The sequence below is a fragment of the Vibrio sp. Vb1574 genome (assembly GCF_033338675.1).
In genome coordinates this window covers 1-49,456 of the sequence record NZ_JAWOTC010000039.1, presented here as the reverse complement: position 1 = coordinate 49,456, position 49,456 = coordinate 1, and the positions used below count along the sequence as shown (strand labels likewise).

The following is a 49,456-nucleotide window of genomic DNA, read 5'->3' as shown; positions in this document are numbered from 1 at the left end:
GCGGGAGTAAAATTTATGAATAGCACATCTCACTGTTTTAAATTTCAGGGGTGTCGCACTTCGTACTTGAATCCAAGGCACATAACAAACTGTTCAAGAGGGATTCGCAACGCTTGGCATTTTCACCATGCGTTGATTTTAGTGATTAAGGCGGCTTGCGGCGGCTTTTGTATTGCGTTGCTCACCCCTTAGCTGGGCGTTAGCCTTATTACGGGGAATTGGAGCCCTCAGCAGAGGACTCCCGATATAAATCACTGTTTAAAAACGTGGTCTAAAACTGCAATATGATACGCATTTACTTGTCCCCAACGTTCATCAGGAACTTTATTGATCTTACCTCCAATTTTTTGGGTGTAAGCTCTAGCTTCCAAACCTTTAGCTTTTGCTAAGGTCAGAATGATTGGGATATTTTTAGAGTTACAATAAGCGATAACTGTGTAGTAATCCTTATCTCCAAATTTATGCTCTAATGCAGCATTTGCCGCTTTAAATGCATCGTCGGCTTTTTGATTGGCTTTTGTAACTTCGGCATTTGTTCTAGAAATGTGAGCTTGTGTATTTAACTGAGCCTTTTCTAAGTTGTTAATTCGTTGGTCATGTTGAACTAGCAAATTAGCTTGGTTTAATAGTTGCTCCGCCGATGATAGTACTCTCTGTGCTTCGAAATATGCATCTGCCAATTGTTCTTGGACTTGCCATGAAAAATCATCGGTAAATGCTTTTACCAACATTGAGTACCCACGTTGTGTAATTAAAATAATTCCAGATGGCGGAATAGGGTGTGGGTAAGAAGCTGCAAATGCTTGGTCCGTAGGCATTGCTATGAAGTAGTGTTTGTTCTTAAGCAACTTCGATTGGTTTGCAGTAAAAATGTTGTAAGTAGTGTTTTGAGAAACTCTATGTTATTTGTCAATGTCCCACAAGGTTAGGACACGCTCGGAGTTAAACTCAACGACAGGGATCGTAACCAAAAGGTCATTAATACTCAAAGGTCAAATATGGATATTTACCCAGAAATCGAATTATCTAAAGCGCAGCATAATGCAATTGAAGCTCTTAGAAACCAGTCGTTTCCTGAACATCAAGTTACTCGCTCTTACTATAAGCAACTCCCGCATATGAGAGTTCTGAATTACGAAGGTGATCAGTTAGTTGGTTACATGGGATTAGACTACAGAGTTGTTCGCGTTGGTGATGAAATTTATAAAGTATTAGGTGTGAGTGACTTTTGTGTCGAGAGCACAGTTCAAAGACAAGGTATTGGCACAAAAATGTTGTCTCAACTCAGCGAGTATGCGTCCACTAAAGATGTCGACTTCATCATTTTAGTCTCCGATTTGGAGCGTTTTTATGTGGCTAATGGTTATATGCGCCTTAACTCTCTAAGTTCTTGGTTGCGAGTTCACGAACATAAAAATTACGGTGTCGCTGTAGAGCAACTAGATGATTTATATGTTAAACCTATCAGCGGTAAAACTTGGGCTGTTGGTCATATAGATTGGTTAGGGTATATGTATTAGTCTGTAGTGGGCTAATAAATTGTTCAAAAAGAAATACTACACGTGGCATTTCCAATTAGCGTTTCTTATACCTTACGGGAGCGCTTTCCCACAAGGAGTAATATGTGATTGTAGTAGCAAGGTTTTCTTTTCCTCATGAAGCTCATATTGCGAGAGCAAGCCTAGATAGTGTCGGAATAGAAAGTTACATCGCTGACGAGCACACGGTAAATACTCAGTGGCTTTATTCAAATGCAATTGGCGGCGTCCGTCTGATGGTGGCCGAAAGTGATGCAGAAGATGCGAAACAAATACTTAGTAGCGATTTCTCAGAATCATTGGGAAATGAAGTTGACGTTGATGAAGAAAAAGACGTTTGCCCTAAATGTGGTAGTAAAGATCTATTTGCATTTACAAAAGGTAAACGCCCAGCTTTCTTAGTTTTTATTTTACTGGGTTTTCCACTGTTTTTTTACAAGCATGGTTATAAGTGTAAGCAGTGTGGGGAGTTTAGTGAAAAACTTTAAATCTTTAGATAACAAGGTATTAAAGAGATAATTTGTACTCGTAGTATTTTTACGATGAGTTATGTCGAGTGCCTATACAAGAAGTCAGAGTTACTGCTTGCTTACAAGCAAAGCATTATACGATAGTGAAGGAATAACATTGAATGAGTGAAATTAAAACAATAGAGCAGTTAAAAGAAATTTACGCAGAGCCAAGTGCGAGAGCTAAAAATAAAGCTCTGCCTGTGCTGGATGTTCATGCGATTACATTAATTAATAACTGCCATTTTGCAGTTCTAAGTACCGCTGATTCACAAGGGTATATCGATCTTTCTCCTAAAGGAGGGGAGTCTGGCTTCGTAAAAGTTTTAGATGAATCAACATTGTTGCTCCCTGATAGCTCGGGGAACAATCGTATCGATAGTCTAAAAAATATCATTAGTAACCCCAAGGTAGGGTTGTTATTGATGGTAAATGGTATTGATGAAGTGCTCCGTATTAAAGGAATCGCAAGTATTCACACCGACGCCAACTTGATATCTGCTTGCCCCGATGGAAGTAAAGATCCTAAGGTTGTTATCAAAATAGTCATAGAGAGTATGTATTTTCATTGTGCGAAAGCGGTGATGAGAGGGAAACTTTGGTCTGATGACTATAAAGTAAATCGCTCAATTCTCCCTTCATTAGCTCAAATCTTTAAAGATCAACAAAAGTTAGAAAGTAAAGCGCTTAATCAAGAAGAGATGTTGAAATATTACCAATCTAGCCTTTAGAACGAGCGTGGTAATATATTGAAAAGATAGAAAAATCAGGTTCGACCGTACTATGCGGAAGTATGGATTAGGTTTAGTGGGGATGTTACTGTCTCAATAGCGTTAGTTCACAAATAAACAATTGTTAGTCCAAATTTTAAAATGAAAAATGCAGGAAAATTTACTCTAGAAAATTACGTTTTGGCTAGTCCGGGAGTTAGGTGTGTTGGACAAATGATTGATCTTTTTGTCAGTTTTAGCATTTTTACTCCCGTTTTATGGGTCGGCTTAGAAATCGGTATTGAAAAAGAGCTTGTGCGCGCTACAGCAGTAACTGCGACTGTATCGTATTACCTTTTTTCTGATTGTTTACCAAATGGTCAAAGTGTGGGTAAAAAATTTTTGGGCATTGCAGTTATAAGTGCAAGAACGGGTAAAAAGTGCAATATTTTTCAGTCGCTCTTTCGAAATGTTATTACTCCATTCTTAGGTTTTATTGACTCAATTTTCATTCTTGGTAAAAAGAGGCAACGGCTCGGTGATAAGTTAGTGAGAACGGTGGTGGTAGTGCACTAGTTTGTTGAAAAAATTGATAGCGCTGAGGACTTGCGTTCAAGTCGGGCTTTGTTTTCGTGGTGGAGCAGCCATGCTTAGGTGGTAGCGTTACTCACATACTTAATGTAGCGTTGTAAGAAAATTGGTATTGGAGTCCAAGTTTTATGTCAGAAAAAGAGAAAATGTTAGCAGGTGAGCTTTATGACCCAAGTGATGAAGAGTTATTAAAGTTAAGGTTGAGCGCTAGGTTACTAACTGAAAAATTGAATGCTACCTCTGTTGAGCATAAACAAAAGCGAGTTGAAATAACTAAGCACTTGTTCGGCACAACAGGTGACGATATTCATGTTGAATCTTCTTTCAATTGCGACTACGGATCCAACATTCACGTTGGAGATAATTTCTACGCTAATTTTGGTTGTGTGATTTTGGATGTTGCGGAAGTTAAGTTTGGTGATAACTGTTTACTTGGGCCTCAAGTTGGCATTTATACTGCGACTCATCCCTTAGATCCTATCGAGAGGAACAGTGGTTTAGAGCTAGCAAAGCCCATAAACATTGGTGACAATTGTTGGATAGGTGGCCATGCCGTAATCAACCCTGGCGTAACACTTGGGAACAACGTGGTGGTAGCCTCTGGCGCAGTCGTTACAAAGAGTTTTGGAGACAATGTCGTTGTTGGTGGTAACCCAGCCAGAGTACTGAAGGAAATCGTCACTAAGCGATAATAAAGTATATGGACTATTTTGAGCCTGAGTTTAGGACTTATGATCAACTCACCCCAAGCTTTGATGTGTTCAGCGGTTACTTGTTGACGCACTTGAATGTCTAAAATTTGCTTCAATATAGAATCGTGACACGTGGCGCTTTTGCCGTGCGTTGAGCTTGTTTAAAAGTCTCATACGAAATCATTTGTATTACGTGTCTCACACTTTTATTGGATTTTCGTCACCAATAACAAACCAAAAGGTTGACCCCAAAATGTTAGTAACAAAGATTGAAACGGAACGATTAATTCTAAGAGAGCTAGTTGAAGATGATGCAAGCGAATTGTTTGATATCTTCTCAGACCATGAGGTCATGAAATATTGGAACACTGGCCCTTGGGTTTCAATTGAAGAAGCGCGAACATTTATAGCCAAGAGTACACAGGCCATGAATAGTAATACAGAAGTGACACTAGGCATCTTCCTAAAGAGCAATGGCCAACTTCTGGGTAAGATAATGCTGTTTAATCACGTGAAAGAGTCTAGGCGCGCAGAAATTGGCTTTGGCGTTAGTCGTCATTTCTGGGGTAAAGGCATTGTATTAGAGGCGGGAACTGCATTAATCGAACACGCATTCAAAACACTGAATCTACGTCGAATCGAGGCTGAGATAGATCCAGACAATGCTTCTTCAGGTAAAGTCTTGGAACGGTTAGGTTTTATAAAGGAAGGTTTCCTAAGGCAGCGTTGGGAAGTGAATGGAGTAGTCTCAGATTCCGCAATTTACGGGTTGTTAGCTAAACCCCTAGACAGCGTTTAGTATCCGGCCTTAAACGCATCTAATAGGTCTAGCCTGCTCGTGCTCTATACACAGCCTTACATTTGACGGTGAGGTTTCTTGAATTGACTTGGTGGTCACTGAATGTACTATCAAAGATAGGACTTACTGCAAGGATAGCAGCATGAGCGAGAAATTATTTTGGGTTAATCCCTACCAAACAGAACTTAACTCAAGAGTGAGCAATGTAGACGGAAATAAGGTTGAATTGGACCAGACTATCTTCTTTGCAGAGTCTGGAGGCCAAGAGAGTGATAAAGGAACGATTAATGGTATTCCGGTTTTGATTGCTCAAAAGTTAGGTGTTCGACTTATTTACACATTGGAATCCTCTCCAAATTTTACTCTTGGTGACATTGTAACTACGAATATTGATTGGAAGCGTAGATACGCCTTAATGAAGCTACACTTTGCGGCTGAAGTGGTGCTCGAGATGTTTTATCAGCGTCGGGAAGGCATTGTTAAGATAGGCGCGCATATTTCTGAAAATAAGAGTCGCATAGATTTCGAGTGGTCTGAAAGTATTGGCCCGCTATTGAAAGAAATTGAAACTGATGTGCAAGATTTGATTAACTCTGATTCAGTTATTATTAGTGACTTTTCCGATCAAGAGAGTGAAAGAAGGTATTGGAGAGTGGATGGGTTTGCGCAAGTGCCTTGCGGTGGCACTCACTTAAAGCGCACATCAGAAGTCGGCCAAATTCAATTAAAACGCAAGAACATCGGTAAAGGCAAAGAAAGGGTAGAGATAACCTTATGCTCGTAAGTCGATAGGGCATTAGAAATAGATTCCTAACACGTGGCATTTTAATTCATGGTGAGATTCACATTTGCGATATGATGGTTGAGATTGAGGGCGTGTTGGCTACTTCTTAACGAAACGCTACACGATAGGGGCGGGAGGATGATATGTCGAAAGTTACATTGAAAGGCTTTATTTTAGTTCCGGAAAAGGATCTAGAATTAGTAAAACATGCGTTAATAACTCACAAAAGGCTCACGTTAGAAGAGCCGGGCTGCCTTAGTTTTCTTGTGACTCAAAGCTCGACTAATCCGTTTCGTTTTGATGTCTATGAGGAGTTCGTCGACAAAGCCTCTTTTAAACAACATCAGGAAAGAGTTCAAGCCTCACATTGGGGAAAAGTAACAGCCAATGTTAAACGGCAATACGAAATCTTTGAATGTGTGCATGACTAATCGAATCGGAGTGATTTAGAGCGTTTACACTTTGCTTTTCATGTTGCTCTACGCTCTACTATGTTGCTTTATTCAGCTATTCACCTGGCTTAGTGTTCTTAATACTTTGCCGTATTAAATCTAGAAATTTTAATGGAAGTGTTATGTTTAGAGTTGTGTATGAATGGCGTGTGCCAAGTGAAAAAATGGATGAGTTTCAAAATATATGGCGTTCGACGACAGATTCAATTCATCAGTCAGTAGAAGGGGCGCTTGGTAGTTTTATGCTTCGTTCTTACGATGTACCGGAAAAGGTTTTAACTATTGCCAAGTGGCGAACACGTGAAGACTGGGAGCGGTTTTGGGGAACTAGTAACCCAGAAAAAATGAAGAAGATGAGTGAAATTGCAGAGCGTATTTCAGTTGAACCATTCGATGAAATTGAAGATAGAACTAAGTAGGGCAATAGAAACGTTAAAGTGATACCTAATGAACAGTTTGGCGGACAATATGAAAGACAACCTTAACCAAGGAATAGGGTTATGCAGATTTTAATCGTTGGAGGTAGTAAGGGTCTAGGAAGGTTCTTGGCTACGAACTTACAGGGTACAGAAATTTATGCGATTTCTAGATCAAAGCTAGTTGAGGAGGGAGTCGCTTCTGTTTGTATTGACGTTGATCCCGGTAAAATGCCAGATTATACGTGCTTCAAAGGTGTAGAGTTTGACATCATAGTTTATTTGGCGTCGATGTGGGGAGAGTCTTCAGAATTGACAACAAACGAACTGATTGAGTTTATGAATATTGGCCCGATTGGGTTTCTTAATCTAGTCAATGAACTTAACGCTTTAGGTTCACTTAACGATAAATGCAATATTGTATCTATTGGATCTACAGCCGAGCTTTCAGAAAGTAGTGAATACCCTGCATTCACCCTCAGTAAAAGATTACTCAAAGATATTTCTAGCCAGCTGCAAAACGTTTATCGTGATTACCGCTTTACTCACTTTACAATAGGTGGGATCGGGCATGCTGAAGAGGAACGTATTGAGTATTCGAGTGTTTTGGAGATTATAAATATGCTAACCAAGCTTGATCCAAACACATACCTTTCAAATATGCATATAAAGTCCAAGCTAGGAATGTAGCTCTCAAGCTGTATTACGTACCTGCTTCTATGGTTTGGCATCATGTGCATTCTTTTTATTGAGCTATGGTTATAACTCCAATGAAAGGAGTTTACTTATGTCATACATTGATGGGTTTGTCGCTGCAGTGCCGACAGCGAATAAAGAAAAGTATATCGCACACGCAAAAATAGCAGCAGAAATGTTCAGGGAGTTTGGGGCCTTAAAGGTTGTTGAGACGTGGGGGAGTGAAGTACCAGATGGTGAGATCACATCATTTCCCATGGCAGTAAACGCTGAAAGCAACGAAACCGTTGTGTTTTCGTGGGTAGTCTGGCCTTCAAAAGAAGTTCGGGACTCAGGGTGGCAGCGGATCATGGGTGATCCTCGAATGAGTCCAGATAATAACCCAATGCCCTTTGATGGAAAGCGTCTCATTTATGGCGGATTTGATGTTATTTTGGAGCAGTAAAATACCAAAGAATCTCAACTCGATTCGTGACACTTGGTGTTTTAATCAGTATTACGCTTCTGATGTACGTTCAATAGACTATTCTGCGATAAGTGTTGATAAAACTCCATTTGGAGGCTTAGAGTAAAAATGGAAGAGATAAATTATTCACTGATTGTCGTATCAGCTATCGCTGCCATCGCTAGCCCCGGACCTGCAACTCTTGCGATAGCAGGCACGTCAATGAACCACGGTCGGCGCTTTGGTGGGTATTTGGCTGCAGGTGTTTTAACGGGGTCTTTATTTTGGTCAACCTCAGCCGCTTTTGGTCTCGCAACCATACTCTATAGCAATGTTTGGCTTTTTGAAATTCTTAGATATTGTGGGGCATTTTATCTTTTATATTTGGCTTTAAAGTCTGTACATTCTGCCTGCAACATCGAGCAGCTAAAGTTACCCAAAACATACGTAACGACAAAGAAGGGTAACTACTTAACCGGAGTGTTAATTCACTTAACTAACCCAAAGGCTATTCTGTTTTTCGGTGCGCTTTATTCGATAGGGGTTCCTCCTAAGGCCAGTCCGTTGGAATTGTTGTCGGTTTTTTTTTGTTGTGGGGCTGGTTAGTGCTTTGGTTTTCTTTGGCTATGCTTTTCTTTTCGCGCATAAAAAGGTCAGACAAACCTATCTCAGATCCAAAGCAGTTTTTGAAGGCGTGTTCGCGTTATTTTTTGGTGTAGCAAGTATTAAGTTGCTGCTTAGTGAGGCAGGAAAATGAAGCACAAAAGGCTTGAAGAAATAAGAATAGATAATCTATCTGATTTGACGGTCTATTAAGTATACTAAGTAGCCGATTTGTTAACTTCCATAAGAGCTGCTGGCTAGAAAAAGCTTACAACCAAACGATGCTAAATATTATCATTCAAAGGGCTAACAAAGGCCCATAATTTAATTCGTATCACTGTTCATGATTGTGCTCTTCGCGCAGTGCTGTAGTATTAGTAACGTGTTGTTAATACTAAATATAACCAATTGAAACCTGGACGTTGCATTACTTGTAGTTCGATGAAATGTTATCCCGCAAGACGTTAATTTGGAGAAAAGAATGGATTCAAACTCACTATTATTATTTGTTGTCGCTTGTCTCGCTATCAACATGATTCCTGGACCTGATGTAATTTATATTGTTTCCAATACAATGAAAGGTAAATTATCTGCTGGGCTGAAAGCGGCTCTGGGGCTTGGTGTTGGTTACTTTTTTCATACACTAGCGGCATGTTTAGGTTTGTCAGCAATAATTCTGAGTTCATCTTTGGCTTTTAGCGTTGTTAAATGGTTAGGGGCCGCTTACCTAGTTTATTTAGGTGTTCAGTCATTACTGTCTATGTGGCGTGGAGAAAGTAAAATCGTTGAAAACAAAAATGTTGATAATAATAAAAATGTGTTTGTTCAGGGGGTTATCGTCAGCGTCTTGAATCCAAAAGTAGCGCTATTCTTTCTCTCGTTTCTGCCTCAATTTATTGATACGTCTGCAAGCTCAACATCAATGCAATTATTAGTACTTGGCTTGCTGTTCAGCGTACTTGCGACGACATGTAACGTTTTGTACGCCTCTGTGGGTAATTGGGTATTTAGTCGTCCACACTCTCAGCGTTATTCAAGAACTCTTGAAGGTGTTTCAGGTATTCTACTTATCAGTCTAGCGAGTAAAGTGGCATTTAGTGATCGTTAGATACAGGGCATTTTATTCTCGTGATTATTATATGGCTAATGTTTGCTCAATCCATGCGTTAAATGAGTGCTATTGCATAGGTTGAATCACAAATTTCAAAAATACCAATAAGTGAACGTATTTATTTATAGTATGGTTGGCGCGATTTTATCGTAGCTAGGTTAATAACATGAAAAATAAAGTAATTCTGTGTTCCGCATTCCTTTTGGGTTTGTCAGGTTGTGCTTCTGTTCCTACTGTTGATTCGACAGTATCAAATCAAATGAAATCATTTGAAGCACCTCAAAAGGGGAACGCAGGGATTTACATTTACCGAGAAGATGCTTTTGTCGGAGCAGCGCTTAAAAAGTATGTTTACGTCGATGGGGAATGTATTGGTGAAACCGCTCCTGGTGTATTCTTCTACCATGAGGTCGAAGGCAATAAAGAACATCAAGTAAGTACAGAGTCTGAGTTTTCTGAAAATCACTTAACTATCTTAACGGAAGAGGGCCGTAATTATTTCGTTAATCAATACATTAAAATGGGTGTATTTGTTGGTGGTGCGGGCGTAGAACTCGTAGACGAAAGCAAAGGTAAAGCAGAAGTACTAAAAGTCGACATGGCAGAAAAAGGAAACTGTTCTTCGATCTAGTTTTACAAACAGACCGCTTTTTAGATTAAAAAACACATTATCAATGTAACCCAACGCTTGATGAGATCCATTCAGCGTTGGGTTTTGTATTTTTGGCAAACAGTATACCTATTTCAGACCGCATGATTTGCCACCTCCTAGCTTGAGCCCACTTATTGTTCAAAGAATCTACTTGTGAAACGTGAATTTTCGAGAGGATTTCGTAGGGAGCAATCCTACAAACGCGATTAATAGATATGCCATTCCATCATTAACCTTGTCGAGTGTATTGCTAAACTAGGTAGCGGTGTGTCTCCTCTCATTAAACAAATAATAGGTATATCAGTTTTAGCTTCTATGCCTTTACATCATGCACTCGGAGCGCAATTTAAAATCAAAGGGCTAACACCAATATTAGAGAAAAATCTTGAAAGTCACCTTACACCACTAACGAAACTCTCTGTTTCAAACATTACCTCAAATCGACTAACGCAGATGGTTAATAATGCGTTAAACCCTTATGGCTACTATCATTCCGAGCTCAATGTTCGGAGATCAGAGAATGATCTCATCACGCTTGAGGTTGACGAGGGGGAGGTTATGTTGGTCAAAAAATCTAATATTGCTGTGTCGGGAGAGGCCAGTAACGATCAAGATTTCATCGAACTAATCAATCAAGCTCAACTTAAACAAGGACAGCCGTTGCTTCATTCTGAGTACGACACGCTAAAACGAAACTTGATTTCATTGGCTCAGCAAAAAGGTTACTTAGATGGACGTTTTATCGAATCGTCTTTGGAAGTCATTCCAAGTTTGAATCAAGCCCATGTGAATCTGCATTTCTCTAGTGGTTCTCGTTACCAATTTGGAGAGCTCTCTGTCCTTACGTCGGGTATCGAAACGGCTCGAATAGAAGCGATGAGAACATTTGAGTGGGGCGACGATTTTGACACTTTGAAATTGAGTCAATATCAGGCCGATCTCTCCAGTACTGATTGGTTTCGCAGTGTGGTTGTGAAAGCGGATTTCGAGGAGATATCCGATGGTCATAAGGTGCCGATAGAAGTGCTCGCAGAGCCGAATTCACGCAATATTGTGCAAGTCGGCGGTGGGTATTCGACAGACTTGGGGTTGCGCGCTTCGCTAAACTGGACCAAGCCTTGGTATAACGCACGTGGACACAGTTTTGAGGCACAAGCGTACGCTTCCAAACCGGAACAATCGCTATTACTTGGTTACAAAATTCCCACCCAAAATGTTCTAACGGATTACTACGGGATTCAGTTTGAATCTAAGCATGTCGACTATCGAGACACATCGAGTTTTTCTAATGATTTATCGTTTGAAAAACACTGGCAGTTAGACAGTGATTGGCAAAGCACCATGCACGTTCGTTATTTGCAAGAAAGTTATCAACAAGCGTCGGAGAATAACGAATCACAGTTGTTATTACCGGGGGTGACATTTTCACTGCTTGATCGCAAGAACGATCAATTAGAAGTAAGGCACCGTCACGTTTACTCATTGGAATACTCAGACCCTAATTTTTTCTCCGATTCTCGTTTGCTGCGTATTGAGGGCAATAGTGTTCTGTCTTGGGACATTAGTGAAAAACACAAGTTTCACTTTCGTTCTAATGTTGGCATTAATGTCGCTGACACTTTGAGCGATATTCCATCATCATTACGTTTCTTTGCGGGAGGTGATGGCAATCTTCGTGGTTATGGTTATGAGTCTATCTCTCCGAGAGATGAAAATGGCGATTTAACCGGTGCTCGTTACATGTTTACTGCTGGGCTGGAATATCAATATCAGGTCTACCGCCAATTGTGGCTTGGGGCATTTTATGATGTCGGTGATGCCTTCAACGATAGGGTGGATTGGAAAAGCGGTACAGGGTTGAGTTTGATATGGAGCTCAAAATACGTGCCCGTCAAAGTGGATTTTGCTTACGGTTTAGATGCTCCTCAAGGAGACCAATTCCGCGTTCACTTTTCGCTAGGCACGCAGTTTTAGCGGGCATTAAAAAGGCTCTCATCCTTGCAGATAGAGAGCCTTTTTAAGTCTTGATTGTTTAGAGTTCGAACTCACCATTCAGTTTCTTGAATATCCAGTTAGGCGCCTTATGCCATCCACCATAGTTTGGATTCTTAGTATGGATCTCATTCATTGATTGCCACTGAGTTTGGCCTTGTCTATCTCGAGATACTTGCCAAAACAGTTCATCTTGTTGTCGAGTTAAGTAGTGCATGACATGTTCTGCAAAAGCTTCGCTTTGGACCAACACACCAAATTCCACATTGAGGAAATCCGATCTTGGGTCGAAGTTTGATGAGCCGATATAAGTCAGCCGATCATCGAGTATCACCGTCTTGTTGTGATAATAAGTATCTGCATGGAAGTAATGGTCATCATTTTTCGCTTGGTTTTTGTACTCTAGTATATGAACGCCCTTATCCAACAAGGTTTGGCGATGCTCCTCGTAATAAGCCGGAATAAAGCCAGAATCATTAGAGGCAGACGAGTTCGTCATTAACGTGATGTCCGCTTTCTGCTCCATCAAGGTATCAATAAAGACAAATTCACCATCACTTGGTACCACATAAGGCGTTGATATCACTGCTTTGGATGCAGAGGTTATTTGTTGCCAAACTTGGTGTTCTGCACGTTTTCTAAAGTAGGGTTTGTTGTTTTCTAACTTGTTTAATGAGTCGAAAACGGGGGTGACTTGCGCAGTGATGAAGTCGGGACTGGTCAGGTGTTTAACCTGTTTTTCAACTTCCGCCAGAATGATGCTTTTGTCTTTCTCACCTTCATTAAGCGCTTTAGTAAACGCGGAATAGTTTGGGGTAACGTTAACGATGTTTTCTATTGGCGTAACATGCTCGCTGTCCCAAAGCTGTTGGTAGTTTTGGTCGAATGCTCGAATAATGCTGCCTTTGAACAAGACATCCATATCAAAGAAGTTGGCTTTACGGCTGTAACCAAAATAGTCGTCGCTAATGTTACGTCCACCTAGAATCATCCATTGATGGTCGACGTTGAAGTACTTCTCGTGCAGACGATTGTCCAAACGTTGTTGATGAGTAGAGAAGTTGACAGCGCGACCAATCCAACCTGACTTACGTGAATCAAACGGATTGAATAGACGGATTTGAATGTTGTCGTGAGCACTGAGATCAGCAAGCCATTTCTCGTTAAACACCAATAAATCATCGAGAGTGAGTCGAACTTGCACGCCACGATCTGCTGCTTGTTTGAGTTCATTGAGTAGCATCAAACCAAGCGTGTCACTCTCCCAAGAAAAGTAAGTCATATCGATGCTTTGCTGAGCATTTCTTACCAGCTCAACGCGACGCGCAAAGGCTTCCGGAGCGGTAGGAATTAAGTAAACTTTGGCTTGATGCTGAGTAGTTTGCCAATTGGCTTCAAAATCCGGTTCAACTTGAGGGTAGGGCTGAGCACAGCCAACTAATAGTGCACTGAAGATAAAGAGTAGCAGGGCACGAAGGGCGCTAGGAAACATGAGTCAACCTTCCTAATGATGTTCAAGGAATAAGGATGAAAAAAGCCAGCGAACTGGCTTTTAGGTATTCGGTAACGAGTTTTTAGTGGCTGAGGATGAAGTTACATGTGGCTAAGAATTAACCCAAGTTCCTCGAGACCGTTGAGGCGACCTTGGCGCAGTTTTGGATCGATGCCTGAGTGATGAGCATTGTCCCAGTCTTGTGTGGATTGAATGCCGCCATCGTTATCGACCAGCAATACTCGGTCAGTCGCGCTATTGTATTGGAAGTCCTCAAATAAACGTTCGCTAAACCACATACGAGAGAGCTCGTTCATCATTGCTTTGTCTTTGCTACCTGGGCGAACACTTGAACCATCAAGCTTTAATGCCTTGTTAAACACAAATGGTAATTCCGATGCATTACAAGAGCCCACAATACAACTGATGCTTTTGAGTAAATCACCAACGTCGAGATCGCCATTTTCACCTTTGGTGTTGTAAGTCCATACGTTGAATCCAGGTGTATAGTCAAAGTAGTAGAAGCTTGGCGTTGATCCTGTTGCTTCTTCAGTTGAAACCTTATGACGGTTTGGACCCGTGAAGAGCAAGTCATGCAATGTGGTTTTGAATTGCTGCATGTTTTTGGCCGCGCCATTCAGTTCGCTTTCATCGTTAGGGAAGAAGTCAGCCAGAGCAAGTAACTCCGTGGTTGAATCGGAGTTCCCCAAACCGAAGAACAACTTAGTCATCGCCTCATAAGCGGTGCTAGGTAGCAGTTCCAATAAGTCAGAAAGATCGAGTTCAATTGAAGCTGAATCGCTGAGTAATGAACGATATTCGGTGAGTAAACGGTTTAAGTTCGTTTCCGATTCTAGCCACTCCACCATGTATTCGACGATTAAGTTTTCGTCACCACTTTCAATGATTTCTGGCGCTTCTTGGCTCAAGATTTCAATGATAGTTGGGATCAAAAATGTCAGGCTCGGCAGCATGCCCAGAGTATTGCTTTCTGCACTGTTTGAGCCAATTACCGTCGGTACGATCCATTCACTCTCAATCGCTTGTTCAGTAAAGTGATAGCCTGGTACTTCTTTCACTAGAAACGCTGGTGGGCGATGCTCGATGTAAGGCGCAAATGGCATCAACGTAGCTAATGGGCTGTTGTCTCGTGTTGGACTTATAACCGGAATATTCGCAGCGGTCAGTACCCAGTTCTTAAGACGTTGAATAGGATCAAGCATCTCGCTCTGTACCTTCATGACCTCTTCAAGTGGTAGTAGCGTTAGATCTTCAACACTTTGCTCTGGCCTTTGGCTCTTGGCAACATCGTAACTTTTATATTCAAAGCCGTACGCGTTGCTTTGCATGATGGCACGCTGAAAGTGCTCACCTGCGATTGCAGCATCGCCTTTTGATTGCTGTAAAATTCCCACCGACATGGCACCCGCACCTTGCCCCATGAGTGTCACGTTTTGCGGATTGCCGCCGAATGCCTCTATGTTTTGTTGAACCCATTCAAGCGCGTGTTTTTGATCGCCTAGGCCAAAGTTACCACCCTCTGGGTTGTCCAAACCATCGACCCAAACACTGCCCAACAAGCCCAAGCGATAGTTAAAAGTAACAGCAATAAACGGGTTACCATCGTCAGCACCTTGTGCAACCACCATATCACCATGAATCAGCGGTTCTGAGCCAGCGCCGTATTCAAAGTCTCCACCGTGAATAAAGACATACACTGGCAAATCTGCGTACGCTTCTGTCCCTGCTGGTCGCCAAATGTTTAGGTTCAAACAATCTTCTGATTGCGTTTGTGCCGTGGTTTTTAACTGCGGGCACGCATCACCGAACTGAGTCGCATCAATATCGCCTTCAAGTGGGATCGCAATGCTGTGCTGAAAGCGGTCTGCTTGCGCAAACTGGATACCTTTGAACGCCTCTACTGCTGCCAGCTTTTCATCCGCATCAAGAGGGGTGATAACAAGGGACTCTTTAGTGGCTTGAATGGTCGCATCACCAATTTCCAAAGAGATTTGCTCTGGTGGTAGCGGTTGTAATGGCTCCGGATCGTAAGGAACGCTAGGTTTGCTTGAATCATCACTACAGGCAGCTAAGGCAAGAGTGATGGTAATGGCTAAAGTTGAGCGATTGAGTAAAGTCATTGTTATGTCCAAAAAGTCATTTGGTGCGTACACCGAAAATGTTAAACGGCATCTAACAAGCGACGTCCTGACGCTTTGGCATTAATCCGTGAATGGTTGGATGGCTTGTTGTATTGATAGCTGAAATGGTAGGGCATCGGCGACAGTTTCAATAATCGCCTTTGTAGGATGCAGTCCTACCATCGTCTAGGGGCGGGCTCTTTATGAGAGCTAGAAACGGTAACCAAGATTTAAGGTCACTGACTCTCGAGTTTCCCCTTTGTTATAGAGAAAGGTCAGGTTGTAGTTTTTGCCGATTTGCTTATTGAAACCAGTCAAAAACGCCCATTGATTAAGATCTACACCAATGTCGTAATCGAATTCGATATCACCGCTTTTTACATGCCCGTCCATTCGAGCGTCCAGCCCTTGATATTCTGCTCCGACAAAGAACTGCGTGCGATAATCGACAAGTTGATAACCCAACATCGGCTGTACAGTAACAATACCATCGCCCCAATCATCTAAGCCCTTTAAGCGAGTTTGCGAATAGGTACCAGTGACAGAAGCAAAGAATTCTTTATAGCCAACCGAAAGGGTTGTACCTATACCACGAAGGTCATATTCCAAATGCAACGGCACGTCTAAGCGTCCGCGACTACAAAGTGCAGATAAACCATCGCAAAACTTATCACCTAATCCTGGCAGTTTATCGTTCAGCTTATCTTTTATGTACTGGCCACCTTCACCCGTGTAGGAGGCATCAACATTGGCATCGACATTAACTTTTCCGATGTAACCAAATACATTCCAAAATGGCAGGATGTTTACATCGCCACGAAGCGTCATGCTCTCAGCACTCACGATGCCGACACTGTCTTCTGGATCAAACAGTTCATTAAGGCCGATGCCTTCAATCGTGAAATCATTAAATGGAATATTCATATCTTGATTTCGATACGCTAGCGATACACCAAACGGCAGAGGCAAATCGATACCTTGACGACGAACCATATCACCCATTAAAGGAAAAACGCGGTCTAGCTTAACACTGGCTTCTTGCATGCGTGGATCAGAGACCTCATTCAAGCGTTTTTCGTCTAGTACTTGCACGCCAAGCTTATCTTCATAAATCGCTACCGGTTTTACGCTGCTCATCATTTCGAGGGGTTTATTTTTCTTTGAACCAACTATCTTGGTGTTTTTACTGGCAATCGCAATTTTGCCTGATGTTAATTTCTGGAAGAGGATCTCTTGATCGTAAGAATCCACTTGGTAGTTGTGATGTGTGAACGGTTTATCGTTGGTAATGACCATACGTTTCGGTTCACCATTAACCAACTCAATATCAACGCTTAAAAAGCGAAAGTAGGCGATATCTTGAGGAAGACCGTATTTTGAGTAATTAAAACTGATGATCACATTACCATTCTGATCCTCTTTGGCTCTTACTGATGACGGATCAAAACTCTCCGCGTAGTTTCGAAGGCGGTATTCTGTTCGTGTGAAAGCTTCGATCTCATCAAGTACTTTTTCATTTTCATCGAGTTGTTCAGGGTTGTACTTGATACGCAGATCAATGTTGCCTTTGTTATCGGTGTTCTTAACCAAGTAGACGGACGAATCGCGAACGCTATCACCGATTTTAACACTTCGGTGGGCATGCTCGACCAAATGCTCGCCTTGAACTAGAGAGCTGATGGCCAGTTTTGGTAAATCATGACTGATACCGTATTTGTCGAACAGTGCTCGGCCTTGCTCGATTACTTCGTTGTAGGTCGTCGTCTCTTCAGCGGCGAAGCCAAAAGTGGGGGTAGTAAGCATTAGTGCGCTCGCGAGCACAGTAAGAGAAGACGTCTTGCCGGCGCGTAATTCAAAAAAACTCATGACAGTTTCCACTCTGAATAGTCTCAAACCTTCGAGACTCAGACAGTTAATGTGTCACTGAACTTCTTGTTCAGTTAGATAGATATGTTTGCTGTGATTGATGTTGTGAATGCATGGTTTTCGATTGCATTTCGTGAATCAATGAGAGGATTTTATGAGGTGAAGAGAGATTCCGTTAATCGCTTTTGATGGATACTATCCTCGCTTTATGGGTTACGAAGAAATAATGGCTAGCTCACAAACAAACAGCCCCGCATAGCAGAAGCAATGCAGGGCTTTAGTTTCAAGAACGGAGGTGACGCTTAGGCCGTGACGCGAACACGGAACAGATCAGTAAACAACTTGGCAATCATCAAAATGATCATAATGTTTACCAGCATCAGCAAGGGCGTTTCAATTCGATATGCTGGGGTTAAATTGAGCGCTCCTGATGTCAAGACAACCAATAAGTTAATACCTAGAATTCTGTGTACCATCAGCTTTAGTGTGGAAAATACCTTCCAAATTACGATGATGTTGATGAAGTAGAATAGCCCAAGCTGCCAAAGCTCGGTCATCATTGGCATTAGGAAAATGTATTGCAATAGAATCACCGTGCCAGTGCCTATCACACCAAAAAATGCATCTTTAATAATGCTTGGTGGCATAGTAGGAACGATTGAAGAGAACACGCCAGCTAGCATCGGAAAAATGAAACCTCCGGGTACGGGCAGATAAATCCAGATCAACAAAGAAGTGACGAACATGGATACACCTTGCAATACCTTTCTGCCGTCTTCATTCAAATGCTGGATAAACGTTCGATGCTCGTGATGCCAAACTGTGTTTTTCTCTCTTTGCATGACACAAGCAACGTGACCGATGAGCGACGTACTTGGATTTTTAATATCAAAGCTTTGAAGTTGCTGCGTTAGCGTTGGCCAATCGATCTCACGACTTTGCGATTTATCTGCTTGTTCTAGCAATCGGTCTTGGATTTGTGCCATCTCATTTAAACGCGCACGCCATAGCTGACGATGTTCTTTCAAGTGGTAGCTGCCAGTAAGTGGTAAGCCGACCAGTTGGAATAACTTTTCTATGTTGGCGCTGTTGGTCTCAAGAGCTTCAATATCTGTATCATTGGGCGATTTCATAGCGTTAAGCATCGCCTCTCTGCTGGTCTCAAAACGTTGAATGAAGTTTTGTTCTGTACTGACTGGCCAGACTAATCGGTACACAACAGAAAACGTGATCACACCAAGAATAGTCTCTTGCATGCGAAGAACAGCGAAGTGGAACGTTGCTTGACTATCAAATCCTCCCATACATGCGATGATGGAGCACACAGCAAAACCGATAGAGAACACATAACCATACTTTTCGTCGCTCGACATAAAAATGCACGCACCTAAAAACAAGGTGAAGAAGGTGAGAAACAAAAAGCGATCTTGAGAAAACGTCGTGATGAGGAAAAAGGCATAACCGATGCCAAGGAGGGTTCCTAATAAGCGATTATGACCTTTGTTTATTGATTGAGCGAAGCTTTCATTTAATGCCATTACCGCGACTGCGATCGCTGCCCAATACGGTTTCTCCCATTGAAACCATAAGGCAAGGCAGATCGCGATAACGATAGACAGCGCAGCTTTGATTGCTTCTTTGGTTGAGGCATTAAACATACATTCCACCGCATTATTGTTTGATGATTTTGATAGAGGCCGTCATACCAACACGTAGTTGAAAATCTTTCGGTAAGTGATCTAATTTAACTTTAATTGGAATGCGTTGAGCTAAGCGTATCCACTGAAAGTTAGGGTTCACATTGGGCAAAAGATCGTTACCAGTACTACCATCTTGCTTCGCAATGCCGTAGCCAATGCTTTTGATTTTTCCTTCCAGCACAGCTTCATTGTGCATCATTAAGGTCACGTAGGCTTTATCTTGTGGATCAACGCCAACTAAATCCGTTTCTTTGAAATATCCTTCGATCCAAAAGCTGTCTTCATCAATCAAAGCCACGACTGGGGAGTTAGCGACGACTTGAGAGCCGACGCGTAAGTTCAAATTAGTTATATAACCATTCGTTGGCGCATAAACTTTTGTGTAATCAAGGTTTAGCTTGGCTTCTTCAACATTGGCTTTCGCGAGTTCTACGTTGGCAACGGCTGTCTCCACTGCATTGTCTAGGTTATTCAATGTCAGTACAGGTACGGCGCCAGGTGTGCGCTTTTCTAACTTAAGTGCTCGCTGCTCTTCATTTTTGGCCTTTGCTAGTAATGCAATGGCTTGCTTTTGAGCTGCTAGCGCTTTGTGGTACGCCGCTTTATAGATGCTTGGGTCAATCTCAAACAGCAAATCGCCTTGTTTCACTTGCGAATTGTCTTCAACGTAGACTTGGATGATTTGTCCTGTCACGCGGGGGGTTATAGAAACGATGTGCGCGCTAACTTGGCCATCTCTAGTCCATGGGTTGTCAGTGTATGATTGGTAGTAGCTGAAAATCACGGTGCCAGCTGAACACAATAGTAGCAGTGTGATGAGATAACGTTTTATCACGGAATTTGCCTCAAAATATGGTAATGAATCGACCAATAACGCCAGTAAAAATCACAATTAGGCTTAGCTCAGCGAGCGCAGGAAATGCAACGTATTTGTGGAGTCCCAGTTTTATTGCAACGGTTCCAACCAAAATGGTGAGCATGTAAGCCAATGCAATAACCAGCAACAAGGGAGGGAAGTAAACTTCGCCCCACACAAGTTCATGTGGCATTGAGTTCATGGTGTTTTTCTCTATTAACTTGATGAATGTAAAGATAAGGCAAGTGATGGCATCAGTGATAATCGCTTTTGTAGGATCTAATCCATCAAGAGAAAGGTGTCATGCGCTATATAGAGGGAATAGCGCAACAAAGTAGCTTTTTGGACAGTGAACATAAAAATAAAATCATTTTGCGATTTATTTGATTTTCATTGAAGAACGCTAAGTTATTAAATTTTAGACAATTATTGATCGATGTTTGCTTGTGAATATGCGAAGTGATGGTTTCATCCTTCAAATGGGATTACGAGTTGTGAGTTTTTGCTCCTAATATTCGCTTCGAAGCAAACGAGATGCTTTTTAAATTAAATAATCCAACAAATATGAGTGACAGATTATTCGTTAGATTATTTGAGTTTTATATTTATTAATAAGAGTAAAATTGTCATGGAAATTATTTCTAACCTTTTTGACATGGCACCATTTGTTGCTCTCTTTATTACGCTCTCTCTCGGTTATATGGTTGGTAAAATTACCATTGGTCGATTTGTTCTTGGCGGTGTTGCCGGAACATTATTAATGGGTGTAATTATTGGGCAATTTGGTGTTCATATTGATCCCGGCGTAAAAAGCATTTTCTTTGCGCTCTTTATTTACGCAGTAGGGTATCAAGGTGGTGCGCAGTTCTTCAAAGCATTGAACTTTAGAACCATCAATATTCTACTTTCTGCCGTGGTTATGACGGTTTCAGGTCTGCTTTGTGTGTTAGCGGCAGCTTGGATGTTTGATCTAGACAGAGGTACGGCAGCAGGCCTTGCAGCTGGTGGTTTGACTCAATCGGCAATCATCGGTACAGCGGGTGATGCGATCGCACGTCTTGGTGGTGTGACAGAAGAAGCGAAACACCTAATGCAGACCAACGTCGCAGTAGGCTATGCAGTTACGTACATCTTTGGTTCGCTTGGTCCAATTCTTATGGTGACATGGGTATTCCCAACACTGATGAAGTGGGATATCCGAGCAGAAGCGATTGCTCTAGAGGAGAAAAACTCAAACGGTAAGCGCGATCTAGCGCCGGGTGAATTCAACGCAGTAACCGCGCTGGTTACACGAGCATTTAAAGTGAGCAAAGATGGCGGGCTAGCAGGCAAAACCCTAGCTCAGTTAAACCAACACGCTCTAGCTGCTTGTATTGAATTGATTCAACGTGATGGCAAAGTGCTAGAAGTGGACAAATTTACAGCACTGAAAGAAGGGGATGTCATTGTTGTAACAGGTCGTCGTAATGCGGTACATCAGCTGCAAGATGGTTTGGCTGACAACGAGATTGCACTTCCAGAAGGCTATGAAGTTATTGAAGAAAACCGTCAACTGATCGCAGACAACCGCAAACTGATTGGTAAGTCGCTGCAAGAGATCAAAGAGGCTTCGAACCAAGGTTCAATGCGCGGCATTTATGTGACAGACTATATTCGTGAAGGCAACTCAATTGAAATGACGCCGGATCTTGTGGTGAAGAAAAATGACGTCATCCAGCTTACAGGTACCGCAAAAGACATCAATCGCGTTGAGAAAAACATTGGTCAGCGAATGGGCTCAGCAAACGTGACTGACTTAGTCGTGCTTGGTATGGGCATGGTGGTGGGTCTATTAATTGGTCTAATCAGTTTTAAGATTGCTGGTATTCCCGTCACTATCGGTTCTGGTGCAGGTTGTTTGATCTCAGGTTTGATTGTGGGTTGGTTGCGTAGCCGCAATCCGCATGTTGCTCAGTTTCCTGTGGGGGCCGCGAACTTTATTCGAGATTTCGGTTTGGCAGCATTTGTGGGCATTGTTGGCCTTGAGGCTGGGCCTCAAGCGGTCGACACCATCAAAGAACACGGTATGTCTCTGTTGTTCCTTGGCATGGGTGTAACGATTATCCCTCAGATTATTTCGTTCTTCTTCTCATATTTTGTATTGAAGATTAAGAATCCAGTTGAAGCACTTGGCTGTGTGACAGGTGGACGAAGTGCGAACCCAGCATTTGCGGCTTTAATGGAAAAAACAGGTAATGCAACACCAGTATTCTCATTCACCGTGACTTATGCAGTCGCCAATGTACTGCTTACCCTATGGGGTCCAATTATTGTCGGCATTATTACTTTAAACGCAGGCATGTAATTTAAATAAATTCGAACACTCTTATCGCCTAATTAAATAGGCGGTAGGGGAAGTATTATCCAAATTTTACTAAATAATAAATTCAGGTAAATATTATGACTACGCAAAATACAACAATTGATTTTTCAAAATTTGCAGATTTAAGCCCATTTGAATTAAAAGATAAACTTATTGAAGTGGCACAAACTGTTCCTGACCGCGATTTATTAGATGCAGGTCGTGGTAATCCTAATTTTCTTGCGACACTACCGCGTAAAGCGTTCATTCGTTTGGGTGAGTTCGCAATATTGGAAGCCGAGCGCACTTATTCATACCTAGATGGTGGTTTCGGTGGCATTCCAGATGGTGTGGGCATTGTTGAACGCTTTGACACGTTTGCAAGCGACAATAAGAAAGACCAAGGTGTGCAGTTCTTAGAAAAGTCGCTGAGCTACGCAAAAGACCGTTTGGGTCTAGAGAAGCAAGCTTTCTTGAATGAACTGGTTAATGCATACCTTGCATGTAACTACCCAGTGCCACCACGTATGTTGACGAACATCGAAACCGTTGTGAAGCAGTACATCGCAGAAGAGATGTACGGCCCAATGCCAATGACAACAGACTTCGATCTGTTTGCAACGGAAGGCGGCACAGCGTCTATGACGTACACGTTCCAAACTATGTTCAACAACGGTCTGTTGAAGAAAGGTGACAAGGTCGCGCTAATCACTCCAATCTTTACGCCGTACCTAGAAATTCCAGAACTGAGTGAATACGAACTGGAAATCGTTGAACTACGTTTGGATGAGACAACATGGCAGCTGCCGATGTCTGAAATCGAAAAGCTTGCAGATACAGGCATCAAACTGCTTTGTGTCGTGAACCCAGCAAACCCAGCGTCTGTGAAGTTCTCGGATGAAACTCTGGATAACCTATCAAACTTCGTGAACAACGAACGTAGCGACCTATTCATTGTGACTGACGATGTATACGGCACTTTTGCGGACGACTTTGTCTCACTGTTTGCGAAACTACCATACAACACGCTTTGTGTGTACTCGTTCTCTAAGTACTTCGGTGCAACAGGCTGGCGTCTAGGCTCGATTGCAATTCAACACAACAACGTGTTTGACGATGCAATGCGTAGCCTTCCTGAAGCGCGTCAACTTGAGTTGGACGATCGTTACAAAACGCTGACTCCGGAACCGCGTGAGATCAAGTTTATTGACCGTATCGTTGCAGATAGCCGCAGCGTAGCACTTAACCACACAGCAGGTTTGTCGCTTCCTCAACAAGTTCAAATGGCGCTGTTCTCATTGAATTGTCTGATGGACTCAGAGAAAAACTACAAAGAAGCATGTAAACGCATCATCCGCGAGCGTTACAAAACTCTGTACAAAAACATGGGTGTAGAAATTGAAGAAAACAAAGATCGTGTGGACTACTACACACTGCTTGAGCTCGACACTCTGGGCGGCAAATTGTACGGACCAGCATTCGTTGAATGGTTCAAAGCGAGCGAGAAAGGCAAAGACTTCCTGTTCCGCCTTGCACATGAAACCGGCGTTATCCTACTTCCAGGCCAAGGCTTCGATGTAGTGCATGCATCAGTTCGAGTTTCGCTAGCAAACCTTACTCACCACGAATACGAGCTTATCGGTCGTGCAACACGCAAAGTGTTGGATGAGTACTTTGCTGAGTTCAAAGGCTAATGAATCCAACCTGATTAAGAATAAGCCTCGGCGTTGTCGAGGCTATTCCGACCAAATAAGCACAGTGCGCAATATTGTGTTTATTTAGTCGCCAAGCTAACAAACTTCTCAATTAAGAGTGACTTATGAAAAGCATTATTTCTATTCAATCTCATGTGGTTTATGGCCACGCAGGAAACAGTTCTGCCGTCTTCCCGATGCAGAGAATGGGCCTCGAAGTCTGGCCAATTCACACGGTTCAGTTTTCAAATCACACTCAGTACCAGCAAGGTTGGACTGGACAGAAGTTTGGGGCAGATGAAATTCATTCTCTAATGAGAGGCTTAGATAACATTGAGAAGTTAGGCGAATGTGGCGCGATACTGTCCGGTTATCAAGGCAGCGCAGAGCAATGTCGAGCGGTGGCCGAAGCGGTAAGTTTAGTCAAATCGCGTAACCACAGTGCACTTTATGTGTGTGACCCAGTTATGGGTGATCCAGACAAAGGTTGCATTGTGGCAGACGGTGTCAAAGAAGCGATAAGCCATAGCTTGTTGCCCATCGCTGATGTGATTGTTCCTAACCAGTTTGAACTGAGCGAGTTAACAGGTGTGAAAATTGACTCTCTTTATGATGCGGTCACTGCATGTAAAAAAGCCTTAGAGTTAGGACCGAAAATGGTATTGGTGAAACATCTGCATGCTCTAACAGATGACGCCTTCAGTATGATTTTAGCGACGCCGAAAGCAAGCTATTTGGCCCAACGCCCTAGTGTTGAATTTGCTATGCAGCCAGTCGGTGTCGGTGATTTAATTTCTGCGATTTTTACCTCTTGTTTGGTGAAGAAGATGTCTCCTGTCGCAGCCTTTCGTCATACACATAACGCCGTTTACGGTGTATTGGAGATCACCAAAGGCTATGGCACATGGGAGCTACAGACGATCAATGCCCAATACGAATTTGTCGAACCGACGCATGAGTTCAACGTCGTGAAAATTGCTTAGCGCAGTACCTAATTAACGGAGAAGCGTAAAGTTAGCATATAGAAACTTGGCATAATTGCTTTGATGGATAGCATCCTACAATCGCGATTATAGGGTTTAGCCGTGCCTAGCTATAGTAGCTCCACACAACGAAACGGACTTCATTTTGACCCAATTAACTTCAAACTGAGTCTCTGGTCATACGCCAGAGAACATTAAATGAGACTGATTATGAATCGTTTAATTTCCTCTGGTGTGACGGTTGTACTTTCGCTGCTGATAGTAGCTTGTAGTTCACCCCATACGCTGGATGTTCGTGTTTCTCAAAGCAACTATAAAGATGTCGAGATCGCGAGTTCGACACCAAATGAGCCACTTCGAATGTGGGCCAATGAAGCTCCGGATTTTCTCTACTCGTCGCACAATCAAACCACACCGATCAAAGTAGAGGGTGAACAGCTCAATATTTTGGCCTTATCGGGTGGTGGCGTAAACGGCGCATACGGTGCCGGCGTTTTGATGGGGCTGCAGGAAAAGGGGGAGCTAAAAGATTATGCCATCATTACTGGAGTCAGTGCGGGTGCCCTAATCGCTCCTTTTGTTTTCATTGGCGGTGATGCGATGCCAAAGATGAAAGAAGTCATGCTCAACATCAATGATAAGAATATTTTGGGTAAGAAGAACTTCTTAAATACCCTGTTTAAGGACGCGTTTACCGATGGTGAGAATCTCTATGATTTCATCGCAGACGCTTACCCTGAGCCCATGATCGAGGCGATGGCGCAGCAACACCGCAATGGTAAACGCCTCTTTATTGGCAGTACCCATTTTGATTCAGGCGAACTGGTGATTTGGAATATTGGTGCGATTGCGAACAGTGATTTGGCGGACAAATCTGAACTGATTTACAAGGTGCTTGCTGCGAGCGCATCGATCCCTGGTGTTTTCCCTCCACAATTTATCGATGTTGAACATGATGGAGAAACTCTTGAGGAGTTACACGTAGATGGTGGTCTCGCAGCGCAGGTGTTCTTTAATCCGTCTAACTTCAACTATCAACAAATCTCAGATGCTTTGGGGTTAGAAAAAGCGCCTCAGTTGGATGTGATTCGCAATGGTGCGTTAAAAGCGCCGTATCGTCCACTAAAAGACAAAGGTTTGGACTTGGTATCGAAAAGTGTCTCAAGCCTTACGCTAGCGCAAACTCGTGGTGATCTCTATCGAATGAAATACATCAGTGAAATCAACGATATCGAGATGCAGTTTACCTACATTGATCAAGATTTCAGATACGCCAAAGTAACGAAAGATATGTTCGATCACCGCTACTTGCTGACGATTTACGAATATGGATTCAAAAAAGCCACCCAAGGGCAACTTTGGGTAACTGAACTCCCTTAATACAGGAAAACGATACAATGAAAAAAGCCGTTCTTACACTCATGATGCTTACCGCTTCCGCGACTGCATTCGCCCAAAGTGGAGCCCATCTTGACCAGCAAAAAGTGGATAGTGATATGCAGCAACTGTCTGCAATCAAAGAAGAAGGTGCAGCCTTTATCATGATTGACGAGAACTCGAGTTACGTGGCGGTCGAGTTCGTGGGAAAGTGGGAAGAGATCAACAACTATGTGTCACACAAAGAAGCGAAACAACGTAAATTGGAAAAAGTGAACAAGCAGTTCGTGTACGCTCAGGTCGGTGAAACGTTGGAGTCACTTGAGCAAAAAGTCGTTGACCACATTTACGCTGATCAACCTAAGTATTTTAGTGTGGATGTTTACCGCGATTATCATGGTGACTCGGGTGAATTTAACTATTTGGCTCGCGTCGTTGAGTACAACTAAGTTAGAGAAAACCTACTGAAGCTAGTAGGTTTTTTTGTGTCGTCGAGAAGGAATTCAAACGCAGATTGTTTCCGTTACCAAGTAGCAATTCTACGATCTTGTGGTAATTTAATTAGATAACTCTAAAAAGTAAGCACAACCTATGAATTTTAGTTTTGAACAACTTCTCGCGTTCGTAACCGTTTATGAACAGCTTTCGTTTAGTAAGGCGGCGGTCAAACTCAATAAGCACCGAACCACAATAGGGCAGGTGATTACCAATCTTGAAGACCAACTGGCGGTCAACCTGTTTGAGCGAGTGGGGCGCTCGGTAGAACCGACAGAAGATGGTCATCTTCTTTACCACTATGCTAAGCAAACCATCGAACAAGCACGTACTTTCGATAAAGTCGCATTAAGTCTAGCTTACGGTGGGTTAGAGAATGTTAGTATCGCCTATTCAAGCGCTATACCACACCGTTTTCTTGTATTGCTTCGTATTCAATTAGCAGCAGATTTTCCGATGATGCGAGTTAACTTTCTTGTTCGTAATCGCAACGAAATTAAAGAGGGTTTACAGAATGGTGAGTATCAATTCGGTATTGTCAATGTACATGATAGTCGAGCAATACATAGTTTGGATGCGACGTTTTTAGGTCATTTTGAATTTGTTCCTTTCGTCCAGAAAGGTGGTGAACTCGCTTCTGTGGCACCAGATCGAGTATTGACAGCCTTGAGGAATAGTAAACAATTTGTACTGCGGTCTCTTATTGAAGAGGGAATGGGCGAAAAAGTCATCGTAAGTTCGAACCATGAAGAGGTCGACCAATTGGCCCTTGTAGTGAAAATGGTTGAAGCAGGTTTAGGATGGGCGATTCTCCCCAGAACGTTTGCCCATTCGGAGTTTTCTAATAATCATATAGAGCCAGTGGAAGCTTCTGAATTATTGGAAGGTTTTAAGTTTGGTTTTGGCCTATGGTGCCAACCCTCTAAGCAAGTCGGTGATGTAAAAAATTCAATCATGAAGGTCGTTACAGAATACCGAGAGAAAATAATCCGCGATATGACTTAGCGGCGACATGTATCTTGCTCATCCCTATCAACAACAAGACTCAATGTGAGTCTTGTTTTTTTGTGTCTGAAAAACGTTATCTTTCTAGCGAAGACTAATGTCTATTGGAAGGATATGACCCTCTATATGAGAGTATGGAATCCATACTTTTTGGCTTAATCTAATCTCGCTCAATGGGTAAGCCCAGAGCAAAAAGTGTTTTTACCATATGTCCGCTGCAAGGACGCAGATTTTCAGCCGGGTTTAGTTACCCGGCTTTTTTTATAGTAATAGAAAATGTCAGCTATCACCCCAAGCTCTCTGTTACAACTGGCTTGTTACTTCGCTTAGCAATCCAGTACGCAACGCTACCCCAAAGCACAGTGAGTGCCCAAAGTGCTGTCCAATGTGGAGCGACTTGTTGCCAGGTTGCCCCCATTTGGTTTAGTGCTAAGAAAGCTTTGATCGCCCAAGTGCTTGGGCTTAAATCAGCAATCCATAGTAAGGGAGTAGGTATGGCTTCAATCGGCCAAATAAAACCAGCCAAGAAAATAAGCGGCATAGAGCTCACTAAGACGACTAAGGTGACAAGTTCACGCCGAGGTAATAAGTAGCCTAGCCAGAAGCCTAGTCCGCAACAACCTAAAAAGAAGGGGAACAACATAGCCAGCAATTCGCCCGCATTGGCGATATGGTTTACGTTTAAGCGTTCGAAGCTAAAACCAAAATAATAGGCGCCGAGTAAATAATAAATTGCCACAAATACTAACGTTCTCACAAGCAGCAGCGATCCCTTTGATACTTGTGACCAATAGCCACGACCATGACGCTGTGTTCCCGTTTGTAATCCAACCGCCATGATCAACGTTTGTTGTAAAATCAGAACAAATACTGCCGGCACTACGTATTCGATGTAACCCATGGTTGGGTTGAACGTCGGTTTCATATTAAGCTTAATAGCAGAGTAATTATGGTTAGCCATACTCATGGGCACACCATCTATCACCATTTTACTGACTTTCACTTGGGCCCCTAATGTGCCTCCCGCTTGGGCCAATCCTTCTACCACGGTTCCGTACACGAGAAAATACGAGGCGTCCGCAGCGTAGGCTAGAGTCGGGCTTTTACCTAGCATTAGGTCTTTGTAAAAGTGTTCCGGTATGACTAAAAAACCGGTGATCTCTCGTTGTAAAAATGCTTGCTTTGCATCGGCAATCGTATGAAGTCGAGTGACTACGTTGACTTGCGGAGTGGCATCAACCATACGTTCCAGCTTTAAACTCGTCTGACTACCATCTAGATTAACAATCGCGATTGGTTGTTCACGAGGCGTTTGTTGTGCATAAGGCAAAGGGTATAAAAACGAGTAAAATACGACACCACCAAACACGGTCAACGTAACGACTGGATTGGTTAGAACGGCCTTAAGTTCCGCTTTAATCAGTTGCCACAATGTCATACCGCCTCCTTCGCCTGGCGTGTTGATGAAGCTGTTCGATGTTTACCCATCAAGGCTGCGGTAATGAGCAGGGGCACAACGTAACCAATCATAGGCCATAGCGAGCTTAAAGATTGTGCGGCCGATGCTCCATAGCTTGCTTGACTCACTTGTACTTCAATGTAATGGGTAATCGGCAATAATGAACGCCATGCATAAGCGAGCGTGTTCATGTCAGAAACTGGGAATGTAATTCCCATGAACGCGAAACTTGGAGCCGTAAACGCGCCAGCAAAACTCATCGCACGTGCAGGATCCATCGACAAGAAGAAGAACAACGCTCCCATAATGATACAGGCGATAACCGTCGCCAATTGTGCTAGTAGCATAACCACAAAACTGCCTTCCATTGGCCAATCAAGCACGGAATAAAACCAGTACAAGAACAACGCACCTTGCGCCATAAAGACCGGAATGTACTGACTTAATAGGGTAGTGAGCCTGGCGTATGGCTTTTCGCCCAAAAATGCAAAGCCATTCTTTCCACCATAAATGCGAAAGTGCGCGGCAAGAATCAAAATAGTGCTTACTACAATACATATTTGCCAAATGGCTGGCACGATAGCCGTTACCAAAAATTGTGCGTAGTTATTGTTACGGTTAAATAATGCGGTTATTTGTGTCGACACTGGTACAGCCTGTCCAGCCGCTGCTAACGTTGTGGTGTTACCCTTAGCCAAGTTTCCCATTACTTCAACCTGAGCGTCGAAATAGCCTTGTGCTTGCGCAACGGCAGAGTTGATCAGTTTCGCTACCAAAATGTACTGACTGTTGTAAAAGACAGAAAGTTGAGGTTGGCGGTGCTGGAGAATATCTTGGTCGAACTTAGATGGGATGACCGCGTAAGCATAGATATCGCCTTCAATCATCGCATTTTTTGCTTCGCTTGCACTGGTGTAGTGATAGTTAACAGCCAGGCTCGACGACGCATCCAAAGATTGAATGAGCTTTCGAGAAAGTTGGGAATGTTGTAGATCAACCACACCGATTGGCAGATCCCGGGCAATGCCCGCAGAGAACACTCCCCAAATCATCATCGCGAGCAAAATCGGTATCCAAGTAAGGCACGAAAGCAACCACTTGTCTCGTCGTAAGATATGCCGCTGTGAAATCTTAATCGTCATAGCATTAACCTAGTGGTTGTGATTAAAGTTCAACGACAACACTCATTCCCATACGCAGTTCAGGTTCGGGTTGAGCTGGACGAGCTTCTACTTCAAAGGTACGAAGATCAAAACCTTGAGAAGCATCGGTTGCTCTCCACGTTGCAAAGTCACCCATAACGGCAACATGCGTTACTTTGAACTCAACATTTTTATTTAAGGCAGGCAAATAGGCATCAAAGGTTGCTCCTTTTTTAAAGTGTTGAAGGTAATCTTCACGCACATTCAGTGTCGCCCAGGCATCTTCTGTATCTATCACAGTAACTACTGGGAAGCCCTGAGGTGCTAATTCACCACTTTGAAGCAGAACTTGAGAGACTTCGCCGTCGAACCAGCTGTAGATCTGAGTATCTTTCGCATACGCTTCTACTTCGGCTACGGCACCTGATGCCATGCGCGCTTTTTCCGCCGCAGCCACTTTGGTTTCACTTCTAGCGCCTTCTTTTGCCATTTCATACATTTGAAACGCAGCACTTTCTGTGTATTTCGCTGCTTGCCATTGAGTTAAAGCTTCATCGCGTTTTTGTTCTGCAACCACGCCATCGTTATAAAGGTTATTCACACGATTGTAGGTTTTTTCCATTAAATTCGCAGCGGCTTTGGCTTTCATCCACTGATCTTTTGCTGCTTGGATTTGTTGCTCACGTGCGCCTTTCTCAGCTTCTTGAGCTAAGGCGTCCGCCGCTTTTTCACCTGCTTTTGCTTGTTCTAACTTCGCTTCAATTTCAGGACTATGAAGGGTAAAAATAAGCTGACCTTTCTCTACATCGTCGCCTTTACGGACCATGACCTCGTCAATACGGCCTGGAACTTTTGAGGAAATGCTGTACTGCTGGGCTTCAATCAATCCTTGTAAGCGGATCGGTTCTGGTTGATAGGCTTGGTAAAATTGGTAGCCAACCCAAGAGACAACACCCAAAGCACAAAGTGAGAGTAAAACGGGTTTTAGTGATTTAGCTGCCATGATTTATTTCACCTCTTTGGATGTTGAAGCAGGGATATAAGCGGTATTTTGATATTGTTCGAAGCTGTTCATTTCACTGCTCAATGCGAGTAGCTTGGTTAAAGATATTAAATAGCGGAAACGCGCCGCTGAACGTTGTGTTTCTATACTCGCGACATAAAGTTGTGCATCCACAACATCCAGAGAAGACGACAGACCCTGAGTAAATGCTTTTTCACGCAAGCGCAGATTTTCGTTAGCGAGTTCAATGCTAGATGCGAGCCCTTGTACTTCATCAATGGCTTGCTGAGCCTCCAAGTATGTCTTTTGGACTAACAGCGATAAGTCTTGTTTGGCTTGGGACTTTAATGAATCGACCTGCGAGACGACGCTTTGAGCGGCTTTGACTTTTTCGCTTCGCCCTGATGATTCAATCAGTGGAATGCTGACACCAACACCAACTAACCAGTCAGGCTTCATTTGGCTTGCGAGAGAATCGTCTTCATACAAGCTGTAGTCGCCGTAAAGATAAACTTCAGGGTAGTATTTCCCTTTTTCTGCTTTGATTAAGCTAGAGGCTTGTTTGTGTTTAGCGCTCAGAAGTTCTAACCCCGGATAGGTAAGCAGCGTTTGATCGACAAAAGCGCTAAGAGGGGGAAGACTGTCGTTGATAAACAAAGATTCAGCGGGCTCTACGGCATCATCTTGCGCGAGTAATTTACCTAATGCAGCCTGAGCGATACTCAAATCGCTGGCTGCTTTACGTGTTTCTACAGATGCTTTATCTAAAGAAGCCTCGGCTTGCAGGCGCTCAACGTGCGCGATTTGTCCTTGCTCTTCAAGCTTAATGGCAAAATCTCGATGCTTTTTTAGCCCAGCTTCAACCGCTTGCCGCGTTGCGAGTACTTCCTTTGCCAGTACGACAGAAAAGTAGTACTTCGATAAATCTTCAAAACGCGCTTGTTGTTCCATTAAAAGCTGACTTTTCGCCTCATCCGTTTTGCCTTCTGCTGCTGATTGAGCCGCAGAAATTCTACCACCAGTAAAAATTGGCCAAATGGCACGAATAGACGAAGAGAAAATATCGCGCTCGGTTATGGTCGAAGTGGTATTAGCTAAGGCACCAAAAATAGGCTGAAAAGCAGGAGGTACGTTAATGTGTGCTCCTGTGCTGTCTAGAATCTGTTTTCCCGAAAGCGTGATATCGGTATCTAAACGCGTGTAATTCGCGCCAATGGTAACTTGAGGTAAGTTGAGATTGCTGGTGGCACTCTCTTGGTATTGGTAGTTCTCGACGTTTGAGCGTTGAGCTTTAAGAGAATAGTTGTTTTCTAGCAATAGCTGCCATGCGGTATCAAAAGTGATCGGTGCCGCATGACAGGCAAGGGAAATCGAGCTGCTAAGTAAGCCCAGTATCCAAAACTTTCCTGTTTTTTTCATAATGGCTGCTTTGTCGTAGAGTATTAGCTCTAATATAAAGGATTCGTAACTGCGTGTTAAGTAGGAGGGAAAATTGGGCAGTAGTATGCGCCCAGTTATATTTGTGCTGGGCGCGGGAGATGTTACAAATTTATTTCGTATATGGACAGTGAAACTCCGCTCTCCACTCGAGCTGACGAGAACCTCGCATCGTATTCAATAGATCTTTTCCACTCATTTGAGGGAACGATAACAGGACTTTGAGATCAGAAGTACCGCCTCCGTTTTTTTCATAAGCCCTGACGTGTGTAAATGTTGAATACATATTCTCTGACAGCATCGCCTTATTCAGGCATATTCCAAAGGTATCGCGTTCCATGTTTGGTGTTCCTTCTAACTATAAATGCACCTCTGTTTATAGTTTTCCAGTTTTCAGATGGTGTCTAAGTGTTTGTCATGTAGTCAGTATTTGTGTTTTGTTTTATTTTTGTCCAAACCACTGACATCAATGTTGAGCTTTTAATAGACTTCCAGCTTCACTGCTTTCAAACCGAAACTCTCATTGGTTTCGTTGATTAAAAATTATACGTTGTAAAGTCTAAAAACGCCTCAAAAACCGCTAAAATCGATGTGATCGCGATCATGATTTTAAGGGCAATTTATGTATGGAATTGAGTATCAGAGAGGAATGCTAAATTTGGTGAATGGTTGTAATTTTATGTTTCAGCTCGTCGATTAATTAACCGTAAACTCTGCGGTTTGTTTGCCTTCCTCACAGATTTATCACCGCGACAACGTCATGCTGTTAACTGAGTGTTAACGTTACGCTCAAGAGTGAATCACAAGGATGTATCAATGAGTTGGAAAACCATCAGCTTTCGTAAGCGGATGCTCATTATCATGACGCTATCGGGGTTGATAGAGCTGTTATTGCTTGTCGCCGCGGGGTTCACTTATCTCAAAATCAATCAAGAGCAAGAAATGGGAGAAAAAGCACTGGGTGTTGCCCGTTTTTTAGCGGACTCAGCGGTTGTTCGTGAAATGATCGAAACCCAAAACCCCCAGCCATACCAACTTCGCTTTAGAGAATTAACCGAAGCCATAGGTGCTGCATTCATCGTTATTGGCGACCATAAGGGAGTACGCTTAATCCACCCTGTTGATGAGCGGTTGGGCAAGCCAATGAGAGGTGGCGACAATCGTCGAGCGCTAGAACAGGGGTTGTCTTATGTTTCGACGGCACAGGGCTCGTTAGGTTATTCAGTTCGTGGTAAAGCTGCGATTTTTGACGAGCAAGGGAACATCATTGGTGTGGTTTCGGTTGGCTATTTGCTCGACCGACTGCAAGACCGCATCGAACCATTTTTGGCCTTTTTGATTTTAATGGTCATCGTAGTTGTCGTCGCTAATGCCATTGTATCCAATTATGCGTCGAGAAAGTTTCAGCGCGCCATTTTAGGCTTTGAGCCTGAAGAAATAGGGCGGTTGTACGGCGAATTAGAAGTGACGATGAGCACCATCAAAGAGGGCGTGTTAAGCATTGATGCCCAAGGGATACTTCGCTCGATAAATCGTAGTGCCTGCCAGATTCTCGGTATTGATAGAGAATCAGCGCTCAATAAACCTTTGACTGACACGCTGCGTGATAGCGATCTATATACAGTATTAGAAAGCGGGCAGGAAGATCATGATATTGAAATATTCCTTAATCATAAGCGCCTGATTGCAAATCGCTCTCCAATTTATGTTGATGGAAAAATCGTGGGGGCGGTATCGAGTTTCCGTTTAAGGGATGAAATTAATGATCTAACCGAGCAGCTATCACAAACCAAGGAATATGCAGATTTGTTACGTTCGCAAACCCATGAGCATCGAAATAAGCTCAACACCATTAGTGGGCTAGTACAAATGGGTGAGCTTGATGCGGTGCAAAAGTTAATTGGACAAGAAACCGCACACTATCAAGCAATGATTGAGTTTTTAAGAGATACCGTTAAGGACCCGCTAATTGCAGGCATGTTGCTTGGAAAAACTGAACGTGCTCGCGAGTTAGGCTTACAACTGGTGGTTGAGGAAGGCAGTCGTCTGGAGCCCCTACCTGAGTGGCTAAATTCGGAAGACCTTGTCACAATTTTGGGTAATTTGATTGATAACGCTTTCGATGCCACGTTAACTTCAATTCGCGATGAATCAAATGTTGCGTCAGAACGCAGAAACATTGATGTGTCCGTTAGCGATTACGGAAATGAAGTGATACTTGAGGTGATAGATCATGGCTGTGGCCTCCCAAAAACAGTGGATCCACAAACATTATTTACAAAAGGCATTTCGACGAAATCTCGTCAAAATCGAGGTGTTGGGTTACACCTTGTCAATCAGCTTGCTACTCGATATCACGGCCATGTTGAGATGATACCCAATACAAATTATGGGACAAGAATAACGGTGTACTTACCCAAGGAAGAACAAATATGAGTATGGCGACTCGCGTAATGATCATTGAAGATGATCTGGCTATTGCTGAGCTGCACCACAAATACTTAAGCCAACTGACAGGTTTGGAAGTGGTTGGAATTGCGACCACGAGAATGGAAGCAGAAATGCAACTCGACATTCTTAAGCCAGATTTACTATTGATGGATGTCTATCTTCCCGATGGCACAGGGCTTGAGATACTAAATACACTGCGTGCAAGTAACCAAACGTGTGATGTCATTTTGATTACAGCCGCAAGGGATGTCGATACGTTACAACAGGCGATGAGGGGTGGCGTTGTCGATTACCTGTTAAAACCAGTGATGTTTCCACGTTTAGATGCCGCACTGAAAAAGTATGTGTCCCAACGCCAACAACTAGACATCGTAGAGAGTTTGGATCAGAACCTCGTTGATAAAATGCTGCAGTCTCACGCCAATCAAGACAACTTGCCGAACCGATTACCAAAAGGGATTGATGGTGTAACCCTAGACAAGATCAGAGAGTTGTTCCCAAATGGCAGTGTGCTGACCGCTGATGAGGCAGGTGAAAAAATCGGAGTGAGCCGAACAACCGCTAGACGTTATCTTGAGTTTCTTATCAGTACTGGTGAACTAGAGGCTGATTTAAACTATGGGTCGGTAGGTAGGCCAGAAAGGTGCTATAAAAAAGTGACACGGTAGCGTTTATATTGATGCTCTATGCAAAATAAAAAGCGATGGCTTGTTTTAGAAACCATCGCTTTACAAATTACTGCTGTTCCGTTCTAAGAGGCTAGAAGTTGTATTCTAACATCGCTTCGATAGAGCGCTCAGCGCCAAACCAACAGTTATTTTTGTCGTAACAAGAATAGTATTCTTTATCGAATAGATTGCTTGCAGAAAGCGTGACGCTAGCCCCTTTCATTGATTCAGATACCGTTGAGAAATCGTAACTTGCTGCTAAATCAAACAAGGTGTAGTCCGGTACTTTTTGACTATTCTGTGCATCAATTTGTGCTTCCCCGACATAGCGAACGCCAGCACTGGTACGAAGGCCTGAAAGATTTCCTTCAAAGAAGTAATTTGCCCATAGAGAAGCCGTTTGCTCAGGTACCCAAACCGGCGTTTTACCTTCTTGGTTGTAATAACTGTCCTCGGTAATCTCCATATCGGTATATGTATAGCCTAGAGTGAAATCAGCTTGTGCTGTAACTTGCCATTTTGCCTCAAGTTCAATACCTTGTGATACCACTTCGCCCGCTTGATAGTTCGGTGCATAAGGATTATTCGGATCGGTCAAGATCGCGTTTTTCTTCGTAATATGGAAGAGTGCTAAGTTACCTGAGATATCACCAGATAATGGGGCGTATTTAAAGCCTAACTCCCATTGATGACCGGTTGATGGCTCAAATGCTTTACCAGAAGAGTCGGCACCCGCAATTGGCTCAAAACTTTCCGAGTAAGTAAGGTATGGCGAGAGACCAAAGTCTAGCTCATACAAACCACCGACTCGGAAAGATACGTTGGTATCGTCTAACTCTTCCTTGCTCTTGGATACTGTTCCTAGATAATCGCTAACGGCGTCTGTATTTGAATCGTATTTATCCCAACGAAGACCTGCAATCATTACAAGTTGGTCGTAACGAACTTGATCTTGGAAATAAACGCCAATCTGCTTCGTTTTGATATCTAAGTTTTGTTTGTATTGGAAATTCAGTGCATTACGATCAATGCTGTTGTGGTCAGGATTAAAAATGTCCTGAGTTAGCGAATACCCAAGCGTGTCTTTGTATTTTACATCTGAATCTAAATACTGATAATCAAGCCCGAACAATAAGTTATGTTCAAAATTTCCTGTTTTAACGTAGCCAGATAGTTGGTTGTCAATCACAAAGGATTTGGACTTTTCATCGGTTAAATAGGCATTTCGACCAACGGTACGGTTATCCGCTTCAAGTGCACCGTTATATGTGTTTTCCTGATAGGCATCGGCGGTCATGTAGCGGGCATTCTGTAGAAATTGCCAATTGTTGTTAAAGTCGTGTTGGACTTTGTAACCCATCATCAGAACTTCGCGTTCGTAAGTGTTCCAGTCCTCATCCCCTAAATAAGTGCTTGGTGACATCGAGCCAAGTGGGTTTTTAATCACTGAGCCAGATGCAGGCACAGTCGTGTAGATACCTGCTGATGGATCATTTTGATAGTAAACATTCACGTTCACTAATGTGCTTTCTGTCGCTTGCCAATTGAAAGATGGGGCGAGTACATAACGTTCATCTTCAGACGTATCGGCTTGACCATCTCGCTGTTTTGCCAGGCCGACGATACGGTAATCCACATTAGAATCACCAATTTGTCCTGTGGTGTCGAACGTCAGTTCTTTTAGGTTGTTAGTCCCAGTACTAATCGAGACAGAGTGTGAGGGTGTTGACTGAGGCGCCTTGGCGATAATGTTGACCATACCTCCTGGTGGAATATTGCCGTAAAGAACAGACGTTGGCCCTTTAAAAACCTCGATTTGCTCAAGAGCAACGGAATCGACCTGCGGTTGAAGGTTCCAACCGTTGTACAGCAAAGGAAGACCATCATAAAAGTTGGTGTAGTTAATAAAACCACGAATATTGAATAGGTCAAGTCGGGAAACGGCACCACCACGCAATTCTGTATTTACGCCAGGCGCATAACGCAATGCTTCGCTCACCGAGTTTACGCCGCGTAGGTCCATGTCATCTTTAGTGATTACCGTGATCGCTTGCGGTGTTTCCTCCGGTTCTAAAACGGTTTTAGTTGCGGTGTTTCGGTATGTTTCTCCTAGCACCGTAATCGTTTCGTGTTGGGATACGCTCTCAGTCGCATTGGCGTGGCCAGCGAGCAATGCGGATACGACGATAGCAACCGCTGAACGATGAAATCGAATCGGACTTTCCATATTTATAAATTCCACTACTTTTTCTATTTATTGATAATGATTGTTATTTGTATTCTATATTCAAAGAAATAGGAAAAGTTAACAATTTGGTGCAAAACACTAATCTTTGGAACTTATTCTTCTGTTCTTAGGTTTTAAAGATAGCGAGTCGTTTGGCTCGACAGGAATCCAATACTGCATTTGTGCTTGTTCGCTATCAACATCATAACCTTCTGGATAAAGCTCTAACTCATAACCATCGATAGCATGATAATTAGAGTAGGGTAGCCAATGTAAAATAAACCATTCCAGCGTTGAGGCGAGCTCTGATGCTTTGCCTATGTGTGTAATGACGGCGTAGGTTTGCTCAGGAACAGCCAAGAGGTCTAACCCCGAGTTGGAAGAGTTCGTTGATCTTGGTGCGTTTGCTGTTGGACTGCACTCATAACCTGCCCAATACTCAAGTTGTTGGTTGTTTGAATACGCTTGCGTCACATCAATCACGCCAAAGTAACTACTTTCCGAATTGTTAAGGTTTTCAGATGAATAAAGACGTGACCAAAGTGACGGTACTTTGGATTGGAAATCGGGCGTAGCGGAAAACAATCCGTGAATAGGTTCATGATAACCAGCAAGTTCAAAAGCCGGTTTTGTTTCTATTCGAACTTCAATAAAGCGCTGATGTTTTTTCTCTTCTTCTGGTGTCTTACGCAGCGTCAAAGGTTGCCTCAACCCGGAGAGTTGTTGCGTTTTTCGATATTCGCGGGGGCTTTTTGAAAACATATTCCTGAACGCTCGGCTAAATGCGTGTTCAGATGTAAATCCCATTTCTATCGCTATATCTAACGAGCGGTCAGAAGTATGGATTAAGCGCTCAGCCGCAAGGCTAAGTTTAAGCTCTCTGATGTAGTGAGCGACGGATACGCCAGTGTGTTGTTGAAATACGCGTTGCAGTTGCCAGCGCGACCAACAACTTGCTTTTGATATTTCATCTACGCTCAGAGTGCTGTCTAAGTTGGTGTGAATGTAGTCAAGCACCGATTGTATTCGGTTAATGGGATGTGGGTTAATGGCGCTTGATTTCATGGCGTTCTACTTTCACATTAATAGTGATTTCATTATCTTTAATTGAGTATCATTATCAATAGGATGATGAAATAAAAAGTAAGTAACACAGATCACGATAAAACTGTAATGGATTGCAAGTATGAGTGATTTTTACCCATATTAGAGTTTTTGCTTAAATTTTGGAGCGTTCAGATGAAACTTTTTTTATCAATAAAATACAATCGCTTATGACGTTTTGTGCAACTTATTTAAACGTTTGCACTGGCAAGTGTTGATGTAAATCAAATAGTCGTAGACAATATTGCCCCGTGTCGGACTCTCCTCCAGCGAGTACAGTGTGTACTTTTGAGACATAAGTGACTTAAATGACCTCAATACGTCGTGTTTCCAAGAATCGGAAATGCAACTTCTTAAGGTTCTTTGGGCCCATAGACTTTACCTATCAACGTAATAGGTAAGACCAATTTTCTATTTTGAGGTGCCATTGATAGGGTTGGCTCATTCTCTAGCCGTATCCGGGCACACAATAAGTACCTCGTTTTTAAGGGAAAGATGATGGTAATACCAGAAAACAGCAGCATCGTTATTTTTGGTGCTTCAGGTGACCTTACGTACCGTAAGCTCATTCCTGCTTTATACCACCTCTACGCGAACAAGCAGCTTCCAGAGAATTTTGCCATTCTGGGTGTAAGTCGCACTGAATACAGTGATGAGTCTTACCGCGCGAAGCTGAAAAAATCGCTTCAGGAAATGGAAAAGACTGAGCCAGAAACGCTTGATGCATTTATTAACCATCTGCACTACCAAGCAATTAATACTTCTGACACACAAAATTACGGTAAGCTATCTTCTCGCTTAGACCAACTTGCGGACGAATATCAATTCGAGCAACGCAATACGCTTTTTTACTTAGCAACCCCACCAAGTTTATACAGTGTGATCCCTGCAAGTCTTGCAGCACATGGTCTTAACAGTGAAGAGGATGGTTGGAAACGCCTGATCATTGAGAAACCATTCGGCTATGATCTTGAATCGGCGCGTATTCTGGACAAAGAAATTCACGAGCACTTCCAAGAGCATCAAATCTACCGAATTGACCATTACTTAGGTAAAGAAACGGTACAAAACCTACTTGTGCTTCGTTTCTCTAATGCGATGTTTGAGCCGCTTTGGAACCGTAACTTCATTGATTACGTTGAAATCACAGGCGCAGAATTCCTTGGCGTAGAGGAGCGTGGTGGTTACTACGACAACTCTGGCGCTGTGCGCGACATGTTCCAAAACCACTTGCTACAAGTATTAGCAATGGTAGGTATGGAACCACCAGCGCAAATCAATGCAGACTCGATGCGTGATGAAGTGGTAAAAGTGCTTCAATGCTTAAAGCCATTAGACGAAAACGCTCTGCGCAACGACCTAGTATTAGGCCAATACACGGCGTCTGAAGTTCGTGGGCAAAGCCTACGCGGCTACCGTGAAGAGCCGGGAGTTGCAGACGATTCTCGTACAGAGACTTACATCGGTTTGAAAGCGTACATCAACAACTGGCGTTGGAATGGCGTGCCATTTTACGTGCGTACTGGTAAGCGTCTTCCAACACGCGTTACTGAGGTGGTTATCCACTTTAAACAAACACCGCATCCTGTGTTTGGTCAAAACGCACCAGAAAACAAGCTGATCATTCGTATTCAACCAGACGAAGGCATTCAAATGAGCTTTGGCTTGAAAGAGCCAGGCGCAGGCTTTGAAGCGAAGGAAGTGAAAATGAACTTCCATTACGCTGACTTGCAAGAAACGCAAATGCTAACGGCATACGAGCGCCTTCTACTTGATGCTTTGAATGGTGATGCTACGCTATTTGCACGTAGTGATGCGGTGGAAGCGTGCTGGCAATACGTACAGCCAATCTTAGATTTTAAGCAAGATCCACAATCCCTCTTCGGGTACGCATGCGGCACTTGGGGACCTAAAGAGTCAGATGACTTGTTACAGCGTGATGGCCGCGCTTGGCGTTTCCCATGTAAAAACTTAACAGATACGGATTACTGTGAACTATGATCAACCATAAGATCTACCAAACAGCAGAACAGGTAGTTGAAAGCCTAGCTAACGATATGAAAGCGTTTAGCGAAATGGGCAGACCTGTTCACATCTCTCTTTCTGGCGGCAGCACTCCTAAAATGCTGTTTAAACTACTGGCTTCAGAGGCTTACGCAACCTCCATTCAATGGGAAAACCTCCACTTTTGGTGGGGTGACGAACGTTGTGTTGCCCCTGACGATGCAGAAAGCAACTACGGTGAAGCGAACACGTTGTTGTTTAGCCAAGTAAATATTCCTGCAGAAAACATTCACCGCATCCGTGGCGAAGATGAGCCTAAAGCAGAAGCAGAGCGCTTTGCAAAAGAGATGGCAGAGGTGATCCCGAGTGAAAACGGCACACCTGTGTTTGACTGGATCTTATTAGGCGTTGGTGCAGATGGTCATACAGCTTCTCTGTTCCCTGGCCAAACGAATTATGATGATGCGAACCTATCTCTTGTGGCGTCGCATCCTGAATCGGGCCAACTTCGTGTGTCGAAAACCGCACGCGTATTAGAAGCAGCGAAACGCATTAGTTACTTAGTGCTTGGTGCAGGAAAAGCGGACATTGTTGAAGAAATTAACAGTTCACCAGCACACGCACTGCCATACCCAGCGGCTAAGATTCAAGCGAAATCGGGCCTAACGGAATGGTATTTAGATTTAGACGCGGCAGCAAAAATTGCTTAAGACGCTGCTCGTCGATGAAATAAAATTGGAGAGAAACAATGAAAGGTGATATCGGTGTAATTGGCCTAGCAGTAATGGGTCAAAACCTTATCCTAAACATGAACGATCACGGCTTTAAAGTGGTTGCTCACAACCGTACTGCTGCTAAAGTAGACGAGTTCCTGGAAGGTCCAGCAAAAGGCACGAACATCATCGGTGCATACTCTCTAGAAGAACTAGTAGAGAAGCTAGAAACGCCGCGTAAAGTAATGTTGATGGTTCGTGCAGGTGACGTTGTTGACACGTTCATTGACAACCTAATTCCGCTTCTAGACGAAGGCGACATCATCATCGACGGTGGTAACACTAACTACCCAGATACAAACCGTCGCGTAGCACATTGCCGTGAGAAAGGCATTCACTTCATCGGTACTGGCGTATCTGGTGGTGAAGAAGGTGCACGTTTTGGTCCTTCAATCATGCCTGGCGGCGCTGCTGAAGCTTGGGAAGCGGTTAAGCCAATCTTCCAAGGTATCTCTGCAAAAACTGACGCTGGCGAGCCATGTTGTGACTGGGTTGGTAACGACGGTGCTGGTCACTTCGTTAAGATGGTACACAACGGCATCGAATACGGCGACATGCAGCTTATCACTGAAGCTTACCAGTTCATGAAAGACGGTCTTGGTATGTCTGCAGACGAGATGCAAGCAGTATTCGCCGATTGGAATAAGACTGAGCTAGACAGCTACCTTGTTGAAATCACTGCTGACATCCTTGGCTACAAAGATGAAGACGGTGAGCCTCTAGTTGAGAAGATCCTAGACACAGCAGGCCAAAAAGGTACTGGTAAATGGACTGGTATCAACGCACTAGACCTAGGCATTCCACTAACGCTTATCTCTGAGTCTGTATTCTCTCGTTGTCTATCTGCACTGAAAGACCAACGTGTTGAAGCTGAGTCTCTATTCGGTAAGACAATCACACCAGTTGAAGGCGACAAGCAAGAGTGGGTTGATGCACTACGTCAAGCACTACTAGCTTCTAAGATCATCTCTTACGCTCAAGGCTTCATGCTAATGCGCGAAGCGTCTAACGAGAACGGTTGGGACCTAAACTACGGTAACGTAGCACTAATGTGGCGTGGTGGTTGTATCATCCGTTCTGCATTCCTAGGCAACATCCGTGATGCGTACGAAGCGAACCCAGACATCGCGTTCTTAGGTTCTGATGAGTACTTCAAAAACATCCTACAAGGCAGCCTAGCAGCATGGCGTAAAGTAGCAGCGAAATCTCTAGAATCTGGCATCCCAATGCCATGTACGATTTCTGCGCTATCTTTCCTAGACGGTTACACAACAGCTCGTCTACCAGCGAACCTGCTTCAAGCTCAACGTGACTACTTCGGTGCTCACACTTATGAGCGTATTGACCGTCCACGTGGTGAATTCTTCCACACTAACTGGACTGGTACAGGCGGCGACACAGCGTCTACAACTTACGACGTGTAATCGTTTTAAGTAAACCGACTAAATATAAAGATATAAAGGGATGCCCAAGTGGCATCCTTTTTTGTGTCTGTAAGATATTGGTAGATTTAAAAGTTACATTAAACGTTGATTCGTCACGCACTTCTCAGAAATGGGGGAGCATGCATTTGCTAGTAGTTTAATATTTCTCTTCGAAGACTGAAGCTAAGCAGCTCTCTGTCGTCTCCTCAACTATAAGGTAATAGAAATGACACAACAGAAGCATCCATTTCACACAGCTTTCGTGTTGCTTATGTTCATATTACTGATTACTTACTCTATCTATCGCCTTTATCATCATTTCGTTTTCGAATCTCTACCGCTTCAACTCAGTAGTGGTTTTCAAGTGGTCTACATTGATGCGTCATATGTTTTAAGTATCGCAAGCTTACTCTTGTGCCCTACATTATTGGTCTATATTTTATTTGATCGAATGACTCAGTTAGTCAAAGTGCCGATTAAAGTGATAACTATAACAGTTGTCTTGTCCCTTATCGTTGCTATTCCAGGTCAAGTTTTTGAATTTGGGCGATTGAAATATATTGCAGAAAATAATGGTTACTCAGCGTGTCCACCTTTCACAATTGCATCAAGCGGAATGTTTGTAGAAGCTATGGTAAAAGAAGAAAAATACTGTATAGAACCAGAAATTAATCGTATTGGTATGTATGGTTATTTTCACGAACTCGAACGGATTGATAACTATATCAAGTCACACGGAAATGACATCCAATAGAAAAGAGCGCCTAGGCGCTCTTTTCAGTGGTCGTTTTCTTGTTTTGATAAAACCTGTCTTTTAGGTAGAGAATTGCACTGACCACAAGAGCCACTAAAGAAACAGTAAATAGGGCGTACATGCTGAGAATCCATGCGAATGTGGCCGTCAAGAATGCGATGAAGGAAAACATCCTGCTGAAAGACATCACATGGCCAAGTTTGTTACTTTTCATAAACGCCTCCCGAAGCTAAGTGGGGATAGACAATTGTGGTCATATGCCACACTTTTAATTGTCTGCTCTTTTGGGGCGTTTCACACAAAAAAGTGGCTAAAGATTTCTCAAAAAAGGTGAAATATTGAACTGGTAGACAAATCGTTAAACTGAGTTGCACAGATATGACTTCGGTTGTCTATCACTTCAAAGTTTTTAACTACGCAGATTAAGGGCATGTAGCGTTATTATTATCGTATTCGAACTCTACGATACACAATTGCAAGTGAACCTACACTCGTAAGCTCATCCCTGTCGTCAGTTACAGTAAAAGCTTTTTTCTCTTTTTAACAATACCTTAGTAATTATGGGCAATTAAATCCGTTTTTCGATCGAAACTCAGATTGCACAAAAGGTGAAAAAGAGTGCTAGGTAAGCCTTTAAACTACGCCTATAATTAACGCCCACATGGAGGATGTTTATTATATGAACATCCTTTATTTTTTGAAACTAGCAACAAGGATCCAGTAAAACATGTTTTTCTGGTTTTGTTTACGTCGACCAAGAAGGTAATTAACACAGCAAATTGAGGCTCTAAGATGACTCTTAACAAGTACTTTGTTTTCATTCCAGCAGAATTGGAACAGGAAATGCACAAGGACAATCAAGTGATCTCTGAGAAGGAAACTCAACGTCAGGCATTAGTAAAACAGGCACAACAACAAGGCGGCCTGTAAGCTAGGTTTCAAAGAGAAAGAGCACCGCAACGGTGCTCTTTTTGTATCTGAGGTCGTAGAATTAACTTAATATGCCAAGGCTTTTCAACTTTCTGTAAATGGTATTTCGGCTCACACCAAGCATACGAGACGTTTTGCTAATGTTCCCCTGGTTGGCTTGATATGTTTTGAGCAACTTATCTTCGACGGTTGCACGCAGTTCTGAAGTTGGTTCAGCGGATGCTGCTCCTTCTTGAGCTTGGCTGAGTTTCTTACTTAGGTGGGCTGGGACGTGTGTGAGTTCCAATATTTCTTCACCTTGCGCCATTAAGGCGGATACTTTGATTAAACTATCGAGTTCACGCAAATTTCCTGGCCATGAGTAAGACAGCATCAGAGAAAGTAGGTGAGGGCAAAGCTGTTGTTCAGATTCGGCGTGACGCCGATGAATGTTCTCAATCAGTTGTCGTTTATCTTCACGCTCCTCAAAGCGAGGTAGCTCAATGATCAAGCCATTAAGGCGATAATACAAATCTTGGCGGAACAATCCTTCGCTGACCAAATGTTCCAGATCTTTATGCGTGGCTGCAATGATTTGTGTATCGACTTGAATACTTTGGTTTGAACCCACGGGAAGCACGGTTTTATCTTGCAATACATGGAGCAACCGGCTTTGAGCTTCCAAGGGTAAATCTGCGATTTCATCCAGAAACAAAATCCCTTTGTGTGCTTGGCGAATTTTTCCCTGATAGCCTTTGCTGTTTGCGCCAGTAAAGGCACCGGCTACGTAGCCAAATAATTCAGATTCAACCAGATCTTTTGGTAGCGCTCCGCAGTTAACGGAAACCAACGGTCCCGTTTTTCTCTGGCTGTTTTTATGAAGCGCTTTCACAAACTCGTTTTTGCCAACACCAGTCTCTCCGAGAATCAACAAACTGATGTCTTTATCGATGACGCGATTGGCTTGCTGCCAACAGTGCTCAACAGCGGAGTCGCCATAATGAAGATCATTGGACGCCGCTACAGCACGAGACTTGACCTTGCTATCTTTATCGGTAAGCGGTTTTGTTTTGAAAACGAAAGGGTGCTCATTTCCCCGAGTGGATAGAATGTCGTCTAAGGATTGCCCAATGATACTTTTTTGCGCAAAAAGTTGAGAGGCTACTTGATTGTGAGCCAAAACTTGTCCGCCTTCATTTGCAATGATAATTCCTTGCCAACCACTATTCAGTAAACCTTTTTCGCACGCTAAATCCACACGAATATGCCCTTGTGGAATCAAGTTAAGTAGTTGATTCTCCACTTGCTGGGCCATGTTTTGTACTAGTACTTGCGTTGAGAAGTCATGTCTCTTTTGCTCGCTTGTAATATCTAATACGCCAATGAGGTTACCAAGATGATCGAAAATAGGATTAGCCGAACAGCTAATAAAACGATGGTGTTGGATAAAGTGCTGATCACCAATAACAGAAACGGGCTTTGCTTCAACCAAGGCTGTACCAATGGCGTTGGTGCCTTTGACCTTTTCTTGCCAGCATGCTCCAGAGCTTAGCGAGATTTCCGTCAACTTCTCACGAAATCTAGGCTGTCCCCAACTGCCGATGATGACACCATCTGAGTCCGTCAAAATTAAGCGACTGTCGCTATGAGCAAATAGCTGATTAAACAAAGGGAGCGCAAATTGAGTGACTGCCTCTAGCAAGAAATTGAGTTGGTGACGCCTATCTTGGAGCGTTGCTGGCGTTACTCGAATATCTTCAGGGCGTCGACGCTGTTTTAAACCCGCTTGTTCACTTCTGACCCATGAAGTTGAAAGCCAGTTGTTATCGCTAATGTGTTGAAGTTCCATGACTGTACCATTTTGTCACAGTGAGGGTGTGCCATTTTGGAACACTTGAACATTGGTGTTCACACCATACATCCGCTCAAACATCGCTCACTTGGTTTGTTATCGCTTGGTAATCATAGTTTTACATTTAATTAACAACAAGTGTGGCGTAGTTGGCGTGTGACTTGCGTAATGCTCTTTGTGAACAGTGCGATACGACACTGCAATAACACATTGAACGAGAAACAAAAGGAAGAGTTATGAGCTATGCACAGCCAGGTAGTGAAAATGCCATTGTTAACTTTAAATCGCATTACGATAACTTTATCGGTGGGGAATGGGTAAAACCAACGGGTGGTGAGTACTTTGACAATATCTCACCAATCAACGGACAAGCGTATTGTAAAGTTGCTCGCTCTGGCGAGGAAGATATTAATTTAGCACTGGATGCCGCGCACAACATCAGAGCAAAATGGGCCAAAACCAGCGTGACAGAACGTTCGAACATCTTGCTGAAAATTGCTGACCGTATTGAGCAGCATCTAGAAGAGCTTGCAGTTGCAGAAACTTGGGAAAACGGCAAACCAGTTCGCGAAACCTTGGCGGCAGATTTACCTTTAGTAGTGGATCACTTCCGTTACTTCGCTGGCTGTATTCGCGCACAAGAAGGCAGTGCGGCAGAACTGGATGAGCACACCGCAAGCTACCACTTCCCAGAACCGATTGGTGTGGTTGGTCAAATTATTCCGTGGAACTTCCCAATGTTGATGGCGGCTTGGAAACTAGCACCGGCACTAGCGGCGGGTTGCTGTGTGGTATTGAAGCCAGCAGAGCAAACCCCAACATCCATTCTGGTTCTGATGGAAAAAATCGGTGACCTTCTTCCTCCTGGTGTCATCAACGTTGTAAACGGATATGGTTCTGAAGCGGGTCAAGCATTAGCAACCAGCAACCGCATTGCGAAACTCGCTTTTACCGGGTCTACGCAAGTTGGCAACCACATTCTGAAATGTGCAGCAGACAACTTGATCCCATCGACAGTTGAGTTAGGTGGTAAATCTCCAAACATCTACTTCTCAGATATCTTCGATTACGAAGATGAGTATCTTGACAAGTGTATCGAAGGTACGTTACTTGGTTTCTTCAACCAAGGTGAAGTTTGTACTTGTCCATCTCGCGTACTGGTTCATGAAGCGATTTATGACAAGTTTGTAGAGAAACTGACGGAACGTGCACAGCTGATTAAACAAGGTAATCCGCTCGATACCGATACTCAAGTTGGTGCTCAGGCTTCTCAAGAACAGTTTGATAAGATTTTAAGTTACCTGGAGATCGGCCGTGAAGAAGGCGCAAAAGTGGTCTTTGGTGGTGGAGTGTCAGAACAGCCAGAGTCTATCAACCAGGGGTACTACATTCAGCCAACCATGTTGGAAGGCCACAACAAGATGCGAATCTTCCAAGAAGAAATCTTTGGCCCAGTGATTGCTATCACCAAATTCAAAGATGAGGCTGAAGCGTTGGAAATCGCAAACGACACCGAATATGGCTTAGGTGCAGGTGTTTGGACACGTGATGCGAACGTCGCATATCGTATGGGCCGTAATATTGAAGCTGGTCGAATCTGGATTAACTGTTACCACGCTTACCCTGCACACGCAGCGTTCGGTGGTTACAAAAAATCGGGTATCGGGCGCGAAACGCACAAGATGATGCTGGATCACTACCAGAACACGAAGAACTTGCTGATTAGCTACAGCATCGACCCGTTAGGCTTCTTCTAGTGAAACTAAGTAATTAATAAAGAAAAAGCAGTATGAATCAAAACCCCGAATCTTCGGGGTTTTTTATTAGCGTGAGCTTGTCGGCTGAAGGGTAACTTAGGTGTTTAACCTGCTTATATTGTGATATCAGGAACGTTGAATTATCGCCACTTTTCGTTCCATAAGCTTTTCTACGGCGGCGTTTTGCTTGTCAATATTGAGTTGCGGATCAAAGTCCAAAACGCGATTGCAAGATTCGAGACTGGCAAATTGATTTAAACATTCACCAAGCTCTCTTTTAGAGCTTGTTCGCGTCATGCTGCTTTCTGATGAGGAGAGTAGGGTGACTTTACGGCCATGAAACGTTCCTTGCGGCACTGCATCACTTTGCTGCGCTTGTTGAACGTCATGAACCGATGAATTGGTGTATGTGGATTGGATGTCATTGGACATAAAGACACCTAAACTCTCAAGTCTAAAGTTTGTGGCATCGGTGGGGCTTTGTTGCGTAATTCGATGGAACTAAATCAGGAAGTTACGATCTGATCGGTTACATCAGTTAATCATCGTAGC

46 protein-coding genes are annotated in these 49,456 nt (G+C 43.2%); 29 read left to right on the top strand and 17 right to left on the bottom strand.

Features of this window, described 5'->3' with window-relative positions; genetic code table 11:
- Window positions 1-251: 251 nt before the first annotated feature.
- Window positions 252-731 carry a hypothetical protein gene (locus tag R7O12_RS19085; protein ID WP_021033918.1) on the bottom strand — a complete coding sequence of 160 codons (480 nt, stop codon included), beginning with the start codon at window positions 729-731 and terminating at the stop codon, window positions 252-254.
- Between the two features lie 267 nt (window positions 732-998).
- On the opposite strand from R7O12_RS19085, the gene R7O12_RS19080 reads away from it, so the two are divergent.
- The 15 genes from R7O12_RS19080 to R7O12_RS19010 all read left to right on the top strand — a co-directional run bounded on the left by R7O12_RS19080 (window position 999) and on the right by R7O12_RS19010 (window position 11,972).
- Complete coding sequence (locus tag R7O12_RS19080) at window positions 999-1,520, top strand: GNAT family N-acetyltransferase (protein WP_017821456.1); 522 nt, start codon at window positions 999-1,001, stop codon at window positions 1,518-1,520.
- Between the two features lie 104 nt (window positions 1,521-1,624).
- The gene (locus R7O12_RS19075; protein WP_005377076.1) at window positions 1,625-2,026 is read left to right on the top strand and encodes a DUF2007 domain-containing protein; all 402 of its coding nucleotides are present in this window, start codon (window positions 1,625-1,627) and stop codon (window positions 2,024-2,026) included.
- 143 nt (window positions 2,027-2,169) lie between these two features.
- Window positions 2,170-2,778: a pyridoxamine 5'-phosphate oxidase family protein gene (locus R7O12_RS19070; RefSeq protein ID WP_318126275.1), complete on the top strand. Its 609-nt coding sequence runs from the start codon at window positions 2,170-2,172 to the stop codon at window positions 2,776-2,778.
- 141 nt (window positions 2,779-2,919) lie between these two features.
- The gene (locus R7O12_RS19065; RefSeq protein ID WP_138939241.1) at window positions 2,920-3,333 is read left to right on the top strand and encodes an RDD family protein; all 414 of its coding nucleotides are present in this window, start codon (window positions 2,920-2,922) and stop codon (window positions 3,331-3,333) included.
- Between the two features lie 143 nt (window positions 3,334-3,476).
- Entirely contained in the window at window positions 3,477-4,040 is a 564-nt protein-coding gene (locus R7O12_RS19060) for a sugar O-acetyltransferase (protein WP_053306980.1), read from the top strand.
- A gap of 253 nt (window positions 4,041-4,293) precedes the next feature.
- Complete coding sequence (locus R7O12_RS19055) at window positions 4,294-4,839, top strand: GNAT family N-acetyltransferase (RefSeq protein WP_017634585.1); 546 nt, start codon at window positions 4,294-4,296, stop codon at window positions 4,837-4,839.
- Window positions 4,840-4,981: 142 nt separating this feature from the next.
- Window positions 4,982-5,623, top strand: a complete 642-nt coding sequence (locus R7O12_RS19050) for an alanine--tRNA ligase-related protein (protein WP_053350311.1) — start codon at window positions 4,982-4,984, stop codon at window positions 5,621-5,623.
- A gap of 143 nt (window positions 5,624-5,766) precedes the next feature.
- The gene (locus tag R7O12_RS19045; RefSeq protein WP_053306982.1) at window positions 5,767-6,054 is read left to right on the top strand and encodes a putative quinol monooxygenase; all 288 of its coding nucleotides are present in this window, start codon (window positions 5,767-5,769) and stop codon (window positions 6,052-6,054) included.
- 143 nt (window positions 6,055-6,197) lie between these two features.
- A complete protein-coding gene (locus tag R7O12_RS19040) occupies window positions 6,198-6,494 on the top strand; it encodes an antibiotic biosynthesis monooxygenase family protein (protein ID WP_033907479.1) in 297 nt (98 codons plus the stop codon).
- Between the two features lie 81 nt (window positions 6,495-6,575).
- Window positions 6,576-7,181, top strand: coding sequence for a hypothetical protein (locus tag R7O12_RS19035; RefSeq protein ID WP_170890288.1), 606 nt, complete (start codon window positions 6,576-6,578; stop codon window positions 7,179-7,181).
- A gap of 97 nt (window positions 7,182-7,278) precedes the next feature.
- A complete protein-coding gene (locus tag R7O12_RS19030) occupies window positions 7,279-7,632 on the top strand; it encodes a DUF1428 domain-containing protein (RefSeq protein WP_017821465.1) in 354 nt (117 codons plus the stop codon).
- A 129-nt stretch (window positions 7,633-7,761) separates the two neighbouring features.
- Window positions 7,762-8,238, top strand: a complete 477-nt coding sequence (locus R7O12_RS19025) for a LysE family translocator (protein WP_318126274.1) — start codon at window positions 7,762-7,764, stop codon at window positions 8,236-8,238.
- Between the two features lie 478 nt (window positions 8,239-8,716).
- Window positions 8,717-9,343, top strand: a complete 627-nt coding sequence (locus R7O12_RS19020; protein WP_005377098.1) for a LysE family translocator — start codon at window positions 8,717-8,719, stop codon at window positions 9,341-9,343.
- Window positions 9,344-9,512: 169 nt separating this feature from the next.
- Window positions 9,513-9,977, top strand: coding sequence for a DUF2846 domain-containing protein (locus tag R7O12_RS19015; RefSeq protein ID WP_005377099.1), 465 nt, complete (start codon window positions 9,513-9,515; stop codon window positions 9,975-9,977).
- A gap of 336 nt (window positions 9,978-10,313) precedes the next feature.
- Window positions 10,314-11,972, top strand: coding sequence for an autotransporter assembly complex family protein (locus R7O12_RS19010; RefSeq protein ID WP_318126272.1), 1,659 nt, complete (start codon window positions 10,314-10,316; stop codon window positions 11,970-11,972).
- Between the two features lie 58 nt (window positions 11,973-12,030).
- Here the strand turns inward: R7O12_RS19010 and R7O12_RS19005 are convergent, their stop codons facing one another.
- The 6 genes from R7O12_RS19005 to R7O12_RS18980 form a co-directional block, all read right to left on the bottom strand.
- Window positions 12,031-13,482, bottom strand: coding sequence for a phospholipase D family protein (locus R7O12_RS19005; protein WP_318126271.1), 1,452 nt, complete (start codon window positions 13,480-13,482; stop codon window positions 12,031-12,033).
- A gap of 101 nt (window positions 13,483-13,583) precedes the next feature.
- On the bottom strand, window positions 13,584-15,623 hold the full coding sequence (locus R7O12_RS19000) for a carboxylesterase family protein (protein ID WP_318126270.1): 2,040 nt from the start codon (window positions 15,621-15,623) through the stop codon (window positions 13,584-13,586).
- Between the two features lie 210 nt (window positions 15,624-15,833).
- The gene (locus tag R7O12_RS18995; protein ID WP_151514843.1) at window positions 15,834-17,489 is read right to left on the bottom strand and encodes a hypothetical protein; all 1,656 of its coding nucleotides are present in this window, start codon (window positions 17,487-17,489) and stop codon (window positions 15,834-15,836) included.
- A 302-nt stretch (window positions 17,490-17,791) separates the two neighbouring features.
- A complete protein-coding gene (locus tag R7O12_RS18990) occupies window positions 17,792-19,147 on the bottom strand; it encodes an FUSC family protein (protein ID WP_318126267.1) in 1,356 nt (451 codons plus the stop codon).
- A 13-nt stretch (window positions 19,148-19,160) separates the two neighbouring features.
- Window positions 19,161-20,024, bottom strand: coding sequence for an HlyD family secretion protein (locus R7O12_RS18985; protein WP_047009848.1), 864 nt, complete (start codon window positions 20,022-20,024; stop codon window positions 19,161-19,163).
- 10 nt (window positions 20,025-20,034) lie between these two features.
- Complete coding sequence (locus R7O12_RS18980; protein WP_318126265.1) at window positions 20,035-20,247, bottom strand: DUF1656 domain-containing protein; 213 nt, start codon at window positions 20,245-20,247, stop codon at window positions 20,035-20,037.
- A 426-nt stretch (window positions 20,248-20,673) separates the two neighbouring features.
- Between R7O12_RS18980 and aspT the strand changes: the two genes are divergently transcribed.
- The 6 genes from aspT (at window position 20,674) to R7O12_RS18950 (ending at window position 27,940) form a co-directional block, all read left to right on the top strand.
- Window positions 20,674-22,389: an aspartate-alanine antiporter gene (aspT, locus tag R7O12_RS18975; protein ID WP_318126263.1), complete on the top strand. Its 1,716-nt coding sequence runs from the start codon at window positions 20,674-20,676 to the stop codon at window positions 22,387-22,389.
- 95 nt (window positions 22,390-22,484) lie between these two features.
- Window positions 22,485-24,080: a bifunctional aspartate transaminase/aspartate 4-decarboxylase gene (locus R7O12_RS18970; protein WP_318126261.1), complete on the top strand. Its 1,596-nt coding sequence runs from the start codon at window positions 22,485-22,487 to the stop codon at window positions 24,078-24,080.
- 125 nt (window positions 24,081-24,205) lie between these two features.
- Complete coding sequence (gene pdxY, locus R7O12_RS18965; RefSeq protein WP_005377109.1) at window positions 24,206-25,063, top strand: pyridoxal kinase PdxY; 858 nt, start codon at window positions 24,206-24,208, stop codon at window positions 25,061-25,063.
- Window positions 25,064-25,273: 210 nt separating this feature from the next.
- Window positions 25,274-26,443 carry a patatin-like phospholipase family protein gene (locus R7O12_RS18960; RefSeq protein ID WP_158156557.1) on the top strand — a complete coding sequence of 390 codons (1,170 nt, stop codon included), beginning with the start codon at window positions 25,274-25,276 and terminating at the stop codon, window positions 26,441-26,443.
- A 17-nt stretch (window positions 26,444-26,460) separates the two neighbouring features.
- Window positions 26,461-26,889, top strand: a complete 429-nt coding sequence (locus R7O12_RS18955) for a hypothetical protein (protein ID WP_238951957.1) — start codon at window positions 26,461-26,463, stop codon at window positions 26,887-26,889.
- A gap of 142 nt (window positions 26,890-27,031) precedes the next feature.
- Complete coding sequence (locus R7O12_RS18950; protein WP_017821360.1) at window positions 27,032-27,940, top strand: LysR family transcriptional regulator; 909 nt, start codon at window positions 27,032-27,034, stop codon at window positions 27,938-27,940.
- Window positions 27,941-28,226: 286 nt separating this feature from the next.
- Here the strand turns inward: R7O12_RS18950 and R7O12_RS18945 are convergent, their stop codons facing one another.
- The 5 genes from R7O12_RS18945 to R7O12_RS18925 all read right to left on the bottom strand — a co-directional run bounded on the left by R7O12_RS18945 (window position 28,227) and on the right by R7O12_RS18925 (window position 33,321).
- A complete protein-coding gene (locus R7O12_RS18945; protein ID WP_318126260.1) occupies window positions 28,227-29,378 on the bottom strand; it encodes an ABC transporter permease in 1,152 nt (383 codons plus the stop codon).
- Window positions 29,375-30,541 carry an ABC transporter permease gene (locus R7O12_RS18940; RefSeq protein WP_104975369.1) on the bottom strand — a complete coding sequence of 389 codons (1,167 nt, stop codon included), beginning with the start codon at window positions 30,539-30,541 and terminating at the stop codon, window positions 29,375-29,377. Before R7O12_RS18940 ends, R7O12_RS18945 begins: the two co-directional genes overlap by 4 nt.
- Window positions 30,542-30,563: 22 nt before the next feature.
- Window positions 30,564-31,544: an HlyD family secretion protein gene (locus R7O12_RS18935; RefSeq protein ID WP_054867010.1), complete on the bottom strand. Its 981-nt coding sequence runs from the start codon at window positions 31,542-31,544 to the stop codon at window positions 30,564-30,566.
- A 3-nt stretch (window positions 31,545-31,547) separates the two neighbouring features.
- Complete coding sequence (locus R7O12_RS18930) at window positions 31,548-32,963, bottom strand: TolC family protein (RefSeq protein ID WP_053306992.1); 1,416 nt, start codon at window positions 32,961-32,963, stop codon at window positions 31,548-31,550.
- Window positions 32,964-33,093: 130 nt separating this feature from the next.
- The gene (locus R7O12_RS18925; RefSeq protein WP_005377125.1) at window positions 33,094-33,321 is read right to left on the bottom strand and encodes a hypothetical protein; all 228 of its coding nucleotides are present in this window, start codon (window positions 33,319-33,321) and stop codon (window positions 33,094-33,096) included.
- 476 nt (window positions 33,322-33,797) lie between these two features.
- Here R7O12_RS18925 and R7O12_RS18920 point away from each other — a divergent pair, with 476 nt between their 5' ends.
- Window positions 33,798-35,417 carry a sensor histidine kinase gene (locus R7O12_RS18920; protein WP_238969910.1) on the top strand — a complete coding sequence of 540 codons (1,620 nt, stop codon included), beginning with the start codon at window positions 33,798-33,800 and terminating at the stop codon, window positions 35,415-35,417.
- Window positions 35,414-36,100: a response regulator gene (locus R7O12_RS18915; RefSeq protein ID WP_167415241.1), complete on the top strand. Its 687-nt coding sequence runs from the start codon at window positions 35,414-35,416 to the stop codon at window positions 36,098-36,100. The genes R7O12_RS18920 and R7O12_RS18915 overlap by 4 nt, the downstream gene beginning before the upstream one ends.
- A 91-nt stretch (window positions 36,101-36,191) precedes the next feature.
- Here R7O12_RS18915 and R7O12_RS18910 read toward each other — a convergent pair whose 3' ends face one another.
- Together R7O12_RS18910 and R7O12_RS18905 are read right to left on the bottom strand one after the other, a co-directional pair.
- Entirely contained in the window at window positions 36,192-38,327 is a 2,136-nt protein-coding gene (locus R7O12_RS18910) for a TonB-dependent siderophore receptor (RefSeq protein WP_318104848.1), read from the bottom strand.
- Window positions 38,328-38,426: 99 nt separating this feature from the next.
- Entirely contained in the window at window positions 38,427-39,392 is a 966-nt protein-coding gene (locus R7O12_RS18905; RefSeq protein WP_005387160.1) for a helix-turn-helix domain-containing protein, read from the bottom strand.
- A 537-nt stretch (window positions 39,393-39,929) separates the two neighbouring features.
- On the opposite strand from R7O12_RS18905, the gene zwf reads away from it, so the two are divergent.
- From zwf to R7O12_RS18885, 4 genes are all read left to right on the top strand, one after another.
- A complete protein-coding gene (zwf, locus tag R7O12_RS18900) occupies window positions 39,930-41,432 on the top strand; it encodes a glucose-6-phosphate dehydrogenase (RefSeq protein WP_318126258.1) in 1,503 nt (500 codons plus the stop codon).
- Window positions 41,429-42,145 carry a 6-phosphogluconolactonase gene (gene pgl, locus R7O12_RS18895; protein WP_017634562.1) on the top strand — a complete coding sequence of 239 codons (717 nt, stop codon included), beginning with the start codon at window positions 41,429-41,431 and terminating at the stop codon, window positions 42,143-42,145. The genes zwf and pgl overlap by 4 nt, the downstream gene beginning before the upstream one ends.
- Before the next feature lie 38 nt (window positions 42,146-42,183).
- Window positions 42,184-43,632, top strand: coding sequence for a decarboxylating NADP(+)-dependent phosphogluconate dehydrogenase (gene gnd / locus R7O12_RS18890; protein WP_005442184.1), 1,449 nt, complete (start codon window positions 42,184-42,186; stop codon window positions 43,630-43,632).
- A gap of 226 nt (window positions 43,633-43,858) precedes the next feature.
- On the top strand, window positions 43,859-44,386 hold the full coding sequence (locus tag R7O12_RS18885; protein WP_047102710.1) for a hypothetical protein: 528 nt from the start codon (window positions 43,859-43,861) through the stop codon (window positions 44,384-44,386).
- Window positions 44,387-44,396: 10 nt separating this feature from the next.
- Here R7O12_RS18885 and R7O12_RS18880 read toward each other — a convergent pair whose 3' ends face one another.
- Window positions 44,397-44,600 (bottom strand): hypothetical protein, encoded by a 204-nt coding sequence (locus tag R7O12_RS18880; RefSeq protein ID WP_005377162.1) that lies wholly within the window; start codon window positions 44,598-44,600, stop codon window positions 44,397-44,399.
- 578 nt (window positions 44,601-45,178) lie between these two features.
- On the opposite strand from R7O12_RS18880, the gene R7O12_RS18875 reads away from it, so the two are divergent.
- Entirely contained in the window at window positions 45,179-45,316 is a 138-nt protein-coding gene (locus R7O12_RS18875; protein ID WP_005377165.1) for a hypothetical protein, read from the top strand.
- Window positions 45,317-45,377: 61 nt separating this feature from the next.
- On the opposite strand, the gene R7O12_RS18870 is transcribed toward R7O12_RS18875, so the two are convergent.
- Window positions 45,378-47,144 (bottom strand): sigma-54-dependent Fis family transcriptional regulator, encoded by a 1,767-nt coding sequence (locus R7O12_RS18870; RefSeq protein WP_318126255.1) that lies wholly within the window; start codon window positions 47,142-47,144, stop codon window positions 45,378-45,380.
- A 239-nt stretch (window positions 47,145-47,383) separates the two neighbouring features.
- Here R7O12_RS18870 and R7O12_RS18865 point away from each other — a divergent pair, with 239 nt between their 5' ends.
- Window positions 47,384-48,904, top strand: a complete 1,521-nt coding sequence (locus R7O12_RS18865) for an aldehyde dehydrogenase family protein (RefSeq protein ID WP_318126254.1) — start codon at window positions 47,384-47,386, stop codon at window positions 48,902-48,904.
- Between the two features lie 126 nt (window positions 48,905-49,030).
- Here R7O12_RS18865 and exsE2 read toward each other — a convergent pair whose 3' ends face one another.
- Window positions 49,031-49,336, bottom strand: coding sequence for a T3SS regulon translocated regulator ExsE2 (gene exsE2, locus R7O12_RS18860; RefSeq protein WP_005377171.1), 306 nt, complete (start codon window positions 49,334-49,336; stop codon window positions 49,031-49,033).
- Between the last annotated feature and the right edge of the window lie 120 nt (window positions 49,337-49,456).

Bases quoted from the DNA above. Each gene is read 5' to 3' on its own strand.
- R7O12_RS19085 (WP_021033918.1), bottom strand. From the start codon at position 731: ATGTTGGTAAAAGCATTTACCGATGATTTTTCATGGCAAGTCCAAGAA.
- R7O12_RS19080 (WP_017821456.1), top strand. From the start codon at position 999: ATGGATATTTACCCAGAAATCGAATTATCTAAAGCGCAGCATAATGCA.
- R7O12_RS19070 (WP_318126275.1), top strand. From the start codon at position 2,170: ATGAGTGAAATTAAAACAATAGAGCAGTTAAAAGAAATTTACGCAGAG.
- R7O12_RS19065 (WP_138939241.1), top strand. From the start codon at position 2,920: ATGAAAAATGCAGGAAAATTTACTCTAGAAAATTACGTTTTGGCTAGT.
- R7O12_RS19060 (WP_053306980.1), top strand. From the start codon at position 3,477: ATGTCAGAAAAAGAGAAAATGTTAGCAGGTGAGCTTTATGACCCAAGT.
- R7O12_RS19055 (WP_017634585.1), top strand. From the start codon at position 4,294: ATGTTAGTAACAAAGATTGAAACGGAACGATTAATTCTAAGAGAGCTA.
- R7O12_RS19050 (WP_053350311.1), top strand. From the start codon at position 4,982: ATGAGCGAGAAATTATTTTGGGTTAATCCCTACCAAACAGAACTTAAC.
- R7O12_RS19045 (WP_053306982.1), top strand. From the start codon at position 5,767: ATGTCGAAAGTTACATTGAAAGGCTTTATTTTAGTTCCGGAAAAGGAT.
- R7O12_RS19040 (WP_033907479.1), top strand. From the start codon at position 6,198: ATGTTTAGAGTTGTGTATGAATGGCGTGTGCCAAGTGAAAAAATGGAT.
- R7O12_RS19035 (WP_170890288.1), top strand. From the start codon at position 6,576: ATGCAGATTTTAATCGTTGGAGGTAGTAAGGGTCTAGGAAGGTTCTTG.
- R7O12_RS19030 (WP_017821465.1), top strand. From the start codon at position 7,279: ATGTCATACATTGATGGGTTTGTCGCTGCAGTGCCGACAGCGAATAAA.
- R7O12_RS19025 (WP_318126274.1), top strand. From the start codon at position 7,762: ATGGAAGAGATAAATTATTCACTGATTGTCGTATCAGCTATCGCTGCC.
- R7O12_RS19020 (WP_005377098.1), top strand. From the start codon at position 8,717: ATGGATTCAAACTCACTATTATTATTTGTTGTCGCTTGTCTCGCTATC.
- R7O12_RS19015 (WP_005377099.1), top strand. From the start codon at position 9,513: ATGAAAAATAAAGTAATTCTGTGTTCCGCATTCCTTTTGGGTTTGTCA.
- R7O12_RS19010 (WP_318126272.1), top strand. From the start codon at position 10,314: ATGCCTTTACATCATGCACTCGGAGCGCAATTTAAAATCAAAGGGCTA.
- R7O12_RS19005 (WP_318126271.1), bottom strand. From the start codon at position 13,482: ATGTTTCCTAGCGCCCTTCGTGCCCTGCTACTCTTTATCTTCAGTGCA.
- R7O12_RS19000 (WP_318126270.1), bottom strand. From the start codon at position 15,623: ATGACTTTACTCAATCGCTCAACTTTAGCCATTACCATCACTCTTGCC.
- R7O12_RS18995 (WP_151514843.1), bottom strand. From the start codon at position 17,489: ATGAGTTTTTTTGAATTACGCGCCGGCAAGACGTCTTCTCTTACTGTG.
- R7O12_RS18990 (WP_318126267.1), bottom strand. From the start codon at position 19,147: ATGTTTAATGCCTCAACCAAAGAAGCAATCAAAGCTGCGCTGTCTATC.
- R7O12_RS18980 (WP_318126265.1), bottom strand. From the start codon at position 20,247: ATGAACTCAATGCCACATGAACTTGTGTGGGGCGAAGTTTACTTCCCT.
- aspT (WP_318126263.1), top strand. From the start codon at position 20,674: ATGGAAATTATTTCTAACCTTTTTGACATGGCACCATTTGTTGCTCTC.
- R7O12_RS18970 (WP_318126261.1), top strand. From the start codon at position 22,485: ATGACTACGCAAAATACAACAATTGATTTTTCAAAATTTGCAGATTTA.
- pdxY (WP_005377109.1), top strand. From the start codon at position 24,206: ATGAAAAGCATTATTTCTATTCAATCTCATGTGGTTTATGGCCACGCA.
- R7O12_RS18960 (WP_158156557.1), top strand. From the start codon at position 25,274: ATGAATCGTTTAATTTCCTCTGGTGTGACGGTTGTACTTTCGCTGCTG.
- R7O12_RS18955 (WP_238951957.1), top strand. From the start codon at position 26,461: ATGAAAAAAGCCGTTCTTACACTCATGATGCTTACCGCTTCCGCGACT.
- R7O12_RS18950 (WP_017821360.1), top strand. From the start codon at position 27,032: ATGAATTTTAGTTTTGAACAACTTCTCGCGTTCGTAACCGTTTATGAA.
- R7O12_RS18945 (WP_318126260.1), bottom strand. From the start codon at position 29,378: ATGACATTGTGGCAACTGATTAAAGCGGAACTTAAGGCCGTTCTAACC.
- R7O12_RS18940 (WP_104975369.1), bottom strand. From the start codon at position 30,541: ATGACGATTAAGATTTCACAGCGGCATATCTTACGACGAGACAAGTGG.
- R7O12_RS18935 (WP_054867010.1), bottom strand. From the start codon at position 31,544: ATGGCAGCTAAATCACTAAAACCCGTTTTACTCTCACTTTGTGCTTTG.
- R7O12_RS18930 (WP_053306992.1), bottom strand. From the start codon at position 32,963: ATGAAAAAAACAGGAAAGTTTTGGATACTGGGCTTACTTAGCAGCTCG.
- R7O12_RS18925 (WP_005377125.1), bottom strand. From the start codon at position 33,321: ATGGAACGCGATACCTTTGGAATATGCCTGAATAAGGCGATGCTGTCA.
- R7O12_RS18920 (WP_238969910.1), top strand. From the start codon at position 33,798: ATGAGTTGGAAAACCATCAGCTTTCGTAAGCGGATGCTCATTATCATG.
- R7O12_RS18915 (WP_167415241.1), top strand. From the start codon at position 35,414: ATGAGTATGGCGACTCGCGTAATGATCATTGAAGATGATCTGGCTATT.
- R7O12_RS18910 (WP_318104848.1), bottom strand. From the start codon at position 38,327: ATGGAAAGTCCGATTCGATTTCATCGTTCAGCGGTTGCTATCGTCGTA.
- R7O12_RS18905 (WP_005387160.1), bottom strand. From the start codon at position 39,392: ATGAAATCAAGCGCCATTAACCCACATCCCATTAACCGAATACAATCG.
- zwf (WP_318126258.1), top strand. From the start codon at position 39,930: ATGGTAATACCAGAAAACAGCAGCATCGTTATTTTTGGTGCTTCAGGT.
- pgl (WP_017634562.1), top strand. From the start codon at position 41,429: ATGATCAACCATAAGATCTACCAAACAGCAGAACAGGTAGTTGAAAGC.
- gnd (WP_005442184.1), top strand. From the start codon at position 42,184: ATGAAAGGTGATATCGGTGTAATTGGCCTAGCAGTAATGGGTCAAAAC.
- R7O12_RS18885 (WP_047102710.1), top strand. From the start codon at position 43,859: ATGACACAACAGAAGCATCCATTTCACACAGCTTTCGTGTTGCTTATG.
- R7O12_RS18880 (WP_005377162.1), bottom strand. From the start codon at position 44,600: ATGAAAAGTAACAAACTTGGCCATGTGATGTCTTTCAGCAGGATGTTT.
- R7O12_RS18875 (WP_005377165.1), top strand. From the start codon at position 45,179: ATGACTCTTAACAAGTACTTTGTTTTCATTCCAGCAGAATTGGAACAG.
- R7O12_RS18870 (WP_318126255.1), bottom strand. From the start codon at position 47,144: ATGGAACTTCAACACATTAGCGATAACAACTGGCTTTCAACTTCATGG.
- R7O12_RS18865 (WP_318126254.1), top strand. From the start codon at position 47,384: ATGAGCTATGCACAGCCAGGTAGTGAAAATGCCATTGTTAACTTTAAA.
- exsE2 (WP_005377171.1), bottom strand. From the start codon at position 49,336: ATGTCCAATGACATCCAATCCACATACACCAATTCATCGGTTCATGAC.